The following is a 56,083-nucleotide window of genomic DNA, read 5'->3' on the forward strand; positions in this document are numbered from 1 at the left end:
GAAGAGGAATTTCTGTTTCATCGGATACCTTCAATATATTTCTTTTTCAGATGCTTGGTGATGTTTCCGAGATTCAAGCGCAGCATGATGCCTGAAAGGCCCGCAAAGCGAACACCTTTTTTCTTTTCGATGATGCGGGTGTAAGCCCCCATCAGTTCCGGACGGGACAGGAAGCCCGTCCATTGCCCTTGGTCCCCGCGGTTGGTGTTGATTTCAAGAATACGCACGGTGCCGTTTTCAAAAATTAACAAATCCAGCCCCCAGGCTTGACCCTTTAGCAGCTCTGCCGGCAGCTGATTCAGGAATTCCTGAACGAAATCCTGCGCGCGATAAAAGTCTTGGGAATTTTTGATTTCATTTTTTTGCCAGCGGGAATAAGACGCGCCTTTAAGAACTTCGTTTTCAAAGGTGTGAATGCGCACTTCCTGATAGTGACGGGTTTTGGTGACCACCGGGTAACCAGCTAAAGCGGCGATGTGCTCTTGCAGAATGAATTCTTCACCGCCGGCCAAAATTCCCAGCAGGGAAGACACGTAAACAGTTTCGCGCAGACAGGCTTGAACAAGATCTTTGTTTTGATCTTCGAAAGCCTGCAGGATCGATTCGCGGGAAAACAGATACAAACCTGTTTCACCCGCCGTGTTGATCACTGCCGCAGGTTTTAAAATCACATCGGTGGGGAACTCTTGAAGCAGCGCCTGTTCAATACGAGCGGTGTCTTGCAAAGAATCTGGCGACGTCAGGTCGTATTTGGCCAAGAACGCCTTCAGCCCCCAAGTTTTAGGATGGTAAAGATGAAGCTTCGCCCCCAAGGTCTTTTCAAGCTCTTGATACAGGTAAAGCTTATCGGCGTAAAGGCGGGTTCTGGTGGAAGCTTCCACCAGATTGTTTTCATAAAGGGCTTTCAGCCACGTGTTGCGAACCGGACGGCAGTGGATGTGCTTCATACCGGCACCTCGTTGCTTTCTTGCCGGGTCAGTTCGCGATAGGTGGCGTTGGTGTTAAGCAGACTTTCATGGGAAGCCAAAGCAGGCACTTGGTGTTTTGCAAAGAACAACACCTGATCCGCAATTTCAAATTCTGAAACCCGGTGGGTCGAGAATAGAACCAATTCTTTTTTGTCTGCCAGTTCGCGCAAGGAACTGATCACGTGAGCCGCGGAAACCGGATCAAGCCCGGAGGTGGGTTCATCAAAGACGAAGACCGAGGCGGTCTCTGCCCGCAGGAATCCTCTGGCAAGGCTCAGTCGTTTGCTCTGACCACCGGACAGTTGAAGTCCCGATTCACCGATCAAAGTATCAAGGCCTTGAGGCAAGGCCTTCACAAATTCAGTGGCGTTCACTTTTTCAAGGGCCAGCCACAGGTCTTCATCCGTCGGCAGGCTTGGCAAAGCCAGCAGCAGATTGTCACGTACAGTACCGGATACAAAGAACGGATCCTGGGAAATCAGACAAACGTGGCGGCGCAAGTCACGTAAAGCAAGATCATTGATGGCAACACCGGTCAGGGTGATGACGCCTTCGCTGGGATCATGCAGACGGTTTAACAATTTTATGAACGAACTTTTTCCAACGCCAGAAGGACCGACAATCGCCACCAACTGGCGGCGCTGCAGATTCAGATTCAGGCCGGTAAACAGGGGGGCAGATTCGCCATAGGCAAAAGCCACGTTGTTAAATTTCATAACGGAATCAGTGCTTGCCAATGATGGCAAAGACAAGGTGCCGTCTTTCTCGGGGAAGGCGGATTGTTCCTGACTTAGCTCTTGGATGCGTTCCAGGCTGGCCGAAGCTTTGCCATAACGGGAAATGAAGTTGGCAATTTCACCCACCGGGCGGTTCAAGGCTTCAAGATAGCTGACGAAGGCAAACAGACTTCCCAGGGTCAGCTGTCCCTGCAGAATGGCGTATCCACCCAGCAACAGAACCAACGCACGGATGATGTGGCGGGAACCTGAGAAAACTGAATTCAGTAATGCGGTGAAGAACCGGCTTTGCAGGAAGGTTTGATTGATCTGCTGTTGGCGGTCCTGCAGTCGTTGCAGGGCTTCGCCTTCACCTTGCAGGGACTTTAACAGCGACAGCGACGACAGAGCTTGCAGAGATTCATGTTCAAAAAGATTTGTCCGGGAACGATGTTCTTTTTCGTGCTGTTTGATTTTTTTGGAAAGGAAGGTGATCGAAGCATAGAACGCCGGGATCAACAGCAGCATCAAAAAAGCAAACCGCGTGTTGATGATGAACATTGACACGACGGCGAACAAAAGACTGGGGATGGATCTGAAAGCTACAACCAGGCTGGTGGAAACAAACAGCTCCAGATTCTGAGTGTCCCCGGAAACACGACCCAGGATATCGACTTTGATTTTTCTTTCCAGATAAGCAAACTGGCGGGACAGCAAATCACCCAGCAGCTGCAGGCGCATGTTATTGACCAAGCGAACGATGCTGCGATTGGTGAAACGTTCATCCAGAAATTCAAACGTCGTCATCAGCAGGCCGATGGTCAAACTGCCGACACACGCAAAAATCAAAATCGTCAGATGACTTAGTTCAACACCCAGGATTGTAGAGACATCATCAACACGTGCTCCCGGAGTCAGCGCCATATCCAGAGCCACGCGAACCGGCAGTGGAAAGGCCACAAGCAGCAGTGACTGCACAAAAAGAATCACGCAACAAAGAGCGAGCAGCTCCTTTTGCTTCAGAAGTTCCTTTTGTAAAAAACGATATTGCGACCACATAAGAAAGCGCAATATACTCGCCAATGAAACACGTGCCCAGCAATGGGTTTTCCATGGGAAATTTTTCAGGGAATTCAATATGATTGAAATCGTTCTTATCCGTCACGGCGCCACAGAGTGGAACGACCTGAATCGTTATCAGGGGCGCACGGATATTCCTCTGACGGAAGCTGCGAAGAATGATCTTGGCAGGTGGAATTTGACGGAACGTTGGATTCACTATGATCTTTTCTCAAGCCCTCTGCAACGAGCGCGGGAAACCGCCGGCATTTTGTTTCCGGAACGGCCTGTTCATGTTGATTCCCGTCTGATCGAGACTGATTTTGGCCGCTGGGAAGGTGAGTTTGTAGAAAATATCCGTCAGGGTCAGGATTTTTCACCGCCGTCCTATGGTTGGCAGGGGTGGGACTCTGGTCCGCCGGGGGGAGAAACTTACCAGCAGGTGGCCGATCGCTTGGAATCCTGGCTGGACGAGCTTGAGCTGCGGCACAAAGATTCCGTGGTCGTCACCCATAAGGGAGTTATTTTGGTAGCCTTGGCAATGGCTCACCGCTGGGACTTGAATTCCAAGCGTCCCTTTAAAATCCAAAAAGACTGCGCCCAAGTGCTGATGTATTCAAGCCGTGAGGGGTTGCAGATTCGTGAACTGAATCTGCCTCTAACCACTTAATTACAAACTGGCTTCGCGTCCCGCACTTTGGCGGATTTCTTTTTCATAGTAAATCTCAAAGCTCTGCTCTTGCGGAGGTGTGGTGAAGCCTCCTTGGATCCCTTTGGACAGGCGAGGCATCAGAACGTCATCGCGGAATTCTTCCCAGCTTTCCTGTGAATCATGGATCGCGATGACGGTCCATCCACCGTCAGACTCTCCGGCGGCATGATACAGCTGACCTTTGGGCAATGTGCTTCGGTCCGGATGCACAGCCGCCAAGGTGGCGTCGTATTGTTGTTTTGTGCCGTTCGGGAAAAAATGAACAATTCCAAATGCCATGGGAAACTCCTCTGAATGATTTAGAGGAAGTGTAGGGCACGGTTTTATTGTTGGGGAAATGGGAACAATTGAAGTGGTAACTTACACGGGATGTGTGTGCTGAGAGTCAGCAAAAAGGCCCGAAGGAATCGGGCCTTTTTATTTTTGAAAACTAGGACTTAGGAACTTTGGATTCGTCCACAGTGATTTCGATTTCCACGCGGCGGTTTTTAGCACGCGCTTCTTTCGTTTTCGCTGGGTCAACTGGGTTCAATGCACCCATACCAACAGAAGTCACTGTTTGTGCAGGGACACCAGAAGCGATCAATTGAGCGCTGACGGCTTTTGCACGCTGTTCAGACAATGGGTTGTTCACCATCTGAGTACCAGTGTCGTCAGTGTAACCTTTAACAGTCAGCACGTTCTCTGGATATTTCTTCATGATGGCAGCCAACTGGTTGATGTTGGTTTGCGCCGCTGGTTTCAAATCAGCTTTACCAGTGTCAAACAGGATGTCGCTTTTCAGCTTCGTGATCAGACCCTGTTCAGTTCTTTTGGTTTCAGCGATTTTCGCCAGTTCTTTTTGTTGTTTATCCAAACGGTGACCAACGGTACCACCGATACCAGCACCCAACGCTGCGCCAATCAAAGCGCCTTCGTTGCGTTTACCAGTTTGGTGACCAATCACCGCACCTGCAACAGCACCAATCGCCGCACCGATACCAGCACCTTTAGCTGTGTTTGGGTTTTCTTGTGTAGTCGCGCAGCCAGAAAGCATCATTGCTACTGCTGTGCCGATCAAAAGCATCTTTTTCATTTGGGGAACTCCTTGAAAGTTGAGCCTCCAATTATGACTGAACTTTGTTAGTTCGCAATCCTTGAAGCAGCTTGTCCTAAAACATTCCCTCCCTTATGCTAGTGTTTTGACCCAAGGAAAGGGGAGAAGAATGAAGCAGTACGTTTTGGCAGGCCTTATGGCTGTCTCTATGGTGTCCGGTGCCCAAGCTTTGGCCGACAATCGCTATATCGTCGTGAGCGGTTTTGCGGAGCGAGGACTGGACCCGAATTTGGTCAACCTCAATATCGAAGTCTGGAGCAAAGCCTCTACGGCGAAGCAAGCTCAAGGGTTGGCGGCTAACCAATTCAAACAGGTAAGAAAAACTCTGGAAGACTTCAAGATCAAAAAAGAAGACATCCAAACCGACAACTATTCTTTGAATCCGGAATATGAATACGATCAAAAACTTCGTCAGAATAAAATGGTCGGATTCCGTGTGTCCCAGTCTTTGACGGTGACTTTGCGTAAGGTTGAAGACGCCGGGAACTTCCTGGACGCCCTGGTGGCCGAGAAAAAGACCATGGATGCAGGTGTCAACGTGTCGTCACTTTCCTGGGATTCTGACAAGCGCGATCAGACAGAAACTGCGACCTTGGGTGAAGCCGTTCGTGCGACCCGCACCAAGGCTGATGAAATTGCCAAGGCGGCCGGTGTGAAGATCAAAGGTGTTTCCAAGATCAGCCACGGTGTTTCTGGCGGCTTGCCTCCACAACCGGTGTTCAGAAACTTTGGCGGCGCCAAAATGATGGCGGAAGCGGCTTCCACTGATGTGGCCGCGGGTCAGATCAAAGTTCGTGTCGAAGTGACTGCGGAATACGAGATCAACTAGTAAGAAAAGAATTGAATGCACTCGTTGCTATAGCGGGTGCCTTCAATTTTGACGTCCTTCATGTACGCCTTTTTGGCGGCATCTTTGTTCAGGTCAGCCCACGCTACGGGTGGATTCGTCGCCTGAGTGCTTTGCGGATAATAAAAATGAGTCCCGGATTTTGGCAGCGGATTTTTCTGCGGGTGGGATAGCGCCTGATCGGCGGCTTTTTTGGAAAGCTCCCAGAACTTCTGCCATTGCGGGTGTTCACTTGGGCACAGGAAAAGTTTTGAATAAGTCGATTTTTTAGAAACTGCCGGATTGAACTGGGCTTTCTTGAAGATCACCCCGTGCAGACCCTTGCCAAACTGTTTGGCGTAACGGGGCTGGGCTTCTGCCAGCGCCACGCGGTTTTGCACACCCCAGGCAAGGCTGGCAAACAGGGAGTCTTCGTATTTGGCGCACTTTTCCAGATTGGTCGAAATGCCTTCCGCAAACACCAGACGCGCCAGCACTTCAAAGTCCGTGAGCTTTTCACGCTGGACGATCTGTTCGTTGCTTTCATCATTTTTACGCGTCAGACAGGCAGGGGTGGACTCAATTTTGGACAGGGTGATTTTATCCGGGGTCGAAGACGGCCCCTGGCAGCTGGTCGGACAAGGGGCTTCGGCATAAGCCAGCCCCGAGGTCAGCAGCAGTGCGGATAAAACCACCGCTTTCATTATTGAACCGGGAACAGGTAAGTGGTGGTCATGGCGTTTTTCTCGGTGATGGAGTGGATCTCGTAGATCTCAATCACGGCGCCAGTTTGTTTTAAGTTTTGTTTTACCATGAAGTCATTCACGCGTGGGTAAACTTTCAAAGGCCCGATGCCCGGGGACCCGGTGAATACCGCCATCACGTACTTGCGCTCGGGGATTTCGCCCACTTGCAGGCCTTCCACAAGTTGTGGTGGTTCGCCAGTGATGATGCAGCCCACTTTAGAGCGCAGGCGAGCTTCTTCCACGACTTGTGGATCGTCCAGGTATTCACCGAAGGTGCGGCCGCAGGTCATATTCTGGGAGGTCATGTACTTTTCAATACGCTCAAGCTGTTTGTTCACTTTGTGGTAAGGACCCACGTGTTCAACGTAAACGATCTTGAAAGGACCCTGAACAGATTCGGAAATATCAACGCCTTTGAAGGCGCCCAGATAATTCGCCAGGAAAAGGCCGAAAGAAATCATCGTTACTGCAACAAATACCAAAATATACTTCATCGTCTTAAACCCACTTGATAGAGCAGCCCATAGAGGCTGTTTGTTCTTCAGATACTTTATCGTTTTTCAAAAGTGTTTGAACGGCGTCAAACAACTCGCGTTTGGTCACTTTCGCAGCGTCTTTCCAGGAATCATCCAGGCGTCCGCGGTAAGAAAGCTTCAGGTCCTTGTCGTACACAAAATAATCCGGTGTGCACACCGCTCCGAAAGCGTGAGCCGCAGCCTGGGATTTGTCGTGCAGGTAAACGAACGGATAGCCTTTTTCTTGAGCGCGTTTTTGCAGATTCTCGAAGGAGTCTTCGCGGTTGTGGCTTTCTTCGTCGTTGGCACAAATGGCAATCACATTCACGTTTTGTTTTTTCAGATCATGACCCAGATGGATCAAGCGGTCTTCAATCGCCTGCACATACGGACAGTGATTGCAGATGAACATCACCACCAAAGGCTGACCATTGCTGAAATCTTTCAGCGAATAAGTTTTGCCATCCACTGCGGGCAGAGTGAAGTCAGGGCATTTGTTTCCAAGATCCGGAAAAGGGGTGAAAGTCAGTGCCATCGTGCAAATTCCTTACAGTGTGGACCAGTTGATTTTTTTATCACCAATCAACAGACTGCCGTCTGCTTCCATGCCTGTGTACTTTTCTTTCAGCAAAGGATGCTGGTTCAAAGCTGTCAGCAAAGAAAGTTGATCTGTAGGGCTTAAAGATTCTTCTGCGTGTGAAACAGCATCCGTCAGTTCAAACATCAGACGATCCAGGAACGCCATATAGTCCTGACCCAATAGCGGTGCGCCCGCAGGCAAAGATTCAATCAGGCTGGTCGCCGTGTCGACGTCTTCCGGAGAATCGGTGACATTCAAACCCAAACCGATCACCAGACGAACCTCATCACCTTGCGCGACATTTTCTAACAGAATGCCGGCGATTTTTTTGTCGCCGATATAAATGTCATTCGGAGCTTTCAGATTCCAAGCCAAAAACGGCCAGGTCGTCGAGCATGCACGATACACTGCAAGACCAATAAGGCAGGATGTGGTCGGCTGAGGTTTAATACCCAAAAGATAAGACCAGGAGCTTAGAAGAGAACTGCCCGGACGCGCATCAATCCACGTGTTCTTGCCACGACCACGACCCGCGGTCTGGTGGTCCGTCACATAAAGGCACAAAGATTCTTCCAACAGGCTTTCGGCAAAAGCCTCTTCCTTGGCGACGGCGTTGGTGCTGGTCATTTCTTTTTGATAAGCCACGTACAGGTGATTGCCTTCGGCCCACTGGGAAGTGACGTGTCCAATGCGAATGTCAGAAGCTGGATTGTCCTTCGCCATTAGTCCTCCCACTGGAAGACAAGGCTGACGTCCGCACACGGAGCCGAGTGAGTCAACGCACCGACAGAGATATAGTTCACGCCCAGCGCGGCCACGGAAGCCACGCGCTCCAGATTCATATTGCCGCTGGCTTCGGTTTCAACTTCGGCGGGGATTACTTCCAGAGCTTTTTTCAAAGTGTCGTTGTCCATGTTGTCCAGAAGGATTCGGTGCGCCTTCATGGACACTGCTTCCTTAACGTCTTCCACGTTGCCCGCTTCCACTTCAATTGGAAGATTGCTGTGTTCACGCACGCGATTGATCGCGTTGGTGATCCCGCCCATGACAGAGATGTGATTGTCCTTGATCAGGATGGCATCGCTCAGATTCATGCGGTGATTGACGCCACCACCGTGAACCACGGCGCGCTTTTCCAGATCACGGAAGGCCGGAGTCGTTTTGCGGGTGTCGAGAATTTTGGTTTTGGAGCCTTCGATTTTTTTCACGAAACGGCGAGTGTGAGTTGCAATCCCGGACAGGTGACCCAGGAAGTTCAAAGCCACGCGCTCGGCTTTCAGGATTTGCACCAGATCGCCTTCGATCGTGCAGATGATTTGATTCTTAAGAATTTCATCGCCTTCTTCAAAGTGCCACTTGATACGGCAGGTGGGTTCCAAAGCCTGCATGGACTGTTCAAAAGCCATGGCGCCGGAAAGAACAATGTCTTCCTTTGCTTTCAGACGGGCACGTCCGATACGGGGTTTCAGGGCCAGGGATTCAGTGGTGACATCGCCATGAGGCATGTCTTCTTTGATGGCAGCGCGGATCAGCTCCAGCAACGTCATAATTAAGACCTCTTACTTGCAAAGAGGTCGACGCTGTAAGGACGGCCTCTTAAATGGACTTTTCAGTTTCGCGGAGGATTTTTTTGATTTCTTCGCGCACGATACGCTCAGCAATCTCCGGAAGGACCTTCCAGCAGATGGATTCGATCACTTCGCGAGCTTCCTCACGGATAATCTTTTCCATCATATTGGGGTCTAAGTCCATCTTGGATTGAGTATTGGGCTTAGCATTAGAAGCGGGCTGTGGGGCCGCGCCAGTAGTGGTGACTTTTGTTGCACCCTTTTTGAGGGTTTCCATCATTTGATCTTTGACGGATTTTTCCACGTTGGAAATGAAGGAGTCCGCAGCAGCCGATGGCGCTTTGGTTTTAGTCACTTCCGGAGCGGATTTCACAAAACTGATTTCTTCAAAGTCGCCATCCATCTCGATGTGGCCGGAAAGCTCGTCATCCTGAGGGATCACAAATTTGGAGGCAAAGTCGTTGCTGTCAGTTTCAGGGATCTGGATTTTGAATTTGGTCAGATCCTGATGAGCCCAGCCGCCCTCGTCGTGCTCGTCTTCCGCTTTGGGATTGGTCAGCGGAACTGCCGAAAATTCCTCGCCGGAAACCTCCAGCAGGTTGGCTTCTTCACTGTCGATTTCCGGGATGTTCAGGAAATCGCTTTTTTCCTCTGGAATAGCGTAAACGTTCTGCTCTGTTGCAGGGGCGTTTTCTGCTGGAGTTTCTTCAAACTCCGGCATTTCCGGGAAAGTCAGGAAGTTGGAAACTGGATTGGATTTCGTTTTTTGTACCAGATCAGACACCAGAGAGCGCAGATGATCGGCATCGAAAGGTTTTTCCAGGCGACGGTCCGCACGGCATTCGGTGGCTTTGGCTTCGTCGATTTCCATGAAACCGCTCCACATCAGCACCACTGGGACATTGACGGTTTCAGCGTCGTTTTTCAGGTCCGCGCAAACTTCGTAACCTGAACGTTTGGTTAACAACACATCGGCGAATACGATATCCGGCTTGAAGGTCTTTGTAACTTGCAATACGTCAAGACCCACGGGGACTGATTTAACTTCAACCCCGAAGTCAGACAATGCCAGTTGCATTACTTTTTTGATTGTGGAACTCTCATCTGCAAGCAAGACGCGTAAAGCCATAATCAAAGTTAAATTGGATTTCCGCCGCCAGTCAATGAGTTTAAGGGATTTGCCGTGAATAGGATCGATCGTTATACAGCTTGGCTCTTCGTGGGTTACTTCGTCGGTGGCCTTCTGGTGTTTTTGACTCTGTTCACTGCTGTTGACGCGATGTCCACAATGGTCAATTACAAGGACGTCGCTCCCTCAGCATTGGTGAATTATTACCTGTATTCGTTCCCGGGAATTATCTCGCAATTGTTGCCGGTGGCCTGTTTGCTGGGGGTGATCCTGACGCTGACCAGCCTGAATAAAGCCAATGAACTCGTTGCGTTATTTGCCAGCGGGATGAGCCTGATTCGTATCGCGGTTCCGATGCTGCTTTTGGTGGCGGTGATTTCGGCTTTGGGTTACATGGCGGCGGACCGGGTTCTGCCCCGCGCGACCAAACAAAAGAACTACATCCTGTACTATGACCTGAAAAAAGAGCCGCATCGTTTTTCCACGATCCGCACGGACCGAATCTGGTACCGCTCTAAAAACTCGATTTTCAATATCAAAACCCTGAATGCCAAAGGGGACGGGGCGCAAGGTTTGACCATGTACTTCTTCAGCGATGAATGGGACCTGGTGCAGATGATCACAGCGGCCGAGGTGAAAATCCAAGGCGCCCAATGGCTGCTGGAGCAGGGGACAGTGACGATCTTTAACAAGGACTCAAGCTTCCCGCTGACCAGTCCGTTTAAGACCAAAAGCATCGTGATGGCCGAGGATTCCAAGGACCTGCAAAGTGCCGGTCAGACCGCCGATATGATGTCGCAAAAAGAGCTTGAGCACTTTATCGACAAGAATAAGGCGGCGGGCCTGGATACAGTGGCTTACGAGGTGGATTATCATTCCAAAATCAGCTTTGCCTTTGCCGGCATGGTCATGTGCCTGTTGGGTATTCCTTTCAGTGTGGGTCGGGCCCGGTCCGGGGGCACCATGCTGAATGTCGGGATCTGTCTGGCCCTGGTTTTCGCCTATTACGTGTTCTATTCGTCCGGGATTACTTTAGGGCAGCACGGGACCCTGCCTCCGGTCGCGGCGGCTTGGGCTCCCAACATAGTTATGTTGGGAGTGGCCTTCGTTCTTCTCAAAAAGCTGAAACGCTGATATAATGGGGGCCTCCCGGAGGCCCTTATGATCATGAAAATCCTCACATTCCCAGACCCGAAGTTGCGTGAAGTTTCGCAACCGGTTGAATCCTTTGGACCTGAAATCGCCAAATTGGCTGAAGACATGGTTGAGACTATGTACCACGCCAACGGGATCGGTCTGGCAGCTCCGCAAGTGGGCGAGCTGGTTCGCATGGTGGTGATCGACACTCGTCCCAAAGACGAAAAAGGCCGCCGTTATAAATACGAAGAAATGACGGAACTTGAGGCCGCTGTGAAACAGCCGTTGATTCTGATCAACCCGGAAATCGTCAAAGGCGAAGGCAAAACAACTTTCGATGAAGGCTGTTTGTCCATTCCTGGTTATTATGAAACCGTTCAGCGCTTCAATTACATCGAAATGAAAGCGTTCGACGTGAATGGCAAAGAGTACATCGTGAAAACCGACGGTTTGCTTGCAATCTGCATGCAGCACGAGATGGATCACCTTGAAGGCACTTTGTTCATCGATCACCTGAGCTTCATCAAGGGCAACAAAATCAAAAATCAAATCAAGAAATTTGGTTACCCGGTAAAAAAAGAAAAAGAAGGCGAAGAGACAACTGCTGACGAAGAAAAGTGTGAAGTGTGAGCAAGGTCCGCGTCTGTTTTCTAGGAACCCCTGAATTTGCCGTGACCTCTTTGAAAGCTCTGTTGTCTGATGAGCACTTTGAGGTCGTGGGTGTTGTCACCCAGCCTGACCGTCCTGCCGGTCGTAAACTCCAACTGACTCCAAGTCCCGTAAAAGCTCTGGCTCAAGCCCACAATCTGAAGGTTCTGGCGCCCGAGTCTTTGAAAGCCAATCCCCTGATGCTTCAGGAAATCAAAACCTGGGGTGCCGAGGTGGCGGTTGTCGTGGCCTTTGGTCAAATCCTGACGCAGGAATTTTTGGATTCATTCCGCTTTGGTTGCGTGAATGTGCATGGATCTGTTTTGCCACGCTGGCGTGGGGCGGCTCCGATCCAAAGAGCCATCGAAGCCGGTGACGTCGAAAGCGGCGTGACCCTGCAGAAGATGGTTAAAAAACTGGATGCCGGTGACATCATCGGCATTCGTCGTGTGAAAATCACTCCGGACATGAACGCATTGCAGTTGCACGATGTGCTGGCCCAGTTGGGTGCGGAACTTCTGCAAGTGGAACTGATGGACTATGTTCGTGGCAATCTTGCGCCAACACCTCAGGATGAATCCAAGGTGACGCTGGCGAAAAAAATCGAAAAGATGGAATCCCAGATCGACTGGAGCACTTCTGCCAAAGCGATCGACGGAAAGATCCGCGGCTTTGTCTATGGCCCGGGCACCTATACTTTGTTGCAGGGGAAAAAACTGAAATTGCACAAAGCCACCATCACTCGTGATGGCGGTTCTATTGGCAGTGCCAAGCCCGGCACGATCACGGCCGTTCACGAAGATCATATTTCTGTTGCGACCGGTGACGGTGTTTTGCAATTGTTTGAAGTTCAGCCTGAAAGCCGTAACCGCATGGCGATTGCTGATTTCCTGAAAGGTCATGCCTTGAAAGCGGGGGATCAGCTTGGCGTCTAAGATGGTGGCTCCTTCCATTTTGTCGGCGGATTTTGCCAATCTTGAAAAAGAGATCAAGGCCGTGGCTGCGGCAGGAGCCGATTGGATTCACGTGGATGTGATGGATGGGCGCTTTGTGCCGAATATCACCATTGGAATCCCGGTGGTGAAGGCGCTGAAAAAAGTGTCGCCACTTCCTTTGGATGTGCATCTGATGATCGAAGAACCCGAGCGCTATGTGGAAGAATTCGTGAAAGCGGGCAGTGACTATCTGACCATTCACGTGGAATCCACCAAAGACGCCGCAGGGACTTTGAAACGCATTCGTGAATTGGGCGCAAAACCCGGAATCACTCTGCGTCCGCGCACGGCGGTGGAAGAGGTTCTGCCTTTATTGCCATTGTGTGAGCTGGTGCTGGTGATGACCGTAGAGCCTGGCTTTGGTGGTCAGTCCTTCATGAATGATCAGGTCGCGAAAATCACTCGTCTGCGTCAGGAAATTTCATCCAAGAACTTGTCCTGCCTGATTGAGGTTGATGGCGGCATCAATGCTGAAACCGCGAGGATCTGCCACGAGGCGGATGTATTCGTTGCCGGCAGTTATGTCTTTGGCAAAGAATACGGTTCGGCGATCGCCAGTCTTAAAGGGTCGTAAAACGCACGGCCCTCTTCCAAATAAACAGCTCCCAGTTCTTGTTCCTGCGCCAGCATCACGCTGTGCACGCGGCGGCTGACAAGCGGGGTGAGCATTTCCAGTGCCTTTTCAAGGGCGACAAATTTGAAATCTTTAATTTCATACATGGGCAGGCGGATGTTTTGCGCCTGATGTTCTGTGAGATCTTTGGCAGAAAAAAGCAGTTGCATGTATTCGCCTTTGACGTCGCGGTTGCTGACATAGTCGATGGCCAGCAGCGAGCCGGCTTGAATGTTTAATCCGAGCTCTTCCTTTAATTCGCGTTGCAGGGCTTCGCTGGGGGATTCTTCGGCTTCGACGGTGCCGCCGGGAAGGATCCAGGCGGGGTTGTAGGTGGGTTGTACTATCAAAAGATCCCCTTTATAGAACAGCAGTGCGCCCACTCCGATGCGTTTTTTTGGCAATGAGGCGTAGTATTCGCGGTCATCTTTGTAACTTCGTAACATAAGCGCTCCAAGGTCGTGTGTGTCTGGACTGGGCTTTCGGTAGGGTGGGGTTTCGGTCGTTGACCCTGCGAAAGAGTCTCTTCAAAATTCTAAAGGATGCCTAAATTTTTTGGGTTACAAAAGGAGAAGACTTTATGAAAAAGCTCTTGGTCATGTTGGCTGTTGTTATGGGTTTCGGGAGCGTATCTCACGCAGATATTCTGCTAGAGCCGTATCTTGGTTATGAAATGGGTAAAACCACAGATCCAGATGGGAAAATCGACGGAACTCAGTTGGGTGTGCGTTTGGCGTACAGATCCCCGGTGATGTTCTGGGCGGGCCTTGATGGCACATTGGGTTTGAGCGGCACTTTCAAGCCAGACACTGGCAGCGATGAGACTGCAAAAAGAACAACAGTCTACGGTGTGGTTGGTCTTGATTTCCCGATCCTTGTTCGCGCATGGCTGGGTTATGGCTTCATGAACGACGTCGATCTTGAGGACAGCGGCAAGATGAAAGGTAAAGCGACTAAATTGGGCGTAGGCTTCACGGGTCTGCCATTCCTTTCTTTGAACGTGGAATATCTGAAAGAAACATTCGACGAAGTTGACGGCGTTGATATCGACGCTAAAAACGAATCCGTCGTTGTTTCCGTATCCCTGCCTCTGGAATTCTAAAAACCAAACAAATTCCAATCCAAAAGCCACTCCAACGGAGTGGCTTTTTTCGTTTAAAAGGTGCCTGGTTGTTTTTTCTGGCGTCGCCGCGTCAAGTCGCGTAATGCGACGTAGCCAGAAAAAACAACCAGGCACCTTTCTTTGCCAGTTTTGCGGGGATTTTGCTAGGATGCGGGCTTCTTAAGAGAGGCTCAGAATATGCAAATTACTGGTGAGAATATCACGCTTGAAAACCTATACCAAATTGCCCACAACCCTTCCATCAAAGCGGAGCTGTCTGCTTCCGGAAGAGCCAATATGCAAAAGTCCCGCGATTATATCGAGGGTCGTATCGCCAGCGGTGAAGTGATGTACGGTGTGAACACCGGCTTTGGTGCATTTTCTTCCGTTCGTATCTCTGATGCTGAAATTGAACAGCTGCAAAGAAATCTGATCCGTTCCCACTCGATGGGTATTGGGGCTCCATTCACTAAAACGGAAACGCGTGCGATGATGGTTCTGCGTGCGAATGCTTTGGCTAAAGGCCACAGCGGTATTCGTCCGTTGGTTGTTGAAAAAATTCTTGAGTTCCTGAACAACGACATCATCCCGGTGGTTCCTTCTCAAGGGTCCGTGGGCGCGTCGGGTGACTTGGCTCCGCTTTCTCACCTGGCATTGACCATCATCGGTGAAGGTGAAGCGTGGGGAGCTGACGGCAAGATCGTGCACGTCACTGAATTGTTGAAAGCTAAAGGCATCACTCCGCTGGAGCTGAAAGCCAAAGAAGGTCTTTCCATGATCAATGGTTGTCAGGTGATGACATCCATCGGTCTTTTGTCTTTGTGGGAAAATCGCCGCTTGTTGTGGCTGGCAGATCTGGCTGGCGCGATGTCCTTGGAAGGCTTGCGTGGTTCCAGAAAACCGTTTGATCCGTTGATTCAAGCCAGCCGCCCTCACGCAGGTGAAGGCAAGACCGGCCGCAATTTGATTCGTTTGATGGGCGAAACCAGCCCGATCGCTGAAAGCCATGCGGTGAACGATCCGCGCGTTCAGGATGCGTACTCTTTGCGTTGTATGCCGGCTGTTCACGGCGCAGCCAAAGATGCTCTAAGATACGCGGTGAAAGTTTTGGAAACTGAAGCGAACTCCTCCACGGACAACCCGCTGGTATTTGCGGATGCGAACAAAGTTCTTTCCTGCGGTAACTTCCACGGTATGCCCGTGGCGCACGCGATGGATTTTGCGGGGATTGCGCTTTCTTCCCAAGCAAGCATCAGCGAATGCCGTATTTCCAAAATGATCTCCACTCAGATGAGTGAGCTTCCGCCATTCCTGACTCCAAACGGAGGCTTGAATTCCGGTCACATGATCGTGCAGGTGGCGGCAGCCTCTTTGGTGAGTGAAAATAAAGTTCTGGCACATCCGGCCAGCGTGGACTCCATCCCGACGTCTGCAGAAAAAGAAGACCACGTTTCCATGGGTACTATTGCGGCCCGTAAGTTCGCGCAGATTCTTCGTAACGCGGAAAACGTGGTGGCGATGGAATTGCTGTCTGCAACTCAGGCTTTGGATTTGTTGGCTCCGTTGAAGCCCTCAGCAGCCGTTAAGGCCGCTCACGATCACATTCGCAAGACTGTGCCGTTTGCAAAAGAAGACCGCATTTTCTCTAAAGACGTCGAGGCGATCAAAGCCATGATGGTGTCTGGCGAGTTGATGGCCGTTGTTGAGCAAGCTGTCGGCGAATTGGAATGGTAATTAAATTTAATTTCTAGCGCACTGCTTATGCAAAAGTAAGCAGGTACCTTTTGGAGGATTTATGTCTCGTGTTGTTAAAGCCCCTACTGGGAACAAGATGGTTTGTAAGGGGTGGTTGCAGGAAGCGGCTTACCGCATGATTCAGAACAATCTGGATCCGGTGATTGCCGAGCACCCGGAAGAACTGGTTGTTTACGGTGGTATCGGTAAAGCGGCTCGCAACTGGGAATCTTTCGACAAGATCCTGGAAGCTTTGAAAGAGCTTGAAAATGACGAGACTCTTTTGGTGCAGTCTGGTAAGCCCATCGGCATTTTGAAAACTCACGAAGATGCGCCTCGCGTTCTTTTGGCGAACTCCAACCTTGTGCCTAAATGGGCGACTTGGGAGCACTTCAACGAACTCGATAAAAAAGGTCTGATGATGTACGGTCAGATGACGGCGGGTTCCTGGATCTACATCGGAACTCAAGGGATCATCCAGGGGACTTATGAGTCCTTCGTGGAAGCCGGTCGTCAGCACTTTGGCGGCAACCTGACCGGTCGTGTGATTCTGACTGCGGGCTTGGGCGGCATGGGTGGCGCACAACCACTTGCCGGTGTGTTTGCTGGTGCCTGCGTTCTGGCGGTAGAGATCGATCCGACTCGCATCCAGAAGCGTCTTGAAACCAAATACATTGATGAAGTGGCAACAGATCTTGACGATGCTTTGGCGCGTATCAAAAAGTACACGGCAGCCGGTGAAGCGAAATCCGTGGCTTTGCAGGGCAATATGGCCACGGTGATTCACCAGTTGATCGAAAAAAACTTTACTCCGGATCTTTTGACAGATCAGACATCCGCACACGATCCATTGGTGGGCTACATCCCAGAAGGTTACACTGTCGAGACTGCAAAAACCTTCCGTGAAAAAGATCAAAAGGCTTATTTGAAAGCGGCTTATGATTCCATGGCAAAACACGTTCGCGGCATGCTGGCGATGAAAGATCGCGGCGCTGTGACGTTTGACTATGGTAACAACCTGCGCGCACGTGCTCAGGAAGCGGGCGTTGAAAATGCATTCGACTATCCAGGCTTCGTTCCGGCGTTCATCCGTCCTTTGTTCTGCAAAGGCTCGGGTCCATTCCGTTGGGTGGCTTTGTCGGGTGATCCAAATGATATCAAGGTCACTGACGATGCGATGAGAAAACTATTCCCGCACAAGAAAGACCTTCTGCGCTGGTTGGACATGGCTGAAGAGCGCATTGCCTTCCAGGGCTTGCCAGCACGTATCTGTTGGCTGGAGTACGGAGAGCGTGCGAAAGCGGGCTTGATGTTCAATCAACTGGTTGCTGAAGGTAAAGTGAAAGCGCCGATCGTTATCGGTCGAGATCACTTGGACTGCGGATCTGTGGCTTCTCCGAATCGTGAAACGGAAGCGATGAAGGACGGATCTGACGCTGTCAGTGACTGGGCTTTGTTGAACGCACTTGTGAACACCGCTTGCGGTGCCACTTGGGTCAGCTTGCACCACGGTGGTGGTGTGGGTATGGGTTACAGCCAGCACGCCGGTCAGGTCATCGTTGCTGACGGCACCGAAAAAGCCGCTCGTCGTCTGGAAAGAGTGTTAACTGCCGATCCAGCAATGGGTGTATTTAGACATTTGGACGCGGGCTATGAATTGGCTCACGACGTAGCAAAAGAACGCGGTGTCCGCAGTTTGTGGTTGTAGTCGGCACTGCCGACAGAGCTGCAGCACCGGCAGGTGCGAAAGCTGAAGTAGCTCTGTATGTGATCACATAAATGCATCATTCAAAGGCGTTGGAATTTCTCCAGCGCCTTTTTATTTCGGCCTCAAAAGCTTTGTGTGATTTCACAAAAAATAATTTTGTGAGTCCTCTCTGATTTCTTTCTCATATTCACATCGTCCTTAAATGAGACCCGAAAGCCTTGCCAACTTCTGCTAATCATCAGACCATTATTACATGATGCTCTTTAATTATTAGGAGGACTCCTATGAAATCGACAGCGAAAGCAGTGGCGATCTCTCGCCCTGTAAATATGAAAGCAGTGAAGCTGCTGATTAGTTTATTTGCTTTGTTACTTTTGTTTCTGTTTAACTTTGAAGCCAAGGCTCAAACTCCTGACGTTGTGCGCGTCGGGAATCTGAAGTTCGCTCACTATGGTGCCATCAGTTACATGAGCGAATACTGCACCAAGTACAACTTGAAAGTGACCGAGCGTGTGTTCGCAAAAGGCATTGATATCATGCCGGCGATCATCGCGGGTGAAATTGACGTGGCTGCCAGTGCCGCGGATGCGGCGATTGCCGGTCGTTCCGGTGGAGTGCCTATCTATGCCGTGGCTGGCTTTGCTGAAGGTGGCGCGCGCATCGTGATTCGTCCGGATGTAGGCATCAAATCAGTGAAAGACTTTAAAGGTAAAAAAGTCGGTGTGGCTCGTGGTGGGGCGCAGGAGTTGTTGTTGTTGGCAGAACTTGCCAAGCACAACCTGACCTGGTCCGACCAGCCGGGTAAAGACGTGCGTATCGTGTACATGGCCTTCGCCGATTTGAATCAGGCCTTGCAGGCAAAGAACATCGACGCCATGGCACAGAGTGAACCACAAGCTTCTCAAGCTATTAATAAGGGCTTCGGTGTGGAGCTGTTGAAACCTTATGACACTCCAATGGGTGAACCGATCCGTACTTTGGTGATGACGGAAAAGATGTACAACACCAAAAAGCCTGTCGCTGAAAGATTCATGAAGTGCTTCGTGGAAGCAACCAAAGCCTTCATTGAAAAACCTGAACTGGCTGAAAAATATGTGATCGAGAAAATGTTCAAAAACCAGATTTCATCCCAGGATTTCAAGGATGCGATCGGAAACTCTCCCTACACTTATGACCTGACCGTAGAACACATCCAGATCACCACGGACTTTATGGTGAAATACGGCGTGGGCCGCATGCAGAAGCCACCCAAAGCTTCTGACTGGGTGAAACTGGATCTGTTGGCTGATGCGAAGAAAGCATTGGGCGTGAAGTAGGTGAGTATGAATAAGGATCAAGGATTGATGTCGAAGCTCAAAGGTGTCTGGGTGCCGGCGATTGTGGTGATTGTGTGGGAAGTCGTGGTGCGAGCAGGTTGGGTGAATCCTCAGGTCCTTCCGGCGCCTTCGGCAGTGCTTGTAAAATGGTATCAGTACCTGATGCCACTTGAAGCTTACGATCCGGCGCAAGGTTCAAAGTTTGCCTGGTATTTTTCAGGCGAATTGATTCGCGATCTTTGGGAAAGCTTTTATCGTGTGTTCCTGGGCTTTGTGATCGGTGGGGGGCTGGCTTTGCCGCTGGGTCTTTTAATGGGCGCAAGCCAGCGTATTTATGATTATATGAATCCGCTGATTCAGGTTTTGCGTCCGATCCCGCCGATTGCTTACATTCCTTTGGCGATCTTGTGGTTCGGGTTGGGGAATCCTCCGGCCGTGTTCCTGATTGCTCTGGGGGCGTTCTTCCCGGTTTTGATGAATACCATTGTGGGTGTGCGTGCTGTGGACAGTATCTATATCCGTGCCGGTAAAAACCTGGGTGCGGGATCTTTCCTGATGTTCCGAAAAATCATCGTGCCGGCAGCGATGCCGTACATCCTGAGCGGTGTGCGCATCGGTATCGGGACTGGTTTCATCTGTATGATCGTGGCCGAAATGATCGCGGTGAACAACGGGCTGGGGTATCGCATTCTGGAGGCACGTGAGTACTTCTGGTCTGACAAGATCATCGCCGGAATGTTCTCTATCGGTCTGTTGGGGCTTGCGATCGACACTGTCGTCAGCCGTTTGAATAACTATCTGCTGCGCTGGCATCGAGGTCTTGAATAATGGCGAATCCAACTCAAATCGAAATCAAGCATGTTTCCAAAGTTTTCAAAGGATCCGAGCAGGATGTGATTGCCCTGAAGGATATTGATTTCAATATCCCGGAAGGTCAGTTCGTGTGTCTGTTGGGACCGTCGGGTTGTGGCAAGAGCACTCTTTTGAATGCTATTGCAGGGTTCTCGGCACCTTCTGACGGGGATGTCTTCGTCGGGGGGCATAAGATCGTCGAGCCTGGACCTGATCGCGGTATGGTGTTTCAAGAGTATGCTCTATTCCCATGGATGACGGTCGAGGACAACATCACCTTCGGTCTGAAAATCAAAAACGCGCCACCAGATCAGATAGAACAAAAGCTGCAGCAGCTTTTGAAGACGCTGAAGCTTACGGACTTCCGTAAACGCTTCCCGAAAGATCTTTCCGGGGGGATGAGGCAGCGTGTGGCTATTGCCCGGGTATTGGCCCTGGATCCGCCGATCATGCTGATGGATGAACCGTTCGGGGCGCTGGATGCTTTAACCCGCCGAAGTCTGCAGGATGAATTGTTGAAGATCTGGAGCGAGCTGAAAAAAACCGTCGTGTTCGTCACTCACAGTATTGAAGAGGCCATTTACCTTGCTGATCGTATTATCGTGATGAGCTATCGTCCGGGCACAGTGAAAAAAGACGTGATTGTGCAAATCCCGCGTCCGCGCAATCCGGCAGACGTTGATTTTAATAATCTGAAACGTGAACTGTCACAGATGGTGATGGCAGAGCAAAATCGGTTTGAGATGGCCCAGATGGCGGGTTCGACCGGAGACTGATTACTCGTCCGTAGGGGAGCCGGTGGTCACACTGTTGTTTGTGGTCACGCGGCTTCGGCTCATTTGGTGCAGTTTGTGTCCGAAGTGATGCAGCAGCATCCCCAAGAATGAAAAACCAATTCCCAAAACCAGTGTCGTCGTCGTGGACACGAACGCCAGATTTAAGAACTCTTTGATTGAAGGGGCTTCGGTGTAGGACAGCTTCAAGCTGTTACGAATCAAGAGCGGCAGGATATACCCCAGGGTCATCAGCAAAGAGTTTTCCAGAATGTGGATGAATCTGCGCGCCAGCAGGCCATTCATAAGAAACAGCAGACACAGGAAGTTGACGGAATCGCCAATGATCTCCCAGTTCAGCGCTTGGTACACAAGGACCAGCGAGCCCGAAAAAAAGAGGGTGTAATAGACCCACAAGCTTCGGCTGTGCAAAAATGAACCGCTTTTTGTCATGCAATAGACCCTCTGGGTTTAATCTTAACAGAGGGTCTGTGGATTGAAATATTGTGACGGATTATTAATGCCGGTCAGGACCTAAGGCAGGTCCTGAGTCTTATTGGCAAAGGCACTCTTTGTAACGGCAGGACAGAATTTTACCGTGGTTGTTGTACTGGAATTCGAACACGACGTTGTCATGCTTTTCCAGATTCACGGTGGTCTTGTCTTTTAGTTCCAGGACAGACTTCACTTCGTGTTTGCTGACTTTACCCAAAGCAAGCAGGGACTCCAAAGTCTCATCGCCTTTCAGGGTCAGACGCTCTGGGTAACCTTCAGCATCCAATTTGAAGAAGCGGATTTCCACTTTGTCTTTCGCATTGGTGTTGTCAGCGGTGATCAGGTGCACGCGGCGCAATGATCCGTCCGGCAAAGTCAGGTGGTAGTTTTCAAGAGAGATTTCCTCCTTGGCAATACCGACGCTTTTTTGCAGGTATTCCATCAAAGCTTCCGGGGTGGCGATCGCTTGAGCCGCCACTTCCGGAGCACAGGTCTGCAAAGACGGCAAGAAGGTGTCTTTACCGGAATCGTGCTGAACTTGCGCATTGCCTTTTTCACCCAGGAAGCTGTCATCGCCTGCGGTGGTCGCCGGGGTTTCCGTCGTCGCTGCGGCCTGTTCACCTTCCGCCACTTGCAAAGCTTCCTGCTGCTTTTGATGGAAAAGGATATGCAGGAAGTAATAGTCCGTTGCCACGCCCAGTGCAAAAAGCACCAGGCCCCAAGTGATCCATGTGCTAAGTTTAGTCGATCTCATAGTTCCTTTTTATTCCTGAGTTAAATCTGGAGCCCAATGGTCCCATGATTGGCAGGTTCTTGCACGCTGCGAAGGCCCACGAGCCTCACCCCAGCGGTACTCACCACCGTCATGTGGATTGTTGGAAATCAGACCCTGGAACAAACGGCGTTTGAACTCTGCCAGATCCATTTTGCGGCCTGGAAGGTAATCCACCACGCACACGGAAGCCGAAGTCACTGCCTGAGCTGCCATACGGGAAGTTTCCTGAGCCGCAGACAAAGAAATCGCCGGGAAGATTTTGTCCAATTGAGCTTTTGTGGAAGAGCTCAACTGATTACCACCGTTGATTTGCAGGATTTCTTTGTAAGCGCGACGCAAAGACATGAAATCGTCAAAGATACGACGGTCACGGTTTGGCGTGGAGTACGTGTCATAAGTTGCATAGTCCATGCACTTGTTGTTGCGCTTCAAATAGTCCAGACCTTCATTGATGGAAGTCACACGGTCCGCGAAACCAGAACAAGTGGTTTTGATCAGACGAGCGACCAACTGGTCATCGGTTTCCTGGCGCAGAGCCAGACGGCTTTGCACGTGGCGAACCCATTTGTTCAAAGGAATCTTGAACTGTTCATCGCTGTAGCCTGGGGACTGCCATACTGGTTTATTCAACGCAGAAGCCGGTCTCCAGTAACGGAAGCCCGCGCCGCTGTTCACAGAGTAATCGCCCTCAAACACCCAGTCCGGATTTGGCCAGGACTGACGTTCTTGCAGGCCGAAACCAGAATTCGCGCCAACAACAGAGTTGTAAACCAGATACGGAACACCGATCGGCAGGATTTCTTTGATCGTCCAGGAGTGGTGGTTTTTTTTGCTGGTCGCCATCAAGCCGCCAGAGCGGATCGTGTTACGGTTGATTGCCACCGGATAAGTGTCGTTCGGAAGAGAACGCGTGGACATCACACCATAGATATACCAAAGGAAGTTGCGCACGCGCTGATTTTCGCTTTGGCCATCCCAACGGCTCATTTTGTTAGAGATGGTTTTACCAGCCGCCGTAGGATCCTGAGCCACGAAGGGCAGGCGGTTTTCATAGGCGAAGATAATACGCATGGAATAAACAGTGTCAGCACAGTCTACACGCAGGCCATAATATGGATTGGTTTGGCCGTTGCGCAAAGCCTTGCGAGAAAAGAAATCCGTGCGCCATTCAGCACGAACCCATTCCGCATAACGGTCTTCATAAGCTTGGGACCATTCGTTGACTTCATTCCAAACAGCCGCGTTGGCTGCGGTTCCCATCAACAACATTACAGAAACTAAGAGACTACGAAGCATTTTACCCCCTCGAGTGTTACACCGGGGCAGGGGTATATTGCTGGCAGGTAAGGATCAATGGAATTATTATAGTGCGTCGTGTGTCATCTCGAATTTTATACCGCGGCTCGCTAGTATGCCGCGTTATCTATGCGAACATTCATCCAACTCACCCTATTTGTGGTCATTTTCTCCCTTTTGGCTTGTCAGTCAAAAGAGGAGCCTGTCACTCGGGAAAGCCGTCTTTCCAAGGGCCATCATTTGATCGATCAGGGGCTCTGGAACGAGGCGATTGAATACCTCACCAAACTAGAACAGCAGGACCCCCACCTGCACGTGAGACTGGCGCTGGCGTCCGCCTATGCTGGTCGGGCCGGGGTGCGCATCGAAAAGATCTATTCTTTCATGGCGGTCCGTAATCTGAAGCCTCAGACCGTGTCGCTAAGTGCGGTTCGCTTGGACCAAAAGACTCAAGAGCTGATGCAGTCCCTGGGCCGCTATGCCGCTCAGTGGGAGAAAATCCCGGAAGTGAAGTATGAGGGCCGTGAAGACTTAACTCGCGCCTTGCAAGTGCTGGCCCAGCAACCGGAAGCCGGGGCCCGCCTTTATGCCGCGACTTTGCGGGTGGTGCTTTTAAAGTCCGTCGTCAATGAGGGTCTTCTGAACTGGCAGGTGGTGCGCAGTCAGAAGATTTGTTCGGATCTGGTGCAGCCTTACTTTGAATGGGCTTTGCAATTGCTGGATCATCTGATCGTGATCAGTGAGGATCTGACATCCGCGTTCCCCGGGAAAAAAGCTGAATTCATCCGCTACACCGAAGATCTGCAGCGGTTCAAAAAAGAAGCCGAGGCCATTCCCTGGCCCCAGGAAAAAGTATGCTTCTAAGAACTCTTTCGGCGATCCTTCTGACATTCGCTTGCGTATTTACCCAAGCGGCCACGTATTCCCCAACCATTCGTGATGGAGGCAGCCGTTTCCTGGCACGCTCACTGGGCAGTGCCTGCTATTCGATGGACAGTTTGCGCCGGGGACTTCCGTGCAATCCGGCTTATGTCGCGAAGGAAAAATCCCCGCGCTTTGATACCGATCTGCTTTTGGGCAGCAACATGGAATACCTGCGCGAAGCCGAGGCTTTGTTAAACGGAACCAGCGATGAAGCGTCAGTGGCAAAAATGTTTTCCCGCCGTGAAGCAGTCGACGGAGAAGTCTCTATCGAAGCTTCCTTTCAGCGTCCGACCTGGGGCATTTCCGTTGAGCCGTACCGACTGGTGTATGTCTATCAGTTTGAAAACTCGTCGCTGCCTATGGTGGACATGATTGCTTCCGAAGAACAAAGCATCAAAGCGCAGCTTGCCAGTTTCACCTCGGGGAACTTCTATGCGGGCCTGCAGCTTCGTTACACGCATGTGAAGTACGTTGGAAACTATTTTTCGGTGGTTGAAGCCGTTGCCGGGGAACGGGACGAACTTTTTGAGATTCATAATCAGGACATCTTGTATATCGAGCCCGGGCTTTTATATGCCTGGGAAGACGCCCTGTGGGAGCCGCAGATTTCGGCGATGCTTTCCCAGTGGGGCGTCAGCGACAAAAAGTCCGAGCAGTATCCCATCCGTCCACAAGGTTTGCTGGGGGCTTCGGTAAAGCCCGCTGTTCCCCTGGGACTTTTGGAAGTCGGCGTGCAGTTCCAGGTTCACAATGAGACTGAAAACTTCCAGGACGCAGTTCGGGGGGCGGTGACTTATCAATTGGGGGTCTTGCAAGGGGTGCTGAGTGCTTCCCAGTACGATCAGGCGGCAGCATTTCTGGCGACATACAAAAATTTTTCCACCGGGCTGTCCTATTGGAGCGAACGCACGAATAAGGCCGTGTTTGTCCAGTTCGGGGTGAGCTTGTGAGATTTTTGATTTTCGTGCTTTTCATTGTGCTTTTAACGGGGAAATCCTTCGCTGGCGATCGCCGCGATGTGGACTATTCCGGACCATCCAATTGGAATGAATTCCGCGCCTTTGTTCACAAGCAGCAGCAGCAAGATGAACAGGCGGGGGTGGCCTATATGATTTCAGGCGCAGTGGCTGCTATCGGTGGGACGCTCGGCTATCAGCAGTCGGAAGAAATTTTCAGCCGTACTATTTTTGCCATCACCTCAAACGTCGGACTGGCGGCCATAGGTTTGGGCGCGACTTATTACTATACCGGCAATGAAATGGATTCGTTCTTTTACGCGATTGACGGATCTTCTCTGTCGTTGGCTGAAAAGAATGAGGTTTTACAGCGGTTTTTGCTGAAAGAACGTGAAGAAAAAGAAAAGCGCAAATGGATCCGGGTGGCCACCCATGCCTTGCTCGCAGCAGCTAACATATACAGTGCGACTCAGGAAGAAAACAGCGACGTCCGTTCGGTCTTCTATTTCCTGGGCGGCGCCAACACTCTGTTGGCGGTAACATACAGTTTTTAATTTAAATTAGCGACGGTTTTTGCAGCAGTAGGGAAGGATTGGGTTGGAACCATCCACCGTGACGCCGAAGCTGAATGTTCCAGCCGCCCACGAGTTGCTTGCGGCCGTGCATAGAATGACGTGCGCGCTGGAGTTGTCGGCCAGCTGACCGATCCATAAGCTTGTGTCTGTTGCGATGAAGTCTGACTGGCACAGCCCCACGGCCTGCTGAAGGTCGCAAAGGTTCCCACCTGCATTCAAACACTGAGTCATCGAAGCCGCGAAGTTCGTTCCTGTGCTCGACAGCTTTTGTGCACAGAACGGATCGCCCTTGTTGATCAATGTCCATCCAGCTTCACATGGTGCCACTGTTTTCCAGGCAGCAAGGGCCGAGTCGTAAACCAAAGCCCCACCATCGAAATAGCCCGCTGTCACGTTCACGGCTTTGCCCTGGATTTTTGCAACTGTCGGATTTGGATAAGTTCCAGAGATGTCTCCACCAGCAGTTCCTGCCGGGGCCCGCGAGTCTGTAAAGCGCGCATCATTTCCGGCGGCCAGTGTGTTCGCGGTGGTGCCGACATTGGCGGTAATCATCGGGGCCGTGCTGCCGTTGGCAACCGTGATATAGGCATTGGCGCTGGTCACGCCGCTGATAAAGTTCACCGTCGTTCCGCCGGCGGCAGTCAGGCGACCTTGAGCATCTACGGTGAAAGAAGGAATCTGCGTGGCGCTGCCATAGCTTCCTGCCGTGACGCTGGTATTAGCCAATGAAAGAGTACCCGTGGAAGTGATCGTACCGCCAGTAAGCCCTGTGCCAGCAGCGACCGACGTCACTGTGCCAGCTCCCGTTGGGACTGTTGCCGGAACCCAGTCCGTACCATTGTAACGAAGCACCTGACCACTGGTGGGAGCTGTTGCAGATACGTTCACTCCGCGCAGGCGGGTGACTTGAGTTGCCGTCGAAGTTCCGATGACGTCACCAGCCAAAGGTACAGTGATGTCCAGGCAGTCCCAGGTGTCCGTCACAGAAGTGTAGTGCATGGTTTCGCTTGCAGTACAGGTTGGCAAAGCAGCTTTACTCAGCTTGTTGGTCAGCTCGGCATTCAGATTGCTGACATCCGTGATCGCCATTGCACTGGCTTTCCATTGAGCGCCATCGTGTTTAAGAACCTGACCGTTGGTGCCTGTCGGTAAAGTAAAGTTCGTGCCGGTCAGATCCTGAACGCACGTCAGACTTGTGCCATTGGAAGTCAAAGTGTAACCAGCCGCACATGTTGGCAGGGCATTTTTGGCAAAGCCCTGAACCGTGGGGTCGGCTTCAACTTTCAAGAACTGATTGTAGTCAGTAACCACCGACAACAAAGCCGCCATCTGGGCCGGAGTCATCGCCGGAGCCGTGCCGCCATCCACCCTCAAAAGGCTTGTGGCGTTGTAGTTACCAAGCTTATTAGCTGATTGGGCATTTTGGGACTCAGTGGCGAAAGGAACGGCCTTTAGCTTTTGGGCGGCAAAGCTTTGCCACGCACTGCCGTCATAGAAAGATATACGCAGTGATCTTTCATCGGTAGCAACGGGATTGAAAGCGGCGCCACCTTTACAGGTCAAGGACGCACTGTTAGAGACTACTTTTTCCAAAGACATGTCACCGCTGGAGTAAACTTTTGTTCCTGATCCCAGCACCAGATTGAAGCGGCCTTTGGAGCCACTCATGTCGACGTTGTTGATTGTTTCCTGGTAGACCACGCAGGTGGCGTCAGGGGACAGGACCTCAAGATTGAAACTGACTGCGTTTGTATCCACGGGAGTGCCGTCGGGACGAAGAATCTTCCCCGACACATGATAGCCATCCGCCTTTGCGGCAAAGGCAAACAAAAGCGAGATTATCAACAAAGGATAACGAATGTGCTTTGGTTTCATTCATGAATATATTCGGAGTTATTTAGACAAATCCTTAGGATTTTGACCGTATTTTAGTCGGCATCTTCATTAAGAATCAGAAGGTAGCCTTGAGATGAGACAAGCTGGGTGCTTCTGTCTTCTTTCGAAACAGTGGCCTCCAGTTTATAGCCACCTGCGGAAGTCGAAATCGCATGGCTGGCCAGATCTGTCTTAATAAAGGAGGCCCCGGTGGGGCTGCCTGTGCTAGGGGCGGGAGTTTGTCCTTTTAAAAAGCTGACCTGGGGGGTGACGTCAGAACATCCCCCTAATATCAGCAACGCGCTAAAAAGACTTAAAGACAGTTTAAGCATGCATATTACTTATCGGAGGAAAGGAACTGGACTTTAGTGCGTTCAGTTTTCGGGCGTTTAAACAGATAAGACATTGATAAATATGGAAAGAGGAGATGATCGTGCAACGTTCAAGGACATCCTTTTGGTTTTACACATTCTGTTGCCTGGCTTCATTCACCGCGTTTGGCTGGTATGAAATCACTCGTCCAACCGCAGGTGCCGGAGACTATGCCTCCAGCGCTGAAGAGCAGGTGATTAAAAAACTGCAGACCGTCAATAAATCCCTGACGGGGATTGGTACTACGGCGGCGAAAGACGACATGACCTGCACCTGTAATTTTGGTGATGTGGAAAACATGATCACGTTCGAAAAACCGGAAAACTGCGGGCCTGAACGCAACTATCTGCAGAAGCAGTTTGAAGCTTTCAAAAAAGCGGACCCGAAAGGGTTGTTCGCCGGTGGGCGTGACTATTCCAAGACCGCGGATATTCTGCCACGCAAATGTGCTCTTTATATCATGAAGCGTTTCTGGAAAGACCGTGCACTGACGCCGGAAGAAAAGCGTGAGGCGGACATTGAGTTCAACCGCACGGCTCCGCCGACAAATCAGCGTGAAGTCAAAGACGTGAAAGACTATAAAAAAGATCCATGGTTGTTCGCCAAGTGTGACCAGGACACGGGGACTCCAGAGCGTTACGGCCACAAGGCCTGCGTGACTGAAAACTATGTGAATCTGGTTTATAACTCTTTGATTGATGTGGCGGACTGTCTGGAAGTTCCGGCGAAGTTCATTGCGCCAAAACTTTCCAACGAAAGCGGTCTGCATGTGAATGCCTTTGGTCTGGTGAATGACGGTGGTATTGGTCAGTTCACTGATCAGGCGCTGGCGGATGTGGCTCAGAACTTTGAAAACTTCAAAGGCCGTATCAACAACAGCACCAAAGCATCCTGCCAAAGACTGCGCAGTATTCCAGGCGCAGTTCCGGCCAAAGCTGAAGAAATCCTGTCCGAGGACTCTCAGCGCTGCCATGCGATTTCAACTCCGCCGAATCCTCTAAGAAGTATGGTTTACTATGGTATCTTCTATCACGCGACCAAAAGAAATTCTAACGGCGCGTGGAATCGTTCCACGGATGCCAAGAATCCGGATTTCAAAGGTGTAGAGCAGTTGATGAAAGACGCTGGAATTGACGGCTTCGACAAAGAATCCATCAAAGAGATGATCTTTGTGATGGCATACAATTCGGGCCCAGGTCGTCCGCCGGTTTTCTATCGTGAGTGGCTGAAGTACCGTATCACGACCTTGAAAAAGTATCCGATCACAAAGGCTGATTTCGACATGAACTACTGGCCGACAGGAGCGCAGTTGAAAGCCAAAGCCGGGGAAGCCCGTGCCAAAGCGATTGGCAAAAAAACACCTTTGACGTTGGCGGAATACCTGTTTGCATATAAAGATTCTCTTTATATCCCGGCAGTAAAAGCACAGGCGCGCGTATTGGACAAAGCACTAGGAGCAGGCACATGCACAGAAAACAAATTCTTGGAACTGTAGTCACGGTACTGTTGGGTCTTTCTGTGAGTGCGGCGCAAGCGGCCAAAGTGGACGTTTTTGCTGAATTCAATAAAAAGATCACCAAGCTTGAAGGGGAGTTGAAGAAGGAAAAGGACGTGACCAAGCGTTACGATGTGTTCCTGAAGAACTACCGTGAGATGGGTGAACTGAGATCCAAGAACCCACGTCAGGGTGAAGAAAAAGAAATCAATATGAGTCTGTTCATGGATTCATTGGCATTCCTGCCAGAGAAAAAAGACTTCCAGGCGTCCAAATGCAAGGACTATAAAAAGGAAGTGAATGACATGATGAAATCCTATGCAAAGGATCAAAAAGAGCCCTTTGTTGATAAGGCTTTCAATGTCGTGGACCTGATCTGTAAGTAAGCAGATTAAATAATCACTTAATATGGTGCCTTCAGCCCTGCTAGAGATTGAAAAACATCTCGAATCGTAAGATAAAAGGGGCTGGAGGTGAGCATGAAAACGATCTGGGTCTTGTCAGCAGTATTGGTCTGCAGTCTGGACGTTCATGCCATTATCCCACCTGAAGGGCTGGGAGCCGGAGAAGTCGCTATTCGCAGCAATCGCAGCGTGCGCCAGCAGGTGGAATCCTACACCGAAATGCTGGAAAAAGAAGTCGGCAAAGCCAAGAACAACAAAGAACGCTATCGGGCCATGAATAGAATCGTGGGTCAGATCCGTTCATTGCGTGACAATAGCGTGCCGCAAGGGGCGCAGGATGAAGCGCACATGGATTTGATGGTGTCAGTGCTTGAATCCATTCCGGCTGAAAAGAGCTTCAAGAAAAAAGACTGCGCAAAATATGAAAATGATCTGATCAGCCAGTATGAACCCACCGCCGAAGAAGCGCCGATAGAACCCGCCGTTCAACCGGGTTGGAAGGTGTTAGAGTCTTTGTGTCGTTAAAGGGTTTGGCAAAGGCGCTGGGCGCTTTGATTCTGTTGTCCGCATCTGCGGCTTGGTCTGATGTTAAATTGGAGCAAGCCAAATGGGATAAAGCCGGTGATGATGAAGTCAAAGTCACGCTGGGGCCGCAAGTTTCTTCCTATCAAATCGACATTCAGTCGCCGAATGACGGGCCTGAAGCGCAGTTCATGCCCAATGTGGGCAGTAAAACTTATCTTGGAATCAGCTATAGAAACCTGGGCGCCTCGCTCGGATTGAGCAATCCGGTGGACGAGTCCACTGTCGATCAAAAGGGTGAAAGCTCGGCGACGGATTTTCATCTGCGGTTTTACGGTAAGCGCACCTATGAATTCAGCTATCAGTCTTACAAGGGTTATTACCTCGATAATACCGAGGCCATCAATGCGGGTTCCGCCCCCGTTGGGATAAAATACCAGCGCAGTGACATCAGCACCCGTAATATCAGTTTTGTGATGCATTGGAATTTGCGTGAAGACGATTACAGTCTGGGCGTTGCTTTCGGCCAGGATGGACATCAAAAGGAAAGTGGCTGGTCCTATTTTGCCAGTGCGATGATTTCTGACAACAAGATGACGGGGGATTCTCCGTTTATTCCTGCGGGGACTTCTGGTTTTGACAGACTGGCAGACCTGCAGGAACTGGATCGTCAAATGGCGGGCCTGGGTGGCGCCATCGGCGGTATCTGGGCGCGGGGACCGTGGTACGTGACGGGGTTTGCTGCACTTGGAGTTGCCTGGCAGAAGGTCTATGGCAAGTTTGCGACCTCGGGCAATCTGGATGAAAGTTTCATGGGCTATTTTTCGGATGCGAAGGTCGGTGCTGGATACAACGGTGAACGCCATGTATGGGATCTGCAACTGCACTCGGACAATACCACGACGGACTTCCTAGGGGGAACGGTGGATGCGATTCAAATGGAGATGCGTCTGACGTATTCCTATCGCTTCCAGAATGTGGACCTGCCCATGCTGAATACTCTTTCTTCGGTTCTTGATTAATTCAACGTAATCCTGTTGAGTCATGCTCTGGAAAATCCGATAGATTTTCTAAATGCGCGTTATTGTAAAATCTTGTCTCACTTTGATACTTTGGAGTCTTCTGTCGGGCTGCTCGATGGAAGCGTCCATAGTTTCGCTTGAGGAGTCGCCAGTTCCTCTGCGTTCCGTTCCCGGCAAGATGGCTATTTCTCCTTCCAGGCAGATCAGCGCTCAGGATGAATCCGGTCAGTACCGAGTTGAAGGCGTGGTGGGTGAAGTCACCACGACGGATAAATCCTATTCCGATGATGGCGTCTATCAGGCAGAAATCAACATACGCTTTCAAGTCATGTGAGGAACGTTATGGTGAAACGACTTCTGGCGATTCTGGTTTTCAGTGTCCCGGTCTCTGCGGCTTGGGCCAGCGGGCCCAAAGGTATTCAAATTTCCGGGCGCATTTTGGATGTGGCTTCAGAGCTGCCTCTGAGTGAAGGCAGTGTGGATTTTACAGTAAAAGTTCTTAGCCCTGACAACTGTCTTTTGTATCAAGAGCAACATCTGAATAAAGACCTTTCCGCCTCGGACGGCAGTTTTGCCCTGACAATCGGTTCGGGAAGTTCCGCAGTGAATGTCTATGCGACGGCAGGGCAGGAACAAACGCGTGAAAACATTCTGAAGGTTTTTTCAAATGATTCGGTCGTCGCCAACGGGCTGGTGTCGCAACACCAGGGGTCCGAATCCACGGTGTGTTCTGGCTCTTACACTCCTGCGGCTGGCGACATTCGTAAAGTGAAGATCGTCTTTGATACGGGCTCAGGCGGGCCTCGCGCCATCTTGCCTTACCACCAGGTCGGCACTGTTCCTTATGCGATGGTCGCGCAAGAAGCGGCCAAAGCTCGTGATTCCGACAAGCTGGGCGGGGTCGCGGCAGCCAGTTACGCAAAAATCACAGATCTTGTGACCGAAGTTCCCAACAACGAAAGTGATCCGACAGTTCAGGCTTTTGCTAAATCGGCGTTACCTGCGTGTGCTGCGGGCGAAGTTTTGAAATCCAACGGAGCCAGCTTTTCCTGTGTTACTGACACAGGTGGAGCTGTGCCTGTGGCCACTGCGGCGAGCACCGGTGTTGTGCAAGTGGGTTCGGGGTTGTCCGTAAATGGCGCTGGAGTTTTAAGTGTCGGCAGTTTGCCGATTTCTCAAACCACCGGACTGCAGACGGCTTTGAACGATCGTCTGCAAAAAAGTGAATTGCAGTGTGCGACCAATCAGGTTTTGAAATGGGTTTCGATCAGTGACACCTTTACCTGCTCTAATATCAGTATTACCGCCAGTCAGGTGTCTGACTTTAACACCGCAGTGGATGCACGTGTCAGTGCCGCAGACACGGCCAGCCCGAAATTGCCGCTGAACGGTGGCACGATGACGGGTGATTTGAATATGGGTGGTGAGGATATTCTGGCTATTGGTCACATCACCATGAGCGCCACAAAGACTTTACTGTTGGGGAACTTCACGCAAGTGCAGGAAGATGCGCTGGTGCTGAATGCCGGGCACAAAGGCCTTTCCTGGTACAATTCTGATTTAAAAGCACTTCGCTATTACGATGGCGCGGCAAAACTGACGGTGGCGGCAAGTACTTCAGCGTGCGCTGATGGCCAGATATTGAAATGGAATAACACGGCAAAAACCTGGGATTGTTCGGCCGATTCGACGGGGACGGCTCCGGGGGATGCTTCCTACGCAGCCAAAGGCCTTGTTCGCTTTGATACCAGTGCCGATGTTTCAGGAATGACGGTGGCTGCGGGTATCGCAAGTGTGAATACCGGGACGGGGGCACATCAGATTGTGAAGCTGGGGGCTGATTCAAAATTGCCAGCTGTGGATGGATCTGCTTTGACGAATATCAATGCCAGCAATCTTGCCACGGGCACAGTTTCGGCTTCAGTGCTTCCGACGATTTCCGTCGCCAAAGGCGGAACGGGTTTAACATCCGGAACCTCGGGTGGAATTCCTTATTATAATTCTGGCACGACGATGGCGTCTTCAGCAGCGTTGACTCAGCATGGGGTTGTACTGGGTGGTGGCGCGGGTGCTAGTCCCGTTTCAACTGCGGCAGGCACAGGCAATCAGGTTTTGCGTGTCCCTGCGGGGGGTGGTGCGCCGGTCTTCGGGGCGCTGGACCTTTCGTCAGCGGATGTTGTGGGAACATCGGTTTTACCCATTGCAAATGGGGGAACCGGAGCGGCCACAGCAGGTAATGCACGCACGGCTTTGGGTTTAGGAACCGCGGCCGTGGCCACCACGGGCAGTGCCGCCGGCAATGTACCGGTCTTGGGCGTGGGTGGTTTGGTAGCGAATAAAATGTGTGTCTCTGATGGAACTGCCACCGGCATCATTTGTAATACGACTGTTCCGACCGCGGGTGTGGTTGGAACTTTGACTATGTTAGGTGCGAACAACTGCATGTGGAATCAGGCTACGACCAGCTTCACTAGTGTTACGGCCGCTAATTCAAACTGTCCGGCAGCAACTGTGACAGGATCTGCCTCGGCCCCAACTGAAGGGAAAATTCCCGCAATTCGTTTTGCCAATCTTCCTGCTGGTGAATACGAAGTGTCGCTTTTTATGTACTCTTTGTATCCAGTAGATGCCGCCGTCTATTGCCGCTACCGTCTTTGGGATGGAACCAATCATTCGGGGACTGTCGGTGTGCGAGAAGCTGAGACCAGCCACTTAAAAGGCTTCTTTAGCTATGCAACAGCCCAGACGAATTTGACGTTCTATGTGCAAACAGCGACCGATACGGCCACCAAGAACTGTCGTTTGGATATGTCCATTCCGGTTGATGATAAACTGCAAATTTGGGTGAAGCGATTATAAACGGCGAGAGCTAAAAAGAAAAAACCCACAGTCGGGGACTGTGGGTTTTGCTTTTGCTGCTTCAGCTTCCGCGGCTGCCGCCGCTCCAGCTCTGCCGGGCAGGGCCCGAAGCTCTGCCGGCGGGGCCGACTACATCTGGCGTTGACGTTTTTCGACGGCTAAAGCCGCTTCACGCACAACTTCTGACAAAGTAGGGTGGGCGTGGAAGGATCTTGCCAGATCTTCGCTGCTGCCACCGAACTCCATGCAGACGATCACTTCGTGGATCAGTTCAGACACACTTGGACCAACCATGTGGGCGCCCAGGATTTTGTCTGTTTTCTTATCCGCGATGATTTTTACAAAACCTTCAGTGTAGCCTTTCGCGCGTGCACGGCCGTTGGCCATGAACGGGAATTTACCCACGTTGATTTCAATGCCTTTTTCTTTTGCGAATTCTTCCGTGATACCTACAGAAGCGATTTCAGGGTGAGTATAGATCACACCTGGAACGGTGTCGTAGTTCACGTGCCCAGCGCCACCAGCCAGCATTTCTGCCAAAGCCACGCCTTCTTCTTCCGCTTTGTGCGCAAGCATTGGGCCGGCAATAACGTCACCGATAGCATAGATGCCCGGAACGTTGGTTTGGTAATGTTTATCAACGATGATACGACCTTGAGGATCTTTTTGGATGCCCATTTCTTCGCAGCCAACGCCTGTCGAGAACGCTTTGCGGCCTGTGGAAACAAGCACGACATCCGCCTTCATTGAGGACGCTTTACCATCAGTCAAAGATTCGTAAGTCACTTCAACGCCATCGCCGCCAACTTTAGAACCAGTCACTTTCGTGGAAAGAAGGAAGCTCATGCCTTCTTTTTCCATGGATTTCTTAAGCACATTCATGCAGTCCTGATCCATCGTGCCGCCCAAACGGTTGGCATATTCGATCACTGTGACTTTGGCACCCAGACGCTGCCATACAGAACCCAGCTCCAGACCGATCACGCCACCACCCACAACAATCATGGATTTTGGAACTTGATCCAAAGCCAGGGCACCGGTGTTGGATACGATGCGTTTTTCATCGTATTTCAAGAACGGCAGTTCCACAGGAACAGAGCCGGTTGCGATACAGATGGACTTGGTCGTCAGGATTTGAGTGTTGCCGTCAGCACCTTTCACTTCCACTTTGCCCGGGCCTACGATTTTGCCCATGCCAGTGAATGGAGTGATTTTGTTCTTTTTGAACAAGAAAGCGATGCCTTCGGTGTTTTGTTTTACAACTTTGTCTTTGCGAGCCTGCATGGTTGGAAGGTCCAAATCAACTTTGGAAACCTTCACACCATGGGAAGCCAGGTCATGCTGAGCGGCTTGATAGTGCTCAGAACTTTCAAGAAGGGCTTTGGAAGGGATGCAACCTACATTCAGGCAAGTGCCGCCGTAAGTTTTATCTTTTTCAATAACCGCAGTTTTAAGACCCAGCTGAGCTGCGCGAATGGCCCCTACGTAACCGCCGGGACCGGAACCAATAACAATAAGGTCAAATTGAGTGTCTGCCATGATTATACCTCTAGAAGCAATCTTTCAGGATCTTCGACAAGTTCTTTGATTTTAACAAGGAAGCTCACAGCCTCTTTGCCGTCGATGATACGGTGATCGTAAGTCAAAGCCAGATACATCATCGGGCGGATTTCCACCTTGCCGTTGATCGCCATTGGACGATCCTGGATTTTGTGAAGGCCCAAGATAGCTGATTGCGGGAAGTTCAGAATCGGCGTGGACAGAAGGGAGCCGAACACACCACCATTGGTGATAGAGAATGTACCGCCGCCCAGATCATTCGGAGTGATTTTGCCATCACGACCTTTTGTCGCCAGATCACGAATCGCCAGTTCAATGCCAGCCAAAGAAAGTGTATCTGCATCTTTCACGTTCGGAACCATCAGGCCCTTCTCTGTGGAAACCGCGATACCGATATTGTAGTAGTTGTGGTACTCAATGTCCGTGCCGTTGATCCATGCGTTGACGGCAGGGAAGTCTTTCAGTGCTTCAACAACAGCTTTTACGAAGAAGCCGTTGAAACCCAGGTTCACGCCGTATTTTTCTTTGAATTTGTCTTTGTACTTGGAACGAAGCTCCATCACTTTGCCCATGTCCACTTCGTTGAAAGTGGTCAAAAGAGCCGCCGTGTTTTGCGCTTCTTTCAGTTTTTCAGAAATACGTTTGCGGATGGTCGTCATCGGAACAAGTTTTTTGTCGCCTTGTTTGGACGCGGCAGCGGGCAGTGCTGGAGCGCCGGCCGGCGCGGAAGCTGGAGCAGCTTTCGGAGCCGCGGCTGCTGGCTTAGCACCAGGCTGGGCATCAAGAACGTCACCTTTTGTCAGGCGGCCGTCTTTGCCAGTCCCTTGGATGGAAGCAGGGTCAAGACCCTTTTCATTTACGATTCTGTTAACAGCAGGGGACAAGTGCGCAGAGGCATCCTTCCCGGCGGCAGCCGGCTGAGCTGCAGCACCGGCAGGTGCGGAGGCTTTTGGAGCTTCAGCTGCTGGAACTGCTGCGCCCGCTGCTGGTTTTGCGTCTGTATCAAGAGTTGCTACTGTTGCGCCGATTTGAACAACCGCACCAGCTTCACAGCCGGGGTTGATAGTCAAAACACCGTCGTTTTCCGCGACAACTTCCACGCTGGCTTTGTCGGTCTCAAGAAGCATAAGAACTTCATTGCGTTTTACAAAGTCGCCGGATTTTTTAGTCCAACTGCCGATGGTTGCTTCTGTGATGGATTCCCCAACCGCGGGAACTTTAATCTCTTGTTTCATGGCAACGTCCTTTTATAAAAAATTATCTATTAAAAACTGCTTTAATAATTTCAGCCTGCTCAGTTCTGTGTCTGTAGACGGAGCCAGTCGCTGGAGAAGATCTCTCCGGACGGCCCACGTATTCAAAGCCCAGCTTCAGGCCGGCTTTGGATACAACCTCAACAAACTTGAAGTACACATTCTGGAAGGCACCCATGTTTTTAGGTTCTTCCTGTGCCCAAACCAAAGTCTTCGCTTTAGGGTAGGACTTCAGAACTTCCGTCACCTGAGTTGCAGGGAATGGATAGATCTGCTCCAGACGAACCAAAGCCACGTTTTCTTTTTTGGATTTTTCTCTTTCTTCCAGAAGCTCGTAGTAAAGCTTACCGGAAACAAACACCACGGTGTCCACTTTGGATTTGTCGATGGTGTCAGCAATCACTTCCTGGAAGCGGCCTTTTGCCAGATCCTCGATAGGGGACACCGCACGTGGGTGACGCAACAGGGATTTTGGAGACATCACAACCAATGGTTTGCGGAAGTCACGGCATACCTGACGGCGAAGAGCATGATAGATCTGCGCTGGAGTTGTCAGGTTCACAACCTGCATGTTGTTCTGAGCACAAAGCTGCAAGAAACGCTCAAGACGGGCAGAGGAATGTTCCGGGCCCTGACCTTCATAGCCGTGTGGCAGAAGCAGAACCAAACCGCTCATTTGCTGCCATTTGGATTCGCCGGCTGCCAGGTACTGATCGATCACGATTTGTGCGCCGTTGACGAAGTCACCGAACTGCGCTTCCCACATAACCAGGGATTTTGGATCGTGAACGGTGTAACCGTACTCGTAACCCATGACGCCGTATTCTGACAGGATACTTTCAGCCACCAGCAGCTTAGCTTTTGGATTCAGATCCGCCAGTGGGAAGTAAGCTTTGCCAGTTTTGAAGTCATACATACCCGCATGACGGTGAGTGAACGTGCCGCGCACGCAGTCTTCACCGGTCAGACGAACGGAAGTGCCTTCGCTAAGTAAAGAGCCGTAGGCCAGAAGCTCGCCCATGCCCCAGTCGATGTTTTCTTTGCCGGCACCCATGGCTTTGCGGGCCTCCAGAAGTTTGATCAGTTTCGGGTGCGGAGTGAAGTCAGCAGGGTAGCTGCCGATTTTTTCGCCGATCTGTTTTAGTTTCGCCAGATCGAAGGCGGTGTCTGCTGCTTTTTCAAAATCAGCGTCCTTGGCTTTGCGAAGTCCTTTCCAGTTGTCTTCGAACTTGAAGTTCTTAAGCTTGGGCGGATTCTTTTTGGTGTCTTCATAGATTTTTTGCAGACGATCCATGGCCTGGTTGTACAGGTCCTCGGAAGTCTTCGCATCCACAGAGCCTTCAGCTGCCAGTTTCTTGGCGAACAATTCACGAACGGTCGCGTGAGTTTTGATCAGCTCATACATCTGCGGTTGAGTGAAGGCTGGTTCATCCCCTTCGTTGTGGCCGAATTTACGGTAGCACAGAAGGTTGATAACAACGTCTTTGCCGAACTCCTGGCGATAGCGAAGGGCGATGTCCATGCTGCGAACCGCACTTTCAACGTCGTCACCGTTCACATGCAAAACCGGTACGAAAGTCATTTTCGCGGCATCAGAAGCATAACGAGTGGAACGGGTGTCTTTGCCGCTGGTTGTGAAACCAACCTGATTGTCGATGATGATGTGGATCGTACCACCGGTAGAGTGCGAATGAACTCCGGCCATCTGCAGAGTTTCCTGCACGATGCCCTGACCGGCAAACGCCGCGTCCCCGTGAAGCAGAACCGGAACAACATTCTTTTTGCCAGAAGCGCCGATTTGATCCTGAGCCGCACGAGCCATACCCAAGGCAACCGCATTCACTGTTTCAAGGTGGGAAGGGTTGTAAGCCAAAGTGACTTTGCAAGTTCCCGTCGGGGTTTTCTTTTCAGTGACATAACCCAGGTGGTATTTCACGTCGTTGTCGAAGTCTTCAATAGGCTCTGCAAGTTCCAGTGGACCGTTGAAGTCACCGAAAACATATTCTTCAGGCTTGCCGAAGAAGTTCACCAGAATGTTCACACGTCCACGGTGAGCCATGCCCACGTAAACTTCCTGAACCTGCTGGGAGGTGCCTTTGTTCACCAGGGTGTCCATCATCGGCAAAATGGAATCAGCCCCTTCCACAGAGAAACGTTTGGTTCCCACGTAGCGGGTGTGTACGAATTTTTCCAAAGTCTCAGCTTTGGTCAAAGAAGACAGAGCGTCTTTCTTGTCAGCCAAGGTGGGTTTTGCCGGATTGTTTTCAAACTGTTGAGTCAGCCATTGCACTTCTTTCGGGGAAGCGTCGGACGCCTGCAAAGAAAGAGTTCCGCAGTAAGTGGCTTTCAGGTGATTGATGATATCGCTCAACGTGGCATTGGCTTTACCAATCACAGAACCGATTTGAAATTTAGCGTTCAGATCTTTTTCGGTCAGACCGAAACGTTTCAGGGAAAGAAGTTCACCTGCTTGCGGAGCATAAAGCGGGTTGAGGTTGGCTTCAGTGTGGCCGTCAGCGCGATAAGCCTGGATCAGTTGGAAGACTGCCAGTTCCTTGTCGGACATTCCGAACTTGCCACCTTGGGCAAATTCAACACCTTCAAAAAAACTTTTCCATTCAACTGCCAGTGAATCCGGATTCGCTTTGAAGTCAGAGTAGAGTTGTTCGATATATTCTAGATTCGCACTGTTGATGCCACTGTTGCTCACGATTAAACCTCAATTGTTGAGCGGGTTCTAAAACAAGCTATCTCTGCGTTTCTCGTCGTCGACGTACGGGGAGTACGCCTTCCTCCTCGTGCCTTGATATAGCTTGTTTTAGAACCCGCTAGCTCGTGCTAATTTTTCAAAAACTCGGGGGTTTGACACGTCTTAATGCGTAGCAAAACGCCAAGCTATTGATGTTATTTAAAACGCTGTCATGATAGCTCTTTTTCCATCCAAAATGAAGGAGTTTAAGCGTGTATAAGTTGGTGCTAATTCGACACGGCGAAAGTGTGTGGAACCAGGAAAATCGCTTCACTGGCTGGCAGGACGTAGATCTTTCTGAAAAAGGTCGAGCGGAAGCTCTAAAGGGCGGCAAAGCTCTTCGTGAAAAAGGCTTCAGTTTCGACGTTGCATATACAAGCGTACTGAAAAGAGCGATTAAAACTCTGAATTTCGTGTTGGATGAAGTGGATCAGGTGTGGCTTCCAGTCCACAAAGACTGGCGTTTGAACGAAAGACACTACGGAGCCCTTCAGGGATTGAACAAAGCCGAGACTGCGGCTCGTCATGGCGAGGAGCAGGTGAAGATCTGGCGCCGTAGTTACGACACTCCGCCACCTCCAATGGAAGTGAGCGACCCTCGTCATCCTTCCCACGATCCTCGCTACAAAAATGTCGACGCCAAACTTTTGCCTAGCAACGAATCTTTAAAAGACACTGTCGCCCGATTCCTTCCGTTGTGGGACGGCACGATCGCACCTGCTGTAAAATCAGGCAAAAAAGTGCTCATCGTGGCTCATGGGAACAGTTTGCGCGCCTTGATGCAGCATTTGGAGGGGATGACCCCGGATGAGATCATGGGCGTCAATATGCCGACCGGGATCCCGATGATGTATGAATTGGACGCAAATTTGAAGGTCCTGAAAAAGGAGTTCATCGGCGATCCGGACGAGGTCAGAGCCGCTATCGAAGCCGTGGCCAACCAGGGTAAGGCGAAGTAAGCCTTACATTGAAAATTTCATCAAAAAGCCCACTACCTTCCGGTCGTGGGCTTTTTTTTATGTAAACAAGCCAAAATTGATACAAAAACCGTTTTGATCTGAGACACCACCTGCTCTGAAACGGGTCGTTCCACACTCTGAAATCTTAAGTTTGATACGATAAATGTCGATACAAGATACAGGGAGAAACCACCGTGAAATCTTGCAGATCAAAGGGACGTACAGTCTCAAATAATCGAGGAAGTGCCTTCGTCCAAGCCCTTGTGGCTGTTGGCGTTGTCGGCGTGATGATTTACTTCCTTTCTCCTACCGTTATCAAACACCGCAGTCAGGTGACCAAGACCGCATCCATCATCACCGCACGTTTGGCGTTGCACTCGATGGTCGATTACACGCTTTTCGGTATTCGTCAGCGCTGGTGTTTTTCTGAATCCTGGATGGAGGAAAGCTGCGGTACAAGCACGCCTCCGAAAGCTGTTGAGATCCTCAGTCACCCACGTTCGGTGGAGCGTCTGCTGATGAAGCAGGAGTCCGTGGACTTCCTGCGGGCGATCGGTATCGCCAACCCGGAAAAAGTGCCGTTGAAAGAGGGTATTAGTCAGACGATTAATATTTCAAGTTTCTCGACGATGCACCCGGTTTATAAGATCGTGGCTGACTTGAAGGGTTACACGGTTGAATTCATTCAAATCAATATCACACGTGACGTGCGTGCCGCCATTCCTGAGTACGGCCGCGAGGTCTATCTGAAAGTTGTCGTCAGTCTTCGTGACAAGCAGAAAAAGATCATTGAAGTCGGATCCAGCAAGCTTGAAACAACATCCTTTGTCGGCGTGTACCCGCGCGAAGTGGGAAGTTTTGCTCTGCTAGTGGCAGGTGACCTGCGCCTGGACAAAGAATCCGCATCCGATCTTGGGGTCGGTGGCGCTTACTTTAAACAACATGGTTCCCGTGAACAAACGATCAAATATCCCGGTCTGACTTTCGAGTCCCCTGTGTTTGTGAATGGTGCGATTCATTTGCCAAAAGCTCCGGATTTGGCGGTGGACGTTGCTGAAGGGGACACGGTCTATACGCCAGTCACTTTCAAAGACAAAGTCATTCTGGGCTATGGCCCGATCAAACGTGAAAACGTTGAGTTCCGTCCGCGTTCTGCAGGGAATCAAGTCGATCAGTTCTGGTCCAATATCCGTCAATTTGGCGGTTTCCAAAAAGGTGTGGAAGTGGACGGGGAGCGTGATCTGGGCTTGGACTATCTGTCGGGCTATGCGACTGGTTCGGGCAATCCAAGTGTGAATTTGATGGCCCTTTGTAAACGTCACGAAGATCGTAAGTATAAATTAACTACGACAGAGAACAGTCAGTTGACGGGGGCGCTGCTTAGTAAGAGTGGCGGCAAGTATAATTACCGTCTGGCTTTGACAGACGGTAACTTGTTCAATCCCCAGACCAAGGAAGTCGATCAACCATCTGTGAAAAACTTCTTCTCTCGTGATTTGCTTAAGGATTGGGGTCTGACAAGTCGTGCGACTCCGGTCAGTAAGTTCACCATGAGATTTGGTAACCTTGAGGTTGAAGGGGAAGTTCCTTTGGACGGAACTGTCACCCTGGAGCCTAAAATTGACCTGCGTCCATTGGAAAAGAGCATCGAGCGTCAGTTGAGTAATGCTGAAGGCGACTTGGATGATGCCCGCCGCGACCTGAATCAGGCCGCCCGTGCTGTGGAAAGAGCTCGTCGTGATGTGAACGAGGCTGAAGATGATCTGGAACGTGCGCGCAACCGTGTACCTGCTGATCCGGGCAGGGTGGCAAATGCGCGATATGCCCTGAACAATGCGCAAAATGACCTGCGAAATGCAGAAGCCAATAAAAACCGTCTGGAACAGCAGGTGGAAAATTCTGAAAAGCGTGTTTCCACGTTGCGCGGTGACTTGAGTGAAGTTCGTGCGAACATGGGTATTCAGCCGAAAATAAATATCACCATGAAGAATCCGGTGAAAGCAGGGGACAACCCGGAAAACACCAATGCTTCGTTCAAAGACCTGGAAATCAAATTTGAAAACAGCAACGCCCTGGTGAATTCCAATGGCGAGCGTGTTCCGGTGTCCTTTGAATTTGAGGCCTTTGATGTGGCTTATTATAAAGGTTATTCCATGCGTCCGTGGTCCAATAACAACCGTGGGGCCTTGGTATTCAGGCCTGACGGTGGCGGCTTTGATGTGTCGCAAACGTTGTTGGACTCTCGCGGGCAGTCCAAAGGCGGTCTGCCGGACGGAGAAGATCCATTTGTGAATCTGGATCTGGCTTGTAAGACTTTGGGAACCAACACGTCGGCTTTCGCCGGAACGGACTGGTCTAAATCTTTTGCTCCAAATTCCAAGCATTCCTGGTCCTTCACCAACAAGTATGATGATCGCAAAGATCTGATCCTCAATGCCGGTAATGCGTATGCACCTGCAGGCGGTTCAGGCACGGCGGTCTTCCATGTCGTGTCCATGGCAAAAACCTGCATTATCGAATCATCAGCGAATCTGGTTTCTGGATTCCTGAACTGTGAAAAACTTGAGATCCGAAGCCGTTCGGCTCCTTTAAGAATTATTGGAAGCATCATTGTTTCTCAAGGCATTGAGGTGGACGAGCAGGCGTATAAAGCCGGTATTCGCTGGAGCACCATCTATCATCCGATGGCGACCTTCGAGCTTCGACAAGCGGGGATTTTGAAAGGTTTGAATGCTCAGGATTGCACGACTATCAATCGCTATCCGGTATGGCATCCATATCCAAGCATGCGTGACGTCTCGAATCTTTATAAATGTAATTCGATTTCGTTGCGCGCAAAAGCCGATCCTTTCCGCTGGACAGCGGTGGATCCGGACTGCGGTCTGATCAACAACAGCAACTCGACGATGTGTAAAAACCGTCTGATGAGATTCTACGTTCTCGAAGTCTCCAGGGAGTCCGGCATATGATGAAATTAGCATCAAACCAAAAGGGTATGTCCATTTTGGAAGTCCTGCTGGGACTGGCGATGATCACGCTGGTGGGGTCCTTCTTTATCTCAGGGATCCTGAGCATGAAAAAGGTCGCCATGGACAGTGGTACCAAGAACTCGCTGTACAAACAAATCAACGACGTGATCGAAAACATCCGTCCGAATGTGCGTATGTATCAGATCAACTATTTCACCACCGACAAAGAGCGTGAAAACGCCTTGAATCCCGGCGACCTGCCAATGGCGTGGGGTAACGGGATGATGTCTACCGCAAAAGAATGCCCGGGTTGCCCGGGTCGCTATGGTTTTGTGATTCAGGCCTATCCCGGCATGAAGGGGCTTTATCTGGTGACGGTGCGTTTGACCCATCGGGACTGGGCGCAGGGTGAAAAAGCCGCAATGGCCGGTGATGCCAAGTCATATGGCTATGTGGACTATCAATTCGTGGTGAACTCACAATGATGATAATCAAGAATAATCGCGGTTTAACTTTAGCAGAGATGATTGTCGGCGTGGCCCTGATGGGGATCATGGGGATGGTCGCGGCCTCTTTCTTTGTATTCACTGCAAAGACCAAAAAAGAAATCACCAACGAGATCGAAGACAAAGTCGATAACATCCTGGCAGAGCGTATGATCCTGCGGGACTTAAAGTACTCTGAGCCGTCATTCAATAATGTTATCATCACCGATGATAACGGCCGTCAGTTCTTTGACTATGTGGCGGATGTGACGCAATCCTCGGTGGATAATGCTGCCAGAAAATTGACTCTGGAAGCGGGCCGCCGCAATGAATTTATCTTTATCGCGACCAATGAAAAAATGGGCGGTTCGATGATGTATGCGCCGTCGAATGCCTATCAAATTGGAAATGCACCGGGGGACCCTTTTGTTGCGGCCTCTTTGACGTTTGTTTCATTGAATAAAGACAGCATAGTGCAGTTCTCGGATCCTCAGGGGCTGGGTCGCTACTGGCAAGTCGGAAATGTGCTGATGCTGGATACTCCCACTATGGTTCGTCAGATGACGGCCTCGGGTCCGGATTACAGCAAGCCGGCAAGATCGCCGATTTTCCTGGGCAGTGTGCAGGCGCCGGGCGCCACACGTTTGTTGGCTTTAAATATTCCGGGCTTCGTCAACACGACAAATCCGATGTATCCAAGTGAGACAATCGGGGATGAAGATAAGTTCTTAAGGGATATACCGCCTATGGGGGGGGCAGCCCCGTTGGTGCGCTTGAAAGTTGTCAGTATTATCAAGTATTATCTACAGAAGGATACCAAAGGGGGACAGGTCAATGTTTATCGGTCGATGTATACCGGTAGGCAGTTTGGCCCTGGACAGCTCTTCGCATCGGATGTTGCGAAAGTGGAGTTTTCCAGAAAGAGTGCACACGATGCTTTGATTTATTTCAAGATCGTGCGCAATGATAAGAAATAAAAAGGGGAAACCAAAAGGGGGCTTGTATGTTTTGGTTAAGATGGGCTTGTGCAACAGCCATGGTGGTGTCATCCACTGCGAATGCACAGACTGAACAGCAGCCTGCAGCCGTGAATTCGGGAGCCGGGGGCTCAGCAGGTTTTCAAGGGGTTGTTCTTTCCGGCCAGGCCGCCAGGGCTTCGGTTGATGGAATCACTGTGAATATCTCCAACACGTGTTTTGGTACTAACTTAAGACACGTTTCCAATCCGCTTTCGCCGGTTTCCAGCGTGTCAGTAAAGCTGACCTTGCGGGAAAAGGGCGCACTTAAAACTTACACCGTGAAATATCCGGCCAATGTCGTGACCCAAGCAGGTAACGATGCGCAAGTGACTCAGATTTCAGATGTCACTGCCGGGGTAAAGGCTCAGTATGCTGGTAACAGCGTGCGTGTAGTCTTGCCGGTGAATTTCACCACGACAGTGGATGAAGAGGGTAATATCTCGAATGACTTTGAAGCCAAGCTTGAAGCCGTCAGCTTTGACCAGGTGTTTGCGCCGGGCCAAAAGCAGGGTGGGGAATACATGGGTTATAACGGAGCGCTTTCCGCGTCTGTTTACACCAGTAACTCCAAAGATGGGAAGCAGTACAGCGTATCGGCCTTCTTCCCGGGCGAAAACGGCTATTGCGGCGGTTACTTCTCACCACTAATGGTGTTCTTCGATGACAAGATGCCAAACTTCACAGCGGTGACCGACTTCCCATTGAATCCAACGGGCAAAACAATGTGGCCTGAAGCTGGTGCGCCAGGTGCCTTCATTGCCGTGGACCGCAATGGTGATGGTCAGATCACGACTGAGGACGAACTATTCGGTAATCAGGGTGACAAGTTCAAAAATGGTTTCGAGGCTTTGCGCGAATTTGATTCGAACAAAGACAATGTGATCGACAAGAACGACAAGGACTTTGCAAAGCTTCAGCTGTGGTTTGATAAAAACGGCGATGGCAAAGTGCAAAAAGGTGAGCTTGTACCACTGAAGTCCCGCATTGAATCCGTGTCATTGAAATATGATGATTCCGCCGTGAGCGGTATTGCGGACCGTGCTCAGATCCGAGAGAAGAGCACCTTCGTCTTTGTTGAAAAAGGCAAAAAGAAAGAAGGTCGTGTGATCGATCTTTGGTTCTCGCCAAAAATGAAGTAAGTCTTAATTGAAAATTTAAACCGAAAAGCCGGAGTGTGTGATAGCACTCCGGCTTTTTACTTTTGACACTGACCCTTGTGCATTCTTGACGCTTTAGCGCGGTGTTTTTAGGTTTAAGGCATCTCAATAAGGAGGATGCCATGCCTATGCGAAGCTTAAGTCCTTGGGGCGGTCGCCGTCGTCTGCCTTCGTCGGATCTATTCAGTCAGTTCGAAGATTTTATCAATGAATTCGACCGCAATGAATCCAGTGCCCTGGCGCGGGCGGGATTTGATTTCTCTCCGTCGGTGGATGTGGAAGAAAAGGATAATGCCTATCTGGTCAGTGCGGATCTGCCAGGCCTTAAAAAAGAAGACATTAAGGTCGAGCTCAATGACAATATTCTGACGATTTCCGGAGAGCGCACCCGTGAAACGAAATCCGAGGGGCACTATTCAGAAAGATCTTATGGTCGCTTCCAAAGATCTTTCACTTTGCCGGTCAAAGTACAGACAGAAAAGATTGAAGCTCACTTTGAAGATGGAGTTTTGCGCCTGACCCTGCCTAAATCAGAGGGCGCACGCAGTCATAGTATCAAGATTATGTAGGAACACGGTTTTAGCTTGATCCCAGAAACCCATGTGCTTGAATAAGTGCATGGGTATTCTGCTTAAAAATATATCGACACTTCTGACTCTTCAGGGCGCCGCTGCCAAACAAGGCCGTCGTATCAAGGAAGAGGATCTAGGCCTTTTGCAACAAGCCGCCATCGTCATTGAAAAAGACAAGATCGCCTGGGTGGGCCCGCAGAAGAAACTTCCCAAAGAATTCTCGCGGAAAAAGAACTTGCGTGATTACGACATGAAAGGGCGTACGGTTTTGCCGGGCTTTATCGAATGTCACACGCATCTGATCTTTGCCGGGGATCGCGCGGCTGAATTTGAAATGCGCAATCAGGGCGTCAGCTATCAGGAGATCGCAGCCAAGGGCGGCGGGATTCTGTCGACGATGAAAAAGACCCGTGCTTCCAGCGTTAATGATCTGGTGAAAACCGGGCAGAAGCGTGTGGATAACTTCATTTCTCAAGGCGTGACCACGGTTGAAATTAAATCCGGTTATGCCCTGAACCTGAAAAATGAACTGAAAATGCTTCAAGCCGCACAAAAGCTTTCAGGCATTCGCACGGTGAACACGTTCCTGGGGGCGCATGCTTTGCCGCCGGAATTTAAATCCTATGAAGACTATCTGACCTTCCTGGCAGACGAAGTCCTGCCAGTCGTTGCCAGGAAGAAACTGGCAAGAAGGGTGGATGTCTTCATTGAAAAAGGATTCTTCCCGCCGGAAGCTTCTGAAAAGTATCTGCGTCGCGCCCAAGAGCTGGGTTTTGAAATCCTGATTCACGCCGATCAGATGTCTTTAAGCGGTGGCAGCGAGATCGCTGTGCGCCTGGGGGCCTTGTCTGGCGATCACTTGTTACAGATCGAGGACAAAGAAATCAGAAAGCTCGCACAAAGCGAAGTGACCGGTGTGCTTTTGCCAACCGCGGATCTTTATACCAAAACCAAATATCCACCGGCTCGCGCGATGATCGATGCGGGAGTGCGTGTGGCCTTGGCCACGGATTTCAATCCCGGGACTTCGCCAACGCAAAATTTGAATCTGGTGGGATTGCTTGCGCGCCTTGAAATGAAGATGAGTTTGCCGGAAGTCATTGCCGCATACACAGTGGGCGGAGCCTATGCTTTGAATCTGCAGGATCAAGTGGGTTCGCTGGAGGTTGGCAAGTCTGCTGATATTTTGTGCATCGATCAAGACTGGCAGACGCTGTTCTACAGTGTGGGTGAAGCCTCTGAGAAGGTGGTTTTCTCGAGAGGAAAGAAGGTTTTTGGCACTCTTAAATAATCTGATGCGTCAGAAAATTTAAGATTCTTAAAATTTCCTTTGAATTAGGAAGGGTTTTCTTCCTAGTCTTGGGGTGTGTCTGTGGAGGGGGGAGCTACAACATGAGGTCGTCATACACCACGTTAATGCAGTCGAAATATTTTAATCCTGCTTTTAATAGTGCCATCTTTGATGGCCCTGTTCGTATCTACTTTGCCCAGTTCCACGAAGCTTTGGCTTTGAAAATCTATTTCCTGATTCAACAGAAGTTGACGGTGGAAATGGCTAAGGCCAAAGAGGTTTCCAAAGCAGCTGGGGCAAACATCCTTGTGATGATTTATCCGACTGAAGACAGCTTCTTGTTGTCCTTTGAAGATGCCGCTAAACACATCAGCCCTCTGGAAGTAGAGAAATGGCATGACGATGTGGTGATTGGTCTTCGCGGGCCGATTGCGGATGAGAACTTGGACCTTTTGGTCGAGTCTCTGCGTCTCACAATGGAAAACTGGCGTCCAGCCGCCATGCTGAAAGCTTCCGCTCCTGCGGAAGTGTGATAGAATCTGATACATGAATAAACGAGGTCAAATCGTGGTGGAGTACGTGCTCCTCCTCGTCCTAGCCGTCAGTCTTGCTGCTTTGCTGGTAAGCCGACTTGTCAGTCGGGAAGAAGGCAATGAAGGCATCCTCGTGGCGAAATGGCAGAATATCTTACAAGTCATCGCCGACGACTTACCTGATAAAAAATGAACCGGCTGCTGAAAATAGCCCATCCGACTGCGTTGTCGGGCGGCCTTGCGGCTGTGCTATTTTGAGCAGCCTCTACTGTTTTTATAGGAAGGCGTTGCCGCGTTTTTGGATTTCTTCTTCTACGGCGGTTTGCATGCGTTCTTGGATGTCTTGCGCGATCTCGTGGACCAAGTCTGCATCATCTACAGCCGATGGTTTGTAAGGAAGAGTGATTGGTTCCAGGAAGCGGATGCGCCACTTGGCTGGCAGCGGAATCACGTTCAGTGGCAATGGAATCACCGAGCCCTTCAGGAACTTGGTGAATTTGAGTTTTTTCAAATTAATATGAGTTTCTTCGGCACCTAAGATCACCACCGGGACGATCGGGCATTGGGCTTCCAGGGCCATGCGCACGAAGCCGCGTTTGAATTCCTGCAGTTGATAGCGCTCGGTGGTCGGCTTGAAATTACCTTGTTCACCTTCTGGGAACAAAACAATCGCATTTCCTTTTTTCAGCGCATTGATGCCATTTTCATAAGTGGCTTCGGTGAAGCCCATCTTGTTGGCGGGAATTGCGGTCGTTTCGGTCAGAAACCAGAAGTGATGTGTCAGCACGCGCGGAATGCGTTTGGCTTCCTGTTGCACCACGTGGCCCAGTAAGAAGGCATCAAAACCGGTGTAACCCGAGTGATTGGGCGCCAGGATCACGGCGCCACGGCGAGGGATGTTTTCAACACCTTCAATTTCCAGGCGGAAGTACTTGCGCAGGATCTCCAAAAGAAAACGCGGCAGCACACGGAAAATCAAAGTGTCACGATCCAGAGATCGTAAGCCAAAGATTTTTTCGTTGGGTTTCTTCAGGAAATTCTTCATTATTAATACATCGATTGGAGAGTGTTTATGTCTTCTTTTATCATGGCCATTGACCAAGGGACAACCAGCTCAAGAACATGCATTATCAATCAAGCCGGAGGTCTTGTCGCCGAGGCTCGTGAGGCATTCAAACAAATCTTCCCGAAACCAGGCTGGGTTGAGCACGATCCAGAAGATATCTGGTATTCCACGCAAAGATCCATGCGTCTGGCGTTGGAAAAAGCAAAAATCAAAGGTTCTCAGATTCGCACGATCGGGATCACCAATCAGCGTGAAACCGTGATGCTTTGGGACGCGAAGTCCGGAAAAGCTCTGCATAATGCCATCGTCTGGCAATGTCGCCGTACGCAGGATATCTGCGAAAAGCTAAAGAAAAACAAAAAAGAGAAGATCATCACCGCCAAGACGGGTTTGGTGCTGGATCCATACTTTTCAGCCACAAAGATCCAGTGGTTGTTAAAGCACGTTCCGAATGCGGCAAAGAAAGCCAAAGACGGTCAGGCCCTGGCCGGTACGGTCGACAGCTTCTTGTTGTGGAAACTGACCGCAGGGCACTCGCATAAGACGGATGTAAGTAATGCCTCTCGTACGATGCTGATGAACATCCACACGGGGTGGTGGGATGAAGACCTTTTGAAAATCTTTGGCGTGCCTGAAGGCATCTTGCCAGAGATCTGTCCTTCCAACTCTGATTTTGGTGTGACTCAAGGTCTGGGCTTTATGCCGGACGGAATTCCAATCACCGGAATCGTCGGCGATCAGCAAGCGGCCCTTTTCGGCCAGACTTGTTTTGAAACCGGTGATTCCAAGTGCACCTTCGGCACCGGAAGTTTCTTGCTTCTGAACACCGGCAAAAAAGCCGTGAAGTCCAAAAACAAGTTGCTGACAACGATTGCCTGGAAACTAAAAAACCAGGAAATGACTTACGCACTGGAAGGCGGCGCCTTTGTCTGCGGCGCTGCAGTTCAGTGGCTGCGCGACGGACTGGGATTGTTCCAGCAATCTTCGGACATCGAAGCATTGGCAAAAACCGTCGACAGCACCGATGGGGTCGAGTTCGTTCCGGCTTTGACGGGACTGGGAGCTCCGCACTGGCAGCCGGAAGCCCGCGGGCTGATTTGTGGTCTTACTCGTGGCAGTACCAAGGCACACATTGCGCGTGCGACCCTGGAAGCCATGGCATTGCAAAATGTGGATATTCTAAACACCATGCAAAGGGATCTGGGCAAGAAACTGCGTGGAGTCCGTGTTGATGGCGGCGCTGCTGCCAATGATTTGTTGATGCAGCTGCAGGCCGATTACTGCGGAGCCAACGTGGTTCGCCCGCAAAATCTGGAAACCACAGCTTTGGGCGCGGCCTTCATGGCAGGGCTGGGCGCGGGTGTGTGGAAAGATTTAAAAGAAATCAAACGCGTGTGGAAAGTGAACAAAGAATTCAAAGTGAAAATGACCCCGAAGGCACGCAAAGAGCGTCTGCAGCGCTGGGCGCAGGCTTTGGAGCGAGTGTAATCACATGGCCGTGAACATGCCAGGTCAGACCATTTTCAAGAAAGTCGCAGTGTCGGAAAAGAAAATGCTTTTCCGCGAAATTGCTGACGATAAATTGCAGCTGTCGATGAAGGGCTCGGTTAATGAAGATGTGTTTCATCTGATCGCCGTGCAAACCGACAAGGATGAAACTCTGCTTTGTCATCATACGGCCGATTCTAAAGACGTCACGCAACCTCAGAAAGTGGTCGTGAATTTTCCGTTTAAGAGCGAGCGCTATTTCTTTCAGACCGAGCTCAGCTTCAGTGTCGGTTGGGCGGTGTTAAGGACCGATGTGGATCTTTTCCAGCTGCAAAGACGGGCCAATGCCCGCATTGATATTCCGGGCAAGTACGAAGCTATTTTCAGCATTCTTCACCATGGCGGTAAGGTGCATTTCATTGAAAGCCGGGTTCGTGATATCAGCGCCGGGGGCCTGAAAGTCGAATTCAAAGGCGCGGCTCCCGAGCTTAAAATCGGGGATCAAATCAAAGGCGCCTTGCGCCTGGGGGTTCGTCGCGCCATGGAGTTCGACGTAGAGGTGCGTTTTGCCCAGAAGCGGGAAGTCGACGGGGAGATCATTCAAACTGCTGGTTTACAGTTCTTGAACGTCACAAACATCCTGGAAACGCGCCTATTGAGTTTGATGATGGATTTGCAGCGCGAATTGTTCTTAAAGTACCCTAAGAAATAAGTTCATGCAGGGCCGTTTGGTGTCACTTTGTTCAGGCACGGATCTTGGAATAACTCCTTCGTCTTCAAAAAAAGGAGTCTTTATGAAACTACCAGTGTTGAGTGCCCTTTTGACCGCAGCCGTTTTGCTGCAAGGTCCCGTAGCCGGAGCGCAAATCCGCCCGGGTCATCCACCAGATCGTGGTGGCAACGACGAGCGTCGTGATGACCGTCGTGACAACAACGACCGCCGCGACAATGATCGCCGCGGACCAGATCAATACAATGACCGTGATGACCGTCGTTACGAAAACGATCGCAGAGATGAACGTCATGGCGGCATTCGTCCGGATCGCCCGCCAGTAAGACCGGGACCTCGTCCTGATCCATATCCACAACCGTATCCTCCACACCGTCCAGATCCACATCCTCCGTATCCAAACCCACCACGTCCACCGAACAACTACGGTGAATCCACGGTGCGTTTCTATGGAGTTTCCCGTCGCAGTGGTGGCGAGTGGTTGCGTGTGGCGTTCAACTATGCTTCTTACGTGGACTATGTTCGCGTGAATCCGTACTTCAACGGCGTTCAGTTGCATGAAACTTATGCGATCACTCAAAGCGGTCGTCGTATCCAGCTTCGTCAGTTAAGCTACACTGGTACATTCTACTACAGCCTGACTTCTGAATACCTGACAGCAGGGGAGCGTATCACGGCGATCGACATCCGTGCTGAGTCCATGGGTGGGAATTCGGATCTGAACGTGACTGTGACTTCCAGCTACGGCGCGCCTTCTATCTATCCAATCCGTTACTAGTTATAAAAAATCCCTGGGGTCTGTTCGGCCTCAGGGATACCAGATTTTCGAGTAAGCTTCTTTATAGTTCAGCTTCGATTCAAGATTTCCATCTTTTAAATTCTTCAAAATTTCCTGAGTGATCACCAAAGGTTCTGTTGTAAATCCGCTTTCACTGCTTCCGGCAAAGGCGCGATTCATTTCGTCTGCGACCTGCCACCCTTGGGCCTTCAAGGGTTCCGCGATCGTGGCTAATTGTTGAGATAAACCGGATTTAATTCGGTGCAGGGCCGTGGCGGAACCATCCCCGGCAGAAACGTTGATCAGATCTTTTCGTCCGATTCTTTTTAAGGGAAAGTTGATGTGATCAAAATAGATGTCGTTGATGGCCAGACTGTGAGTCCACTTTTTTCCAAAACGGTCGTTCAGTTTGGAAACGGCACCCGGCATCAGATGTTCAGCCTTGGAAATTTGCACATCCACTATGTCCAGAACCTGGCAGTTCTTGTGTTCATCGATGATCTTTTTCATGTGCAGGGTTTTGGCGCGGGCGATGGAAAAGTCGTTGTCCGTAAAGATCACAACTCCTGACTTTTCAGAGCTTTCACACACCAGTTTTGCGGCCTTTTCCGCCACAATCAAAGGATCCGTTGTCACATTTGAAAACATCAGATTCGAGCTGCCAGGACGGGGAGCCGAGTGCCAGCCTACAATCTTGATATGAGTGGATTGGGCTTTTTTGATTTCGGGGCGGAAGTCGGCAGCGTCAAAACCCCCAAGAACAATTCCGTCTGCGCCCGCTTGAATAGCCTCATTCAAAGCTTTTTGAATTTTGGTGCGGCTGCCCTGGCCATCACGAACAGTGATATTCCATTTTAAAACACGGCCTGCCGATAGAAAGCCTTCACTGACGGCGGCGGCGCCACCATTCTTCATGTCTGAAGCTATAAAGATGATCTTGCGGCCTTCCTGAGCCTTCGGGCCGGAGGCAGGCCCTTCCCAAGTGGGAATTTCCAAAGCGGAAGCCTGCCCCAAGGACAGCGGCAAAAGCCAAAGCAGAGTTGTTAAGAAAAGATGTTTAAATGAGCTAAGCATTTTCTCCAGCATACAAGCAGGATTGGAAAATAACCAACTCAATGAAATTACAATTTTATGATTTTTAGGACTCTCGTCTGCGGAACTGTTCGGCTTCGCGAATTTTTTCCGTCATGTTCTGCAGGCGATCGGTGAAAGACTTCAGCATGCACTCAGCCCAGGTTGGCAGTTCTGACAGAAGTTGCTGGAACCCCTCTTCAGAGACCTTCACCAGCACAACATCGGTAACGGCTTGGGCCGAAGCCGAACGTGGGCTTTTGGAAATCAGTGCGAACTCGCCAAAGGATTCGCCATCCACGATGTCGCAAATGGGAATTCGTTTGCCCATTTGGTCTTTCGTGAATATGCTCACCACACCGCTTTCGACAATGTAAAAGTGATTTTCGATGTCACCTTCAAAGAAGATAAAGTCACCGGGTTTATAAGTCTCTTTTACAATTGCGCCCTGAGCATCCATGCCGGAAATCCTTTTCTAGGTCCTATATGATTTTATTCAGATCATGCACGTTTTTGACAAACGAAATCTTCTTGTCCTTGGAAAGCTTTACCTCTTCCAGGTGGCGTTTGTTGGAAAACGGGATGACAAAGTGTTTAAAGCCCAGTTTGTCGGCTTCCTTGATTCGTTGTTCAACAAAGGACACACCACGAACTTCGCCGGTCAGACCGATCTCGCCAAAGTAACAAGTCTTGGCGTCAAGATCACGACGGTTTTCGGTCGACAAGATGGCCGCCGCCACCGCCAAATCCGAAGCCGGTTCCACCAGTTTCAAGCCGCCAACGACATTGATAAAGATATCGTTATGGGCCAGGCGCACATCCAGGTGACGATCCAAGACGGCAGTCAAAAGATGCAGACGGTTGATATCAATACCCAAAGCCGTGCGACGAGGCATCGCCATGGGGCTTGATAACGTCAATGCCTGAACTTCACACAGCAAAGGTCTTGTGCCTTCCATCGAAGCAAACACGGCAGAACCAATCAGCTGATCGCCGCGTTCTTCCAGGAACAGCTCTGACGGATTAGAAACCTCTTCCAACCCCTTGGAGTTCATTTGGAACACACCCAGCTCGTGGGCTGCACCGAAACGGTTTTTCAAAGAGCGCAGCAGGCGGAAGTTATAGGAAATATCGCCATCAAAGGACAGCACGCAGTCCACCATGTGCTCCAAAACTTTGGGGCCGGCGATGTTGCCGTCTTTAGTGACGTGACCAATCAGGATCACGGTGATGCCATCGTGCTTCGCAAGGCCCATCAGATGCCCGGCGCACTCACGAACCTGGGATACGGATCCCGGTGCGGCCTGCAAGTCGGGCAGGAACATCGTTTGAATAGAATCGACAACCAGAACATCCGGTTTCTTGAATCTTGCCATCTCCATCACGGCCGTCAGATTGCTTTCACAGCCGACTTCGATCAGTGGCGAACGGATTCCCAAACGGTGAGCGCGGGACCCGGTTTGAGAAACGCTTTCCTCGCCGGAAATGTAGAGCACCTTGTGCTTGTTGTTGGCTAAACCACCGGCCATTTGCAGCAAAAGAGTGGATTTTCCAATGCCCGGAGATCCCCCCAAAAGCAGGAAACTTCCCTTGGCCAAGCCGCCGCCCAAAACGCGGTTGAGCTCTTCGAAACTTGTATCAAAACGATCCAATTTCACTTCTTCAAGTCTTTGGTCCAGCGCGACGGGTTTGGACCCTGTGCTTTCGCGTTCGCCAGACCCTGTAGACCATCCTCGAGTTTTTACCTCCGGCATCTGCAGTTCTTCGACGTACGAGTTCCACGCGCCGCAGTCAGAGCATTTGCCTTCCCACCTTGGTCTTTGGGCCCCACAATTTTGACAGGTATAGATCGTTTTAGTTTTCGATTTTGCCATAGATATTCGGTATCATTATTAAATGACGGTTACAAGGACTGTACAACTTTTCGTATTGGAGTGGCGGACATGAAGGTCTCCCTGAAATGTATTGTGTTTTCTCTTTTGCTCGGTCCGGTGGCCGGCGCCCAAGTTACTAAAAATGACCTTGAGCCTTTTAAAAAGG

General features: G+C 50.6%; 58 protein-coding genes (2 of these 58 only partly in view). 34 read left to right on the top strand and 24 right to left on the bottom strand.

What is annotated here, in order from left to right; all coding sequences use genetic code 11:
- The 3 genes in view from AC04MQ_RS08655 to AC04MQ_RS08665 are tightly spaced (each overlapping or abutting the next) and all read right to left on the bottom strand, a layout consistent with a single transcriptional unit that may run on beyond the window.
- Positions 1-21: the 5' end (the start) of a polysaccharide deacetylase family protein gene (locus AC04MQ_RS08655; protein WP_015091799.1), read on the bottom strand. Its footprint begins 669 nt before the window's first position; 21 of the gene's 690 nt are visible here — the first part of the coding sequence; the start codon lies at positions 19-21; the stop codon falls past the left edge of the window.
- The gene (locus AC04MQ_RS08660; protein WP_475391854.1) at positions 18-947 is read right to left on the bottom strand and encodes a hypothetical protein; all 930 of its coding nucleotides are present in this window, start codon (positions 945-947) and stop codon (positions 18-20) included. The genes AC04MQ_RS08655 and AC04MQ_RS08660 overlap by 4 nt, the downstream gene beginning before the upstream one ends.
- Complete coding sequence (locus tag AC04MQ_RS08665; RefSeq protein ID WP_475391855.1) at positions 944-2,743, bottom strand: ABC transporter ATP-binding protein; 1,800 nt, start codon at positions 2,741-2,743, stop codon at positions 944-946. The genes AC04MQ_RS08660 and AC04MQ_RS08665 overlap by 4 nt, the downstream gene beginning before the upstream one ends.
- Before the next feature lie 79 nt (positions 2,744-2,822).
- On the opposite strand from AC04MQ_RS08665, the gene AC04MQ_RS08670 reads away from it, so the two are divergent.
- Complete coding sequence (locus AC04MQ_RS08670; RefSeq protein WP_475391856.1) at positions 2,823-3,413, top strand: histidine phosphatase family protein; 591 nt, start codon at positions 2,823-2,825, stop codon at positions 3,411-3,413.
- On the opposite strand, the gene AC04MQ_RS08675 is transcribed toward AC04MQ_RS08670, so the two are convergent.
- Both AC04MQ_RS08675 and AC04MQ_RS08680 read right to left on the bottom strand, forming a co-directional pair.
- The gene (locus AC04MQ_RS08675; RefSeq protein ID WP_015091794.1) at positions 3,414-3,734 is read right to left on the bottom strand and encodes a hypothetical protein; all 321 of its coding nucleotides are present in this window, start codon (positions 3,732-3,734) and stop codon (positions 3,414-3,416) included.
- A 151-nt stretch (positions 3,735-3,885) separates the two neighbouring features.
- A complete protein-coding gene (locus AC04MQ_RS08680; protein WP_015091793.1) occupies positions 3,886-4,530 on the bottom strand; it encodes a YiaD family glycine zipper/OmpA-like lipoprotein in 645 nt (214 codons plus the stop codon).
- 130 nt (positions 4,531-4,660) lie between these two features.
- Between AC04MQ_RS08680 and AC04MQ_RS08685 the strand changes: the two genes are divergently transcribed.
- Positions 4,661-5,380 (top strand): SIMPL domain-containing protein, encoded by a 720-nt coding sequence (locus AC04MQ_RS08685; protein WP_475391857.1) that lies wholly within the window; start codon positions 4,661-4,663, stop codon positions 5,378-5,380.
- Here the strand turns inward: AC04MQ_RS08685 and AC04MQ_RS08690 are convergent.
- The 6 genes from AC04MQ_RS08690 to AC04MQ_RS08715 are packed head-to-tail and all read right to left on the bottom strand — an operon-like array spanning position 5,377 to position 9,915.
- Positions 5,377-6,081, bottom strand: coding sequence for a hypothetical protein (locus tag AC04MQ_RS08690; protein ID WP_475391858.1), 705 nt, complete (start codon positions 6,079-6,081; stop codon positions 5,377-5,379). The genes AC04MQ_RS08685 and AC04MQ_RS08690 overlap by 4 nt on opposite strands.
- Complete coding sequence (locus AC04MQ_RS08695) at positions 6,081-6,617, bottom strand: GyrI-like domain-containing protein (RefSeq protein WP_041577871.1); 537 nt, start codon at positions 6,615-6,617, stop codon at positions 6,081-6,083. Before AC04MQ_RS08695 ends, AC04MQ_RS08690 begins: the two co-directional genes overlap by 1 nt.
- Before the next feature lie 4 nt (positions 6,618-6,621).
- Complete coding sequence (locus AC04MQ_RS08700; protein WP_015091789.1) at positions 6,622-7,173, bottom strand: thioredoxin family protein; 552 nt, start codon at positions 7,171-7,173, stop codon at positions 6,622-6,624.
- 12 nt (positions 7,174-7,185) lie between these two features.
- Positions 7,186-7,941, bottom strand: coding sequence for a biotin--[acetyl-CoA-carboxylase] ligase (locus AC04MQ_RS08705; RefSeq protein WP_015091788.1), 756 nt, complete (start codon positions 7,939-7,941; stop codon positions 7,186-7,188).
- The gene (nadC, locus tag AC04MQ_RS08710) at positions 7,941-8,765 is read right to left on the bottom strand and encodes a carboxylating nicotinate-nucleotide diphosphorylase (RefSeq protein ID WP_015091787.1); all 825 of its coding nucleotides are present in this window, start codon (positions 8,763-8,765) and stop codon (positions 7,941-7,943) included. Before nadC ends, AC04MQ_RS08705 begins: the two co-directional genes overlap by 1 nt.
- 49 nt (positions 8,766-8,814) lie before the next feature.
- Positions 8,815-9,915, bottom strand: a complete 1,101-nt coding sequence (locus AC04MQ_RS08715; protein ID WP_268742048.1) for a response regulator — start codon at positions 9,913-9,915, stop codon at positions 8,815-8,817.
- A 54-nt stretch (positions 9,916-9,969) separates the two neighbouring features.
- Between AC04MQ_RS08715 and lptG the strand changes: the two genes are divergently transcribed.
- The 4 genes from lptG to rpe are packed head-to-tail and all read left to right on the top strand — an operon-like array spanning position 9,970 to position 13,269.
- Positions 9,970-11,049 carry an LPS export ABC transporter permease LptG gene (lptG, locus tag AC04MQ_RS08720; RefSeq protein ID WP_041577869.1) on the top strand — a complete coding sequence of 360 codons (1,080 nt, stop codon included), beginning with the start codon at positions 9,970-9,972 and terminating at the stop codon, positions 11,047-11,049.
- A gap of 27 nt (positions 11,050-11,076) precedes the next feature.
- Positions 11,077-11,682 (top strand): peptide deformylase, encoded by a 606-nt coding sequence (gene def / locus AC04MQ_RS08725; RefSeq protein ID WP_015091784.1) that lies wholly within the window; start codon positions 11,077-11,079, stop codon positions 11,680-11,682.
- Positions 11,679-12,635: a methionyl-tRNA formyltransferase gene (gene fmt / locus AC04MQ_RS08730; protein ID WP_015091783.1), complete on the top strand. Its 957-nt coding sequence runs from the start codon at positions 11,679-11,681 to the stop codon at positions 12,633-12,635. Before def ends, fmt begins: the two co-directional genes overlap by 4 nt.
- A 1-nt stretch (position 12,636) precedes the next feature.
- Positions 12,637-13,269, top strand: coding sequence for a ribulose-phosphate 3-epimerase (gene rpe / locus AC04MQ_RS08735; protein WP_015091782.1), 633 nt, complete (start codon positions 12,637-12,639; stop codon positions 13,267-13,269).
- Here rpe and AC04MQ_RS08740 read toward each other — a convergent pair.
- The gene (locus tag AC04MQ_RS08740; RefSeq protein ID WP_475391859.1) at positions 13,215-13,754 is read right to left on the bottom strand and encodes an NUDIX domain-containing protein; all 540 of its coding nucleotides are present in this window, start codon (positions 13,752-13,754) and stop codon (positions 13,215-13,217) included. The two genes, rpe and AC04MQ_RS08740, sit on opposite strands and share 55 nt — an antisense overlap.
- A gap of 134 nt (positions 13,755-13,888) precedes the next feature.
- On the opposite strand from AC04MQ_RS08740, the gene AC04MQ_RS08745 reads away from it, so the two are divergent.
- The 6 genes from AC04MQ_RS08745 to AC04MQ_RS08770 all read left to right on the top strand — a co-directional run bounded on the left by AC04MQ_RS08745 (position 13,889) and on the right by AC04MQ_RS08770 (position 20,796).
- Positions 13,889-14,410, top strand: a complete 522-nt coding sequence (locus tag AC04MQ_RS08745; RefSeq protein ID WP_015091781.1) for an outer membrane beta-barrel protein — start codon at positions 13,889-13,891, stop codon at positions 14,408-14,410.
- Between the two features lie 198 nt (positions 14,411-14,608).
- Complete coding sequence (hutH, locus tag AC04MQ_RS08750; protein ID WP_015091780.1) at positions 14,609-16,144, top strand: histidine ammonia-lyase; 1,536 nt, start codon at positions 14,609-14,611, stop codon at positions 16,142-16,144.
- Positions 16,145-16,205: 61 nt separating this feature from the next.
- Entirely contained in the window at positions 16,206-17,852 is a 1,647-nt protein-coding gene (hutU, locus tag AC04MQ_RS08755; RefSeq protein WP_041577868.1) for a urocanate hydratase, read from the top strand.
- Positions 17,853-18,181: 329 nt separating this feature from the next.
- The gene (locus AC04MQ_RS08760; protein ID WP_041578367.1) at positions 18,182-19,168 is read left to right on the top strand and encodes an ABC transporter substrate-binding protein; all 987 of its coding nucleotides are present in this window, start codon (positions 18,182-18,184) and stop codon (positions 19,166-19,168) included.
- Between the two features lie 6 nt (positions 19,169-19,174).
- On the top strand, positions 19,175-19,996 hold the full coding sequence (locus AC04MQ_RS08765) for an ABC transporter permease (RefSeq protein WP_015091777.1): 822 nt from the start codon (positions 19,175-19,177) through the stop codon (positions 19,994-19,996).
- The gene (locus tag AC04MQ_RS08770) at positions 19,996-20,796 is read left to right on the top strand and encodes an ABC transporter ATP-binding protein (RefSeq protein WP_015091776.1); all 801 of its coding nucleotides are present in this window, start codon (positions 19,996-19,998) and stop codon (positions 20,794-20,796) included. The genes AC04MQ_RS08765 and AC04MQ_RS08770 overlap by 1 nt, the downstream gene beginning before the upstream one ends.
- On the opposite strand, the gene AC04MQ_RS08775 is transcribed toward AC04MQ_RS08770, so the two are convergent.
- From AC04MQ_RS08775 to AC04MQ_RS08785, 3 genes are all read right to left on the bottom strand, one after another.
- Positions 20,797-21,246, bottom strand: coding sequence for a hypothetical protein (locus AC04MQ_RS08775; protein WP_080602410.1), 450 nt, complete (start codon positions 21,244-21,246; stop codon positions 20,797-20,799).
- 100 nt (positions 21,247-21,346) lie between these two features.
- Positions 21,347-22,042 carry a hypothetical protein gene (locus tag AC04MQ_RS08780; RefSeq protein ID WP_015091774.1) on the bottom strand — a complete coding sequence of 232 codons (696 nt, stop codon included), beginning with the start codon at positions 22,040-22,042 and terminating at the stop codon, positions 21,347-21,349.
- A 9-nt stretch (positions 22,043-22,051) separates the two neighbouring features.
- Positions 22,052-23,359 carry a hypothetical protein gene (locus AC04MQ_RS08785; RefSeq protein ID WP_041577867.1) on the bottom strand — a complete coding sequence of 436 codons (1,308 nt, stop codon included), beginning with the start codon at positions 23,357-23,359 and terminating at the stop codon, positions 22,052-22,054.
- Positions 23,360-23,536: 177 nt separating this feature from the next.
- Between AC04MQ_RS08785 and AC04MQ_RS08790 the strand changes: the two genes are divergently transcribed.
- Genes AC04MQ_RS08790 through AC04MQ_RS08800 form a run of 3 tightly spaced genes read left to right on the top strand, consistent with a single transcriptional unit; the run spans position 23,537 to position 25,793 of the window.
- Positions 23,537-24,223 carry a hypothetical protein gene (locus AC04MQ_RS08790; protein ID WP_475391860.1) on the top strand — a complete coding sequence of 229 codons (687 nt, stop codon included), beginning with the start codon at positions 23,537-23,539 and terminating at the stop codon, positions 24,221-24,223.
- Positions 24,214-25,233, top strand: a complete 1,020-nt coding sequence (locus tag AC04MQ_RS08795; RefSeq protein WP_475391861.1) for a hypothetical protein — start codon at positions 24,214-24,216, stop codon at positions 25,231-25,233. The genes AC04MQ_RS08790 and AC04MQ_RS08795 overlap by 10 nt, the downstream gene beginning before the upstream one ends.
- Positions 25,230-25,793, top strand: a complete 564-nt coding sequence (locus tag AC04MQ_RS08800) for a hypothetical protein (protein WP_015091770.1) — start codon at positions 25,230-25,232, stop codon at positions 25,791-25,793. Before AC04MQ_RS08795 ends, AC04MQ_RS08800 begins: the two co-directional genes overlap by 4 nt.
- 6 nt (positions 25,794-25,799) lie before the next feature.
- Here AC04MQ_RS08800 and AC04MQ_RS08805 read toward each other — a convergent pair whose 3' ends face one another.
- Complete coding sequence (locus tag AC04MQ_RS08805; RefSeq protein WP_015091769.1) at positions 25,800-27,689, bottom strand: hypothetical protein; 1,890 nt, start codon at positions 27,687-27,689, stop codon at positions 25,800-25,802.
- Positions 27,690-27,742: 53 nt separating this feature from the next.
- Complete coding sequence (locus AC04MQ_RS08810) at positions 27,743-28,021, bottom strand: hypothetical protein (RefSeq protein ID WP_475391862.1); 279 nt, start codon at positions 28,019-28,021, stop codon at positions 27,743-27,745.
- A 95-nt stretch (positions 28,022-28,116) separates the two neighbouring features.
- Here AC04MQ_RS08810 and AC04MQ_RS08815 point away from each other — a divergent pair, with 95 nt between their 5' ends.
- The 6 genes from AC04MQ_RS08815 (at position 28,117) to AC04MQ_RS08840 (ending at position 34,363) form a co-directional block, all read left to right on the top strand.
- Positions 28,117-29,556, top strand: coding sequence for a hypothetical protein (locus AC04MQ_RS08815; RefSeq protein WP_015091768.1), 1,440 nt, complete (start codon positions 28,117-28,119; stop codon positions 29,554-29,556).
- The gene (locus tag AC04MQ_RS08820) at positions 29,526-29,942 is read left to right on the top strand and encodes a hypothetical protein (RefSeq protein ID WP_015091767.1); all 417 of its coding nucleotides are present in this window, start codon (positions 29,526-29,528) and stop codon (positions 29,940-29,942) included. The genes AC04MQ_RS08815 and AC04MQ_RS08820 overlap by 31 nt, the downstream gene beginning before the upstream one ends.
- 93 nt (positions 29,943-30,035) lie before the next feature.
- Positions 30,036-30,485 carry a hypothetical protein gene (locus AC04MQ_RS08825; RefSeq protein ID WP_235046127.1) on the top strand — a complete coding sequence of 150 codons (450 nt, stop codon included), beginning with the start codon at positions 30,036-30,038 and terminating at the stop codon, positions 30,483-30,485.
- Positions 30,476-31,504, top strand: coding sequence for a DUF4421 family protein (locus AC04MQ_RS08830; RefSeq protein ID WP_475391863.1), 1,029 nt, complete (start codon positions 30,476-30,478; stop codon positions 31,502-31,504). Before AC04MQ_RS08825 ends, AC04MQ_RS08830 begins: the two co-directional genes overlap by 10 nt.
- 178 nt (positions 31,505-31,682) lie before the next feature.
- Positions 31,683-31,838: a hypothetical protein gene (locus AC04MQ_RS08835; protein WP_015091764.1), complete on the top strand. Its 156-nt coding sequence runs from the start codon at positions 31,683-31,685 to the stop codon at positions 31,836-31,838.
- Between the two features lie 8 nt (positions 31,839-31,846).
- On the top strand, positions 31,847-34,363 hold the full coding sequence (locus AC04MQ_RS08840; protein WP_475391864.1) for a cell wall anchor protein: 2,517 nt from the start codon (positions 31,847-31,849) through the stop codon (positions 34,361-34,363).
- A 129-nt stretch (positions 34,364-34,492) separates the two neighbouring features.
- Here the strand turns inward: AC04MQ_RS08840 and lpdA are convergent, their stop codons facing one another.
- Genes lpdA through AC04MQ_RS08855 form a run of 3 tightly spaced genes read right to left on the bottom strand, consistent with a single transcriptional unit; the run spans position 34,493 to position 39,886 of the window.
- Complete coding sequence (gene lpdA / locus AC04MQ_RS08845; protein WP_015091761.1) at positions 34,493-35,902, bottom strand: dihydrolipoyl dehydrogenase; 1,410 nt, start codon at positions 35,900-35,902, stop codon at positions 34,493-34,495.
- Positions 35,903-35,904: 2 nt separating this feature from the next.
- Positions 35,905-37,158: a 2-oxoglutarate dehydrogenase complex dihydrolipoyllysine-residue succinyltransferase gene (odhB, locus tag AC04MQ_RS08850; protein ID WP_475391865.1), complete on the bottom strand. Its 1,254-nt coding sequence runs from the start codon at positions 37,156-37,158 to the stop codon at positions 35,905-35,907.
- Between the two features lie 22 nt (positions 37,159-37,180).
- The gene (locus AC04MQ_RS08855) at positions 37,181-39,886 is read right to left on the bottom strand and encodes a 2-oxoglutarate dehydrogenase E1 component (RefSeq protein ID WP_475391866.1); all 2,706 of its coding nucleotides are present in this window, start codon (positions 39,884-39,886) and stop codon (positions 37,181-37,183) included.
- 251 nt (positions 39,887-40,137) lie between these two features.
- Between AC04MQ_RS08855 and gpmA the strand changes: the two genes are divergently transcribed.
- The 9 genes from gpmA (at position 40,138) to AC04MQ_RS08900 (ending at position 49,103) form a co-directional block, all read left to right on the top strand.
- Positions 40,138-40,884: a 2,3-diphosphoglycerate-dependent phosphoglycerate mutase gene (gpmA, locus tag AC04MQ_RS08860; RefSeq protein WP_475391867.1), complete on the top strand. Its 747-nt coding sequence runs from the start codon at positions 40,138-40,140 to the stop codon at positions 40,882-40,884.
- Positions 40,885-41,147: 263 nt separating this feature from the next.
- Positions 41,148-43,853: a hypothetical protein gene (locus AC04MQ_RS08865; protein ID WP_475391868.1), complete on the top strand. Its 2,706-nt coding sequence runs from the start codon at positions 41,148-41,150 to the stop codon at positions 43,851-43,853.
- Complete coding sequence (locus AC04MQ_RS08870; protein ID WP_041577863.1) at positions 43,850-44,338, top strand: type II secretion system protein; 489 nt, start codon at positions 43,850-43,852, stop codon at positions 44,336-44,338. Before AC04MQ_RS08865 ends, AC04MQ_RS08870 begins: the two co-directional genes overlap by 4 nt.
- Positions 44,335-45,315, top strand: a complete 981-nt coding sequence (locus tag AC04MQ_RS08875; RefSeq protein WP_235046126.1) for a pilus assembly FimT family protein — start codon at positions 44,335-44,337, stop codon at positions 45,313-45,315. The genes AC04MQ_RS08870 and AC04MQ_RS08875 overlap by 4 nt, the downstream gene beginning before the upstream one ends.
- 26 nt (positions 45,316-45,341) lie before the next feature.
- Positions 45,342-46,496, top strand: coding sequence for an EF-hand domain-containing protein (locus tag AC04MQ_RS08880; protein ID WP_041577862.1), 1,155 nt, complete (start codon positions 45,342-45,344; stop codon positions 46,494-46,496).
- Between the two features lie 140 nt (positions 46,497-46,636).
- Complete coding sequence (locus tag AC04MQ_RS08885; RefSeq protein WP_148278836.1) at positions 46,637-47,083, top strand: Hsp20/alpha crystallin family protein; 447 nt, start codon at positions 46,637-46,639, stop codon at positions 47,081-47,083.
- Positions 47,084-47,132: 49 nt separating this feature from the next.
- Complete coding sequence (hutI, locus tag AC04MQ_RS08890; RefSeq protein WP_475391869.1) at positions 47,133-48,377, top strand: imidazolonepropionase; 1,245 nt, start codon at positions 47,133-47,135, stop codon at positions 48,375-48,377.
- 125 nt (positions 48,378-48,502) lie between these two features.
- On the top strand, positions 48,503-48,910 hold the full coding sequence (locus tag AC04MQ_RS08895; protein WP_015091751.1) for a hypothetical protein: 408 nt from the start codon (positions 48,503-48,505) through the stop codon (positions 48,908-48,910).
- Between the two features lie 13 nt (positions 48,911-48,923).
- Positions 48,924-49,103: a hypothetical protein gene (locus tag AC04MQ_RS08900; protein ID WP_038449975.1), complete on the top strand. Its 180-nt coding sequence runs from the start codon at positions 48,924-48,926 to the stop codon at positions 49,101-49,103.
- Positions 49,104-49,184: 81 nt separating this feature from the next.
- Here AC04MQ_RS08900 and AC04MQ_RS08905 read toward each other — a convergent pair whose 3' ends face one another.
- Positions 49,185-49,955: a lysophospholipid acyltransferase family protein gene (locus AC04MQ_RS08905; RefSeq protein ID WP_011165112.1), complete on the bottom strand. Its 771-nt coding sequence runs from the start codon at positions 49,953-49,955 to the stop codon at positions 49,185-49,187.
- Between the two features lie 27 nt (positions 49,956-49,982).
- On the opposite strand from AC04MQ_RS08905, the gene glpK reads away from it, so the two are divergent.
- From glpK to AC04MQ_RS08920, 3 genes are all read left to right on the top strand, one after another.
- Complete coding sequence (gene glpK / locus AC04MQ_RS08910; protein ID WP_475391870.1) at positions 49,983-51,464, top strand: glycerol kinase GlpK; 1,482 nt, start codon at positions 49,983-49,985, stop codon at positions 51,462-51,464.
- 4 nt (positions 51,465-51,468) lie between these two features.
- On the top strand, positions 51,469-52,176 hold the full coding sequence (locus AC04MQ_RS08915; RefSeq protein WP_475391871.1) for a flagellar brake protein: 708 nt from the start codon (positions 51,469-51,471) through the stop codon (positions 52,174-52,176).
- Positions 52,177-52,258: 82 nt separating this feature from the next.
- Complete coding sequence (locus tag AC04MQ_RS08920; protein WP_475391872.1) at positions 52,259-52,972, top strand: beta-sandwich domain-containing protein; 714 nt, start codon at positions 52,259-52,261, stop codon at positions 52,970-52,972.
- Between the two features lie 30 nt (positions 52,973-53,002).
- Here the strand turns inward: AC04MQ_RS08920 and AC04MQ_RS08925 are convergent, their stop codons facing one another.
- The 3 genes from AC04MQ_RS08925 to radA all read right to left on the bottom strand — a co-directional run bounded on the left by AC04MQ_RS08925 (position 53,003) and on the right by radA (position 55,917).
- Complete coding sequence (locus AC04MQ_RS08925; protein WP_475391873.1) at positions 53,003-54,046, bottom strand: substrate-binding domain-containing protein; 1,044 nt, start codon at positions 54,044-54,046, stop codon at positions 53,003-53,005.
- Positions 54,047-54,110: 64 nt separating this feature from the next.
- Positions 54,111-54,503: a Crp/Fnr family transcriptional regulator gene (locus tag AC04MQ_RS08930; RefSeq protein ID WP_015091745.1), complete on the bottom strand. Its 393-nt coding sequence runs from the start codon at positions 54,501-54,503 to the stop codon at positions 54,111-54,113.
- Positions 54,504-54,525: 22 nt separating this feature from the next.
- Positions 54,526-55,917 (bottom strand): DNA repair protein RadA, encoded by a 1,392-nt coding sequence (radA, locus tag AC04MQ_RS08935; protein ID WP_475391874.1) that lies wholly within the window; start codon positions 55,915-55,917, stop codon positions 54,526-54,528.
- 69 nt (positions 55,918-55,986) lie between these two features.
- Here radA and AC04MQ_RS08940 point away from each other — a divergent pair, with 69 nt between their 5' ends.
- Positions 55,987-56,083 carry the 5' portion of a transglycosylase SLT domain-containing protein gene (locus AC04MQ_RS08940; protein ID WP_475391875.1) on the top strand. 2,276 nt of this gene lie beyond the right edge of the window, so only the first 97 of its 2,373 coding nucleotides appear in the window; it begins with the start codon at positions 55,987-55,989; its stop codon lies off the right edge, out of view.

The organism is Bdellovibrio sp. MYbb2 (genome assembly GCF_056175685.1).

Bases quoted from the DNA above. Each gene is read 5' to 3' on its own strand.
- AC04MQ_RS08660 (WP_475391854.1), bottom strand. From the start codon at position 947: ATGAAGCACATCCACTGCCGTCCGGTTCGCAACACGTGGCTGAAAGCC.
- AC04MQ_RS08665 (WP_475391855.1), bottom strand. From the start codon at position 2,743: ATGTGGTCGCAATATCGTTTTTTACAAAAGGAACTTCTGAAGCAAAAG.
- AC04MQ_RS08670 (WP_475391856.1), top strand. From the start codon at position 2,823: ATGATTGAAATCGTTCTTATCCGTCACGGCGCCACAGAGTGGAACGAC.
- AC04MQ_RS08675 (WP_015091794.1), bottom strand. From the start codon at position 3,734: ATGGCATTTGGAATTGTTCATTTTTTCCCGAACGGCACAAAACAACAA.
- AC04MQ_RS08680 (WP_015091793.1), bottom strand. From the start codon at position 4,530: ATGAAAAAGATGCTTTTGATCGGCACAGCAGTAGCAATGATGCTTTCT.
- AC04MQ_RS08685 (WP_475391857.1), top strand. From the start codon at position 4,661: ATGAAGCAGTACGTTTTGGCAGGCCTTATGGCTGTCTCTATGGTGTCC.
- AC04MQ_RS08690 (WP_475391858.1), bottom strand. From the start codon at position 6,081: ATGAAAGCGGTGGTTTTATCCGCACTGCTGCTGACCTCGGGGCTGGCT.
- AC04MQ_RS08695 (WP_041577871.1), bottom strand. From the start codon at position 6,617: ATGAAGTATATTTTGGTATTTGTTGCAGTAACGATGATTTCTTTCGGC.
- AC04MQ_RS08700 (WP_015091789.1), bottom strand. From the start codon at position 7,173: ATGGCACTGACTTTCACCCCTTTTCCGGATCTTGGAAACAAATGCCCT.
- AC04MQ_RS08705 (WP_015091788.1), bottom strand. From the start codon at position 7,941: ATGGCGAAGGACAATCCAGCTTCTGACATTCGCATTGGACACGTCACT.
- nadC (WP_015091787.1), bottom strand. From the start codon at position 8,765: ATGACGTTGCTGGAGCTGATCCGCGCTGCCATCAAAGAAGACATGCCT.
- AC04MQ_RS08715 (WP_268742048.1), bottom strand. From the start codon at position 9,915: ATGGCTTTACGCGTCTTGCTTGCAGATGAGAGTTCCACAATCAAAAAA.
- def (WP_015091784.1), top strand. From the start codon at position 11,077: ATGATCATGAAAATCCTCACATTCCCAGACCCGAAGTTGCGTGAAGTT.
- rpe (WP_015091782.1), top strand. From the start codon at position 12,637: ATGGTGGCTCCTTCCATTTTGTCGGCGGATTTTGCCAATCTTGAAAAA.
- AC04MQ_RS08740 (WP_475391859.1), bottom strand. From the start codon at position 13,754: ATGTTACGAAGTTACAAAGATGACCGCGAATACTACGCCTCATTGCCA.
- AC04MQ_RS08745 (WP_015091781.1), top strand. From the start codon at position 13,889: ATGAAAAAGCTCTTGGTCATGTTGGCTGTTGTTATGGGTTTCGGGAGC.
- hutH (WP_015091780.1), top strand. From the start codon at position 14,609: ATGCAAATTACTGGTGAGAATATCACGCTTGAAAACCTATACCAAATT.
- hutU (WP_041577868.1), top strand. From the start codon at position 16,206: ATGTCTCGTGTTGTTAAAGCCCCTACTGGGAACAAGATGGTTTGTAAG.
- AC04MQ_RS08760 (WP_041578367.1), top strand. From the start codon at position 18,182: ATGAAAGCAGTGAAGCTGCTGATTAGTTTATTTGCTTTGTTACTTTTG.
- AC04MQ_RS08765 (WP_015091777.1), top strand. From the start codon at position 19,175: ATGAATAAGGATCAAGGATTGATGTCGAAGCTCAAAGGTGTCTGGGTG.
- AC04MQ_RS08770 (WP_015091776.1), top strand. From the start codon at position 19,996: ATGGCGAATCCAACTCAAATCGAAATCAAGCATGTTTCCAAAGTTTTC.
- AC04MQ_RS08775 (WP_080602410.1), bottom strand. From the start codon at position 21,246: ATGACAAAAAGCGGTTCATTTTTGCACAGCCGAAGCTTGTGGGTCTAT.
- AC04MQ_RS08780 (WP_015091774.1), bottom strand. From the start codon at position 22,042: ATGAGATCGACTAAACTTAGCACATGGATCACTTGGGGCCTGGTGCTT.
- AC04MQ_RS08785 (WP_041577867.1), bottom strand. From the start codon at position 23,359: ATGCTTCGTAGTCTCTTAGTTTCTGTAATGTTGTTGATGGGAACCGCA.
- AC04MQ_RS08795 (WP_475391861.1), top strand. From the start codon at position 24,214: ATGCTTCTAAGAACTCTTTCGGCGATCCTTCTGACATTCGCTTGCGTA.
- AC04MQ_RS08805 (WP_015091769.1), bottom strand. From the start codon at position 27,689: ATGAAACCAAAGCACATTCGTTATCCTTTGTTGATAATCTCGCTTTTG.
- AC04MQ_RS08810 (WP_475391862.1), bottom strand. From the start codon at position 28,021: ATGCTTAAACTGTCTTTAAGTCTTTTTAGCGCGTTGCTGATATTAGGG.
- AC04MQ_RS08815 (WP_015091768.1), top strand. From the start codon at position 28,117: ATGATCGTGCAACGTTCAAGGACATCCTTTTGGTTTTACACATTCTGT.
- AC04MQ_RS08820 (WP_015091767.1), top strand. From the start codon at position 29,526: ATGCACAGAAAACAAATTCTTGGAACTGTAGTCACGGTACTGTTGGGT.
- AC04MQ_RS08825 (WP_235046127.1), top strand. From the start codon at position 30,036: ATGAAAACGATCTGGGTCTTGTCAGCAGTATTGGTCTGCAGTCTGGAC.
- AC04MQ_RS08835 (WP_015091764.1), top strand. From the start codon at position 31,683: ATGGCTATTTCTCCTTCCAGGCAGATCAGCGCTCAGGATGAATCCGGT.
- AC04MQ_RS08840 (WP_475391864.1), top strand. From the start codon at position 31,847: ATGGTGAAACGACTTCTGGCGATTCTGGTTTTCAGTGTCCCGGTCTCT.
- lpdA (WP_015091761.1), bottom strand. From the start codon at position 35,902: ATGGCAGACACTCAATTTGACCTTATTGTTATTGGTTCCGGTCCCGGC.
- odhB (WP_475391865.1), bottom strand. From the start codon at position 37,158: ATGAAACAAGAGATTAAAGTTCCCGCGGTTGGGGAATCCATCACAGAA.
- AC04MQ_RS08870 (WP_041577863.1), top strand. From the start codon at position 43,850: ATGATGAAATTAGCATCAAACCAAAAGGGTATGTCCATTTTGGAAGTC.
- AC04MQ_RS08875 (WP_235046126.1), top strand. From the start codon at position 44,335: ATGATGATAATCAAGAATAATCGCGGTTTAACTTTAGCAGAGATGATT.
- AC04MQ_RS08880 (WP_041577862.1), top strand. From the start codon at position 45,342: ATGTTTTGGTTAAGATGGGCTTGTGCAACAGCCATGGTGGTGTCATCC.
- AC04MQ_RS08885 (WP_148278836.1), top strand. From the start codon at position 46,637: ATGCCTATGCGAAGCTTAAGTCCTTGGGGCGGTCGCCGTCGTCTGCCT.
- hutI (WP_475391869.1), top strand. From the start codon at position 47,133: ATGGGTATTCTGCTTAAAAATATATCGACACTTCTGACTCTTCAGGGC.
- AC04MQ_RS08895 (WP_015091751.1), top strand. From the start codon at position 48,503: ATGCAGTCGAAATATTTTAATCCTGCTTTTAATAGTGCCATCTTTGAT.
- AC04MQ_RS08900 (WP_038449975.1), top strand. From the start codon at position 48,924: ATGAATAAACGAGGTCAAATCGTGGTGGAGTACGTGCTCCTCCTCGTC.
- AC04MQ_RS08905 (WP_011165112.1), bottom strand. From the start codon at position 49,955: ATGAAGAATTTCCTGAAGAAACCCAACGAAAAAATCTTTGGCTTACGA.
- glpK (WP_475391870.1), top strand. From the start codon at position 49,983: ATGTCTTCTTTTATCATGGCCATTGACCAAGGGACAACCAGCTCAAGA.
- AC04MQ_RS08915 (WP_475391871.1), top strand. From the start codon at position 51,469: ATGGCCGTGAACATGCCAGGTCAGACCATTTTCAAGAAAGTCGCAGTG.
- AC04MQ_RS08920 (WP_475391872.1), top strand. From the start codon at position 52,259: ATGAAACTACCAGTGTTGAGTGCCCTTTTGACCGCAGCCGTTTTGCTG.
- AC04MQ_RS08925 (WP_475391873.1), bottom strand. From the start codon at position 54,046: ATGCTTAGCTCATTTAAACATCTTTTCTTAACAACTCTGCTTTGGCTT.
- AC04MQ_RS08930 (WP_015091745.1), bottom strand. From the start codon at position 54,503: ATGGATGCTCAGGGCGCAATTGTAAAAGAGACTTATAAACCCGGTGAC.
- radA (WP_475391874.1), bottom strand. From the start codon at position 55,917: ATGGCAAAATCGAAAACTAAAACGATCTATACCTGTCAAAATTGTGGG.